Consider the following 57,671-nt stretch of genomic DNA (forward strand, 5'->3'; position numbering starts at 1 on the left):
GTAAAAGTATCAGAAGTATTTCCGCAGTCATCTTTTACTGTCCAAGTGTTAGTATAAGTTCCAGAATTTGCGCATCCTTCAGAAGCTATAAATTGTCCGCTTACTTTAGTGATATTTGAAACATCGGTATCACATAAATCAGAAGCAGTTGGGAATAACGCTTGTGCCGAAGTTAAAGCTTCAGCATTACTGCATTCAATAGTTTGGTTTAAAGAACCAACCTGCGTTGTCCAAGTTGGAGCAGTTATATCTTGTACAATAATAGTTTGACTTACAGGAAGCGAAATATTTCCACAAGAATCAGTTGCTGTCCAAGTTCTGGTTTTTGTATAAGAACCAGTACAATTTCCGGGAACAATAGCATCTTCATAAGTTAAAGAAGCAATAGTTCCAATGTTGTCTGTTGCAGTCGCTTGTGCAAAAACTGGCTCTGCAGGACAATTGATTGTTGAGGTTTCTGGTAAAGGATCAATTATTGGTTTAACCGAATCTCCATCAATAATAGTAACAGATTTTGTAACGGTACACAAATTTGCGTCAGTTACAATAACAGAATAATTGCCTGCTGCTAGCGTAGTAGCGGTAGCCGAAGTTTGCGCAGGATTTGTATTCCATGAATAAGTATATGGACTTGTTCCTCCAGAAGCAAAAACTGTTGCAGATCCTGTATTTCCTCCACCGCAAACAACATCAACTTGTGTCGTTGTGGCGCTAAGAGCTTCTTGAGGCTGAGTAATTGTAACAGTGCAAGTTGTAGTATAACCCAATTTATCAGTAACCGTAACAGTATGTAATCCTGCATTTAAAGAAACTGCTTGAGCTGTCGTTTCATTATTGTCCCATAAATAAGTATAATCACCGTTTCCGCCAATTGCAGTTACAGTGGCTTGACCGTTACTTTCTCCAAAACATTTAACGGCACTATCCTGAGTAATACTGCAAGATAAAACGTTAGGTTCTGTAATTGTTATGCTGCAAGTTGTTGTACAGCCTTTTTCATCAGTTACGGTTACGGTATGTAATCCAGCATTAAGTCCAATAGCTTTTTGTGTAGTTTCATTATTATCCCATAAGTAAGTATAATTTCCGTTTCCACCAATTGGAGTTACAGTAGCCTCTCCGTTGCTTAAACCATTTGCCGTTACGGCTTTATTTTGTGTAATTGAACAAGTTAAAGCTGCACCCGGTTGAGAAATGGTAACCGAATTAGATTGGCTTGAACAATCATCAGTAACGGTCAAAGTATAAGTTCCCGCAGGAAGATTCGGAACAGAAGCGGTATTTCCAACAACAGTATTTGAAGAGTTTGTCCATGAATAGGTTATTCCTCCAACTGCATTGGTAACGGTTCCTGATGTTACTGTCCCAGTACTTTCTCCAAAACAAGAAGCATCAGTTTTAGAAGAAGCAGAAAGTGCTAAAGCTGCACTAGGCTGATTAATGGTAACAGAATTAGATTGAGATGAACAGTTATCAGAAACTGACAAAGTATAAGTTCCTGCCGGAAGATTGGATGTAGAAGCAGTATTTCCAACAACAGAGTTTAAAGAATTTGTCCAAGTATAAGTTACAGTTCCAACGGAATTGGTTATCGTTCCCGCAGTTACTGTTCCAGTACTTGCTCCAAAACAAATTACATCAGTTTTGGAAGAAGCTGCCAAAGCTAAAGCCGCACTAGGCTGATTAATCGTAACCGAATTAGATTGAGAAGAACAATTATCAGTAACAGTCAAAGTATAAGTTCCTGCCGGAAGATTGGATACAGAAGCAGTATTTCCAACAACAGTATTTGAAGAATTTTTCCATGAATAAGTCACCGTTCCCACAGAATTTGTAACCGTTCCCGCAGTTACCGTTCCGGTACTTGCACTATAACAAGTTACATCAGTTTTAGAAGAAGCTGCCAAAGCTAAAGCCGCACTAGGCTGAGTGATAATAACAGAATTAGATTGTGAAGAACAACTGTCAGTAACATTCAAAGTATAAGTTCCCGCTGGAAGATTCGAAACAGAAGCCGTAGTTCCAACAACAGCGTTTGAAGAATTTGTCCATGAATAAGTTACCGTTCCCACAGCATTGGTTACAATTCCAGCTGTCACTGTTCCAGTACTTGCGCTAAAACAAATTACATCAGTTTTAGAAGAAGTTCCTAAGGACAAAGCTGCACTAGGCTGCGTAATTGTAACGGAATTAGATTGAGAAGAACAATTATCAGAAACAGTCAAAGTATAAGTTCCTGCTGGAAGATTGGATACAGAAGCAGTATTTCCAACAACAGCATTTGAAGAATTTATCCAAGTGTAAGTTACAGTTCCAACAGAATTGGTTACTGCACCCGCAGTCACAGTTCCAGTACTCGCGCTATAACAAGTTACATCAGTTTTGGATGAAGCTGCCAAAGCCAAAGCTGCACTCGGCTGTGTAATCGTAACTGAATTAGTTTGTGAAGAACAATTATCAGAAACCGTCAAAGTATAAGTTCCTGCTGGAAGATTGGATACAGAAGCATTATTTCCAACAACAGCGTTTGATGCATTTGTCCATGAATAAGTCACTGTTCCGACAGAATTGGTTACCGCACCCGCAGCCACCGTTCCTGTACTTTCTCCAAAACAAGAAACATCAGTTTTTGAAGAAGCAGAAAGTGTCAAAGGTGCACTAGGCTGATTAATTGTAACCGAATTAGATTGAGATGAACAGTTATCAGAAACTGTCAAAGTATAAGTTCCCGCAGGAAGATTCGAAACAGAAGCGGTATTTCCAACAACAGTATTTGAAGAGTTTGTCCATGAATAAGTTATTGCTCCAACTTCATTGGTAACGGTTCCTGATGTTACTGTCCCGGTATTTTCTCCAAAACAAGAAGCATCTGTTTTAGAAGAAGGAGAAAGTGCTAAAGCTGCAATTGGCTGCGTAATCGTAACAGAATTAGATTGTGAAGAACAGTTATCAGAAACCGTTAAAGTATAAGTTCCCGCAGGAAGATTGGATATAGAAGCTGTATTTCCAACAACAGCATTTGAAGAATTTGTCCATGAATAAGTTACAGTTCCAACGGAATTTGTTACAACGCCCGCAGTCACAGTTCCTGTACTTTCTCCAAAACAAGAAACATCAGTTTTAGAAGAAGCTGCCAAAGCTAAAGCTGCACTAGGCTGTGTAATCGTAACTGAATTAGATTGTGAAGAACAGCTGTCAGTAACAGTCAAAGTATAATTTCCCGCCGGAAGATTCGATACAGAAGCTGTAGTTCCAACAGTCAAATTCGAAGCGTTTTTCCATGAATAAGTTACAGTTCCAACTGAATTGGTTACCGTTCCCGCAGTTACACTTCCAGTGCTTGCTCCGAAACAAATTACGTTGGTTCTGGAAGAAGCTGCCAAAGCTAAAGCTGCACTAGGCTGCGTAATCGTAACTGAATTAGTTTGAGAAGAACAGCTGTCAGTAACCGTCAAAGTATAAGTTCCCGCTGGAAGATTCGATACAGAAGCCGTAGTTCCAACAGTCAAATTTGAAGCATTTTTCCAAGTATAAGTTATCGTTCCAACGGAATTGGTTACCGCTCCCGCCGTTACACTTCCAGTGCTTGCTCCAAAGCAAATTACATCAGTTTTAGAAGAAGCTGCCAAAGCCAAAGCTGCACTTGGCTGTGTAATAGTAACCGAATTAGATTGTGAAGAACAACTGTCAGTAACCGTCAAAGTATAAGTTCCTGCCGGAAGATTTGAAACTGAAGCTGTAGTTCCAACAGTAAAATTTGAAGCGTTTTTCCAAGTATAAGTTACCGTTCCAACAGAATTAGTTACAACACCCGCAGTTACCGTTCCGGTACTTGCACCAAAACAAGTTACATTAGTTCTGGAAGAAGCTGCTAAAGCTAAAGCCGCACTTGGCTGTGTTATTTCAACGGTCAAAATCCCAGTAGCACATCCATTACTATCTGTAGCTGTTACTCTGTAAGTTCCAAAACTTAAATTCGTTAAATCTTTTGTAGTGGCAAAATCGACATTGTTTTTTGTCCATTTATAAGTGTATGGAGCTTGTCCGCCCGTAGGAGTATTTAAAGTAATAGCCCCGTTGTTTCCTCCAAAACAAGTGACATTTGTTTGTGATGCCAGTGTTATAATTGGACAAGGCACATTAGTAGTAGGCGAAGTTATATTTTGAAATGTGGTGACACAGGCAGCATTTTGAAAATCTAGTCTTGATGTACTTACTAATTGATTTCCGCAAGTATTTGGTTTTGGAGTCAACCGGTATTTTAAAGTGATAGTTTCAACATTCAAAAAGTCAATGTTCCAGTTGATTTGCTGTCCCACAATTGTTACTGTACCTTTTGACGGTGTTACCGTTCCAATTATAAAATTACTGTCAACGGTCTCTTTTTCAAAAGCTGTTGAAGGTATTTGTTTAGCAACCCAGGATAATTGAGTAAAAATCTGGCCATAAATTCCAGTTAAGTCAGCTGCATTTTCTGTAAAAAAAGAACCTCCAGACTGAATCTGATTTAAAGCATATTGCGCATTAGTCTGTTCGCTGCCGGAAATAGCACCGAATAAACCAACAGAAAAAATTTGATTATTATAACTCGTACCAGAAACCGTTACCGTTTTTGCAGCCGTAGCCGCAGTTATAGCACTTTGAATACAAGTTCCCTGCTGGCCATCAGAGCAGCTTGAACCATTAGTTCCTGTTGCGTTAGCAACACCATCAGTTAATAAAACAATACTTCTGGCAGTAGCACAGTCATAAGTAGCGCCGTCTAAAACTGTTTTTGCTTTTACAAGGCCATCCTGGATATTGGTGCTTCCATTTGCAGAAAGCCCATTTATAACAGATATTAAATCTGCCTGTCCAGAAGCCAGTGTTAAATTTCTTCGTATTGACGCTGTAGTACTGTAAGTAACAATAGCTACTCTGTTTTTGTTGGTTGTATTATTTGCAGGCAAAAACATTTTGTTGATAAAATCAATAGCAGCATCTTGCGCCCGGGACAATGGTTTAGGATTGTTTCCATCTCCCATACTTCCAGATACGTCAATTACTAAAACAACTTCTAAAGGTCTTGCCACCGGATTTGATCCCTGAATTTTTAATTCTACATCTAATGCCCCGCAGACTCCAGGAGCTACAGTAACAATTTTTGTTGGTGTAATCGTTTGTGAAAAGCCTATTATAGAAAAAAGCAAAAACAACAACAGATAAAATGCTTTGTTAATCTTTTTTGTAAACTTGAAAGAGAGTAAAGTTTTTTTCATTTTATGCAAGTTTAAATTGAAAAACGGCTAAATATTTTTTCAGGATATTTAATTTTCAGAAGGATTGTTTACAATCGTATGTACCACAGTGTTAACTGTGTAGTTAGAACAGTTTGTAGACACAGCATTTATTTGCGTGCAATTCCATTTATTGAATGACGTACCCTGCGGAACTGTCAGATGAATTGAAAAAATTGCAGTTTGATGTGATGGAACTGTAATAGAAGTTATCAGAGATGAATTGTTATCCAAGAAAGTACTATTTAGATTAACATTATCAGATGTACCGGTTCCGTCATTATTTGAGCAGGCAGAATTTACATTAATCGCATTCAAATTATAAACATCTGTCGAATTACCTTCATTTGTTAAAACAAGAGTAAAGTAAGCACCATCTTCGCCAGCATTACTATAGTTTCTGTTTTTCTCAACTTCTAAAGTCGTTTTGCATGCACGCGACTGTGCGAATGAGATGGTAGAGATCAGGAAGAGTGTTAATGAAAAAATGTTTTTTTGAAAGATATTTTTAGACAGTAAAAAAATATACTTACAATTGCTCACAAATTTTACGGCCTTTTTAAGAGTAGATTTACTTTTCATAACTTAAAGAATTTAGTTTGTGATATTCTTGAAATTTTAACATAATCAAAATTATATTAGAGTTTTTCTAATTGATTTTTTTTATCTGTAACTAACCTAAAAACTCGTTTAACTACTCTTTTTTTATTAAAAATTGCCTCAAAAAAAGATTTTTTTGATTAGTTCGGTAAAAATTTATTACTGATTTTTCTTTCTTTTTTATCAAAAACTATGTTACTTGATCGATGTTAAATAGTTAATAATCAATTATTTGGTTAATTTATTGTCAATATCAAAATCTCGACTAAATGCAGTTTTACTAGACGAAGAACATTTTTTTAAGAATAGAAAAATCAAAAAAAGTGGATTGTTAACGTTTTGAGGATTATTTATTCTTGTTAAAATTTCCATTTAATGTTAACAGAAATAAAAAAAAGGGGAGTATTAAAATATCTTTTGTAAATTAGAACTTAAATAAAATCGTAGTCCTTTTTTGCGGTTTTTTAAACCTCCTGTTTATGAAAAATTTAATTTTAATACGTCATGCTAAATCAAGCTGGGAAGCCCCTTTAAAAGATTTTGACAGACCTTTAATGAAGAGAGGGATTTTAGATGCTCATGAAGTTTCGACAAATATTTCAAAATATCTTCCTAAGACTTATATTATATGGAGCAGTACAGCCGCACGTGCTTCAGAAACAGCTTTAATTTTTGCACAAAATATTTCGTATCCCATAGAAAGTATCATTTATAAAGACGATCTGTATACTTTTGATGAGAGACAACTCGAAAAAGTTATCAAATCGTGTGATAATAGTTTAGAAAGCGTTATTCTTTTTGGACATAACGAGGCTATTACAAATTTTGTTAATAAATTTGGGGATGTTTTTATCGATAATGTCCCAACTTCCGGCTTTGTTTCATTGCAATTTGACTCAGAAAGCTGGGATTCAATCAATAAAGGCAAAACCCATAAAACATTATTCCCCAAAGACCTAAAATAAATCAAGTGTACGAACAGAAATATATCGATAGAGAAAAAAGCTGGTTAGCGTTTAATGCAAGAGTACTTCAGGAAGCCGCAGACAATACGGTTCCACTTTTAGACAGATTGCGTTTTGTTGGAATTTTTTCAAACAATTTAGATGAATTTTTTAGAGTTCGATACGCCGCAATTCGAAGATTAAGCCTTTCAGGAATTTCCGGTGAAAAATATTTAGGCGGAGTTTCTGCCCATCAATTAATTAAGGATATTACAGAAATTGTAATTCAGCAGCAATCAGAAAGTTTACGTATTCTAGGGAATATCGAAGCAGAGCTTGAAGCAGAAAACATATTCATTATAAACGAAGATCAGATTACACCAAAACAGGAATGTTTTCTAAAGGACTTTTTCATGCAAAAATTAAGTCCGGAGTTAGTAACCATTATCTTAAATGACCTTGCTGTATTTCCGGTTTTAAAAGATACTTTAGGATATCTGGCCGTTCGTCTGGAATTAAAAAATGATGAGGTTCGTTACGCTTTGATAGAAATTCCTAAAACCATAAACAGGTTTGTCGTACTTCCTTCAGAAGATGATAAACAATACGTAATTCTAATTGATGATGTTATTCGTTATAAACTAAAAAACATCTTTAATATATTCGATTACAAAAGTGTTTCGGCACACATGATCAAGATTACGCGTGATGCACAATTAGATATAGACAGCGATTTGAGCAAAAGTATGCTCGAGAAAATTGCTACATCTGTAAAAGACCGTCGTATAGGAGAACCGGTTCGTTTTATATACGACAGTTTAATTGAAGAGGATACGCTGCGTTTCTTTTTAGATAAAATGAAAATTGTAGAAACAGATAGTATAATTCCCGGAGGAAGATATCACAACCGACGCGATTATATGGATTTTCCAAACTTAGGCCGTTACGATTTACTATATAAACCAAACGAACCTTTACCAGTTCCGGGTTTAAGTCTTGACGGAAGTATTCTGGAAAAAATCAATAAAAAAGATTATCTGATACATACTCCATATCAGTCATTTTCGTATTTGACAAAATTTTTGAGAGAAGCAGCTCTGGATCCAAAAGTAACAAGTATAAAAATTACGTTGTATCGTTTGGCAAAGAACTCACAAATTATCAGTTCGTTGATTAATGCTGCTAAAAATGGAAAAAAAGTAGTCGTTCAAATTGAACTTCAGGCACGTTTTGATGAAGCTTCGAATATTTCCTATGCAGAGCAAATGCAGACAGAAGGGATTGAACTTATTTTTGGAATAAAAGGACTAAAAGTACACAGTAAAATATGTGTAATCGAAAGAACCGAAGACGGAAAAAATCGTCGTTACGGATTTATTTCAACTGGAAACTTTAACGAATCGACCGCTAAAATTTATACCGATGTAACACTTTTTACCTGTCATCAGGGAATTTTAAAAGATGTTTCGAAAATATTCGAATTCTTCGATATCAATTACAGAATTCACAGATACAAGCATTTAATCGTTTCGCCGCATTATACAAGAACAAAATTTATAAAACTGATAGATCGTGAAATCCTTCACGCATTAGCAGGAAGAAAAACATTTATCAAATTAAAAATGAATAGTTTATCTGATTTTAAAATGATCGATAAGCTATACGAAGCAAGTAATGCAGGAGTTAAAATCCAATTGAATGTAAGAGGAATTTGCTGCCTGATTCCGGGAATTCCGGGAATGAGCGAAAACATTGAAGCCATAAGTATTGTAGATAACTATTTAGAACATACGAGAGTATATATTTTTGGAAATGCAGGTCTAAACGAAGTATACATTTCTTCGGCCGATTTTATGACCAGAAACCTTGACGGAAGAGTAGAAGTAACCTGTCCGGTTTACGATCACGAAATCAAAAAAGAATTAATTGACAATTTCAATATTGCCTGGAAAGGAAACGTAAAAGTCAGATACCATTCCTATAAATTAGATAATAAATATAAGCCTAGAAATCATCATGCCCCATTTAGAGCACAATTTGAAACCTATAAATATTATCAAGACAAGATTGCGGTACTAGAAGAGGTTCCTCAAAAAGTAGACTAAATAATTAAATTCAATTACAAAATCATAGAGTGAGCATGATTAATATAAGGAAATTTGCAGCAATAGATATCGGTTCAAACGCCATGAGGCTTCTGATATCGAATGTTGTAGAACAAGATGGAAAAGAACCACAGTTTAATAAAAGTTCGCTTGTTCGTGTGCCAATTCGTTTGGGACAAGACGCCTTTACAGTAGGCGAAATTTCAGAAGAAAATATAGATCGAATGGTGGATGCCATGAAAGCATTTAACCTTTTGATGAAAGTACATAAAGTAGAACGTTATATGGCATTTGCAACCTCTGCAATGCGCGAAGCCTATAATGCAAAAGAAGTGGTGGCTTTAATCAAGAAAAAAGCCGACATTAAAATCGAAATTATTGATGGTAAAAAAGAAGCAGCAATTATTGCTTCTACAGATTTACATCATTTATTAAAAAGAGACGAAACCTATCTTTTTGTTGATGTTGGAGGCGGAAGTACAGAATTTACTTTGTTCTCTGACGGAAAAATGATTACTTCAAGATCATTCAAAGCCGGAACCGTTCGTTTACTGAATAATATGGTTCATGATGTAGTTTGGGATGAAATCGAAAAATGGATCAAAGCCAATACAGCAGATTACGATGAAGTTACCTTGATTGGTTCTGGAGGAAACATCAATAAATTGTTTAAAATGTCTGGAAAACAGCAGGAAAAACCGCTTTCATACATTTACATCAATTCGCAATATGCCTTTTTAAATTCATTGACTTACGAACAAAGAATTGCTGAATTAGGTTTAAACTCTGACCGTGCCGACGTTATTATCCATGCAACGCGTATTTATTTAAATGCGATGAAATGGAGTGGAGCACGTCAGATTTATGTTCCAAAAATTGGACTTTCTGACGGAATCGTAAAAGCAATGTATTACGGTAAAATTTAAGATTTTTAAGCCACGAATTACACGAATTTTCACGAATTATTTTTACACTTTTGAATAAAAAAATTAGTGAAAATTCGTGTAATTAGTGGCAAAACCTCTTCATAAATGAAATCAATTTTTCAGGCCATACAGGATTTCTCCACAGAAGAATTATCACTTTTAGATGATTTAATAACTTTTCGTACACTGAAAAAAGGAGAGCTTTTATTGACAGAAGATCAGATTTGCAATGAAATTGTATTTATAAAGAAAGGAATTTTGCGTTCCTTTTTTTTGAATCATAAAGGCGACGAAATTACCAATTGTTTTGCTTTCGAAAATGAATTCATGGCCTCATTCGCCAGTTTTATAACAGAAGAAAAAGCAGAAGAAAGCATTCAGGCTTTAGCCGAAACAGAACTTCAGATTTTAGATCGTAAAGGTCTTGAGAAACTCTATCAATCAAGCATTAACTGGCAGGAAACAGGAAGAAAATTAACAGAATTAGAGTTTGTAAATCTTCATAAAAGAATGGTTTCTTTTCAAAAATTATCCGGAGCCCAGCGTTATGAAGAATTGTATAAAAATCATCAAAAATACATACAGTTAATTCCGTTACAATATTTAGCATCTTATTTAGGCGTTACCCCAAGACATTTAAGCCGAATCAGAAAAGCAGTTATAAGTCTTTAATTTTAAAGATCTAAAAAGAAAAATTCTAATGTTTTACAGATAAAAAACAGTCATTCAGATTAAAAAAAATCATTAAAATCCTTTTAATCTGTGGCAAAAAAATCAGGACATTTGTCCAGTAAAATAAATAACCCGAATAGTATTTTTGAAAAAACATTAATATGAAAAAAATACTGATTATAAACGGACATCCAAATCCTGACAGCTTTAATTTTGCTATTGCCGATGAATATAAAGAAGGAGCACTTGCTTCTGGAGCAGTTGTAGAAACCATAACAATCGCTTCTCTATATTTCAGCCCAAATCTAAAATTCGGTTACCAAAAACGAACCGAATTAGAACCGGATTTATTAGAATCATGGGAAAAAATCAAAAGAGCCGATCATTTGGTTTGGATACATCCCGTTTGGTGGGGCGGACTTCCGGCAATTACAAAAGGATTTATAGATCGATTATTTTTACCAGGAATGGCATTTCAATATAGAGAAAATTCAGTTTGGTGGGATAAATTGCTAAAAGGCAAAACAGCACATATAATAACTACTTTAGATCAGCCAAGCTGGTATTACAGATTATTTTTTGGAAGACCAAGCGTGAATCAATTAAAGAAATCAACGTTAGAATTCTGCGGTGTAAAACCCGTAAAAGTAAGTTACGTTGGAATCATAAAAGGTTCTCACGATCTCCAAAGAGCAAAATGGCTCGATAAAATCTACGATTTCGGTTTGAAAAATAAATAGTTTTTAGCCACGAATTTCACGAATTTCCACGAATTATTTTTTAGAATTCCAATATAAAGAAATTAGTGAAAATTCGTGTAATTGCTTCGCCTGTTCGCTATCGCTCGAGTCGTGGCTTTAAAAAAAAAACACTAAGAAGGTAATTCCAATCCAAATGTAGAACGCAAAAGTTCAATGTTTGGATTGATTTCATGCAAACGATTGTATCTGTCCTGATCGTTTAAATTTCTTTTAGTTTCAACTTTTTCATTTACTATTACTTCAATAGTAATATCATGATTGTGCAGGTGGCCTCTTAAATGCCCTAAAAGCGCATTCATCTGACTTTCAAATTCCAGTTTAGAACCTTCGTTAGGAAGTTCGTAAGTAATGTTAGTTCCGTTTAAAACAGGATCATTGATTAATAAGATAGACTCCATGATCTTCAAACCTTTCTGACCTAAACGTTCTGCATATTTATTCCATTGCACTAACATTTCTGTTTCAGTAAACTCTTCAGTAGGCAAAACAGATGAAGATGATGGTTTAACGTAAGATTTACTGCTTAATTCTAATTCTTTTTTCTTGCGAATACTCGCCAAAGAAAACGCAGAAACTTTAGGTTCACCGCCTATTTCAACCCTTGGAGTAGGAGTTTCAACTTTTGGAGTTTCTGTAATAGGAGTTTCACTCGCAGTATTTACAGCAGGTTTATCATTGTCATTACTATTTTGATTGACATTGGAATTTCCTTTCGTAGTTGGAATTTGGGATTTTAAATTTGGAACTTCAACAATAGAAAAACTTCCGTTTTTAAAATAAGTAGGCGGAATTATGAATTGCTCAACTTTTTTTTTTCTCCATCAAAGTTGATAGAGGCCAATTGCATCAAACATAATTCGACTAAAAGACGCTGATTTTGACTCAGTTTGTATTTTAAATCGCAGTCGTTTGCAATGTCAATTCCTTTCAGTAAAAAATCCTGAGAACATTTTTGAGACTGAACACCATACATTTGCTGTGCCTGTTCACCAACTTCTAATAAAGCAATTGTAGCAGGAGTTTTGCTCACTAACAAATCTCTAAAATGAGACGCTAATCCGGCAATAAAATGATGTCCGTCAAAACCTTTAGAAAGAATGTCGTTGTATGCAATTAAAAGATCCGGAATTTTATTTTCCAGAATCAAATCTGTAACACTAATATAAGTTTCGTAATCTAAAACGTTTAGATTTTCAGTTACAGCCTGACGCGTTAAGTTAGTTCCGCAATACGAAACCACACGGTCAAAAATAGATAAAGCATCACGCATGGCACCATCAGCCTTTTGAGCAATAATGTGCAAAGCGTCATCTTCAAAATTGATTCCCTGACTTGTGGCAACTTCTGCTAAATGTTCTTTAGCATCTTTTACGGTAATTCTTTTGAAATCAAATATCTGACAACGAGATAAAATCGTAGGAATGATTTTGTGTTTTTCTGTTGTAGCTAAAATAAAAATAGCATGCTTTGGCGGTTCTTCTAATGTTTTAAGAAAAGCATTAAAAGCAGCCGAAGACAACATATGAACCTCGTCAATAATATATACTTTGTATTGTCCGGTTTGAGGCGGGATTCGAACCTGATCAATAAGGTTACGAATATCATCAACCGAGTTGTTTGAAGCAGCATCTAACTCAAAAACGTTAAAAGCAAAATCTTCAGTCGGATCATCATATCCGGGCTGATTTATTTTACGAGCCAGAATACGCGCACAAGTAGTTTTTCCAACTCCACGTGGTCCGGTGAATAAAAGGGCAGAAGCAAGGTGATTGCTGTCAATAGCATTCAACAACGTGTTGGTAATGGCTTTCTGCCCCACAACATCCTTAAAGGTCTGCGGGCGGTATTTACGAGCCGATACTACAAATTGTTCCATATTCTTTTTTATTCGATAGCAAATATAGAGTATAATTTAATGATTTAAAAATTTAAAAATTGAAAGATTTTTAAGTGATTGAATAGAACTATTTTGAGAAAAATATTTATTTCATCTTTAAAAATTTTAATTAAAGTTTCATATCAAAAAAGCATTATTTTAGCCATAACCAAAAACACATTTAAATAAACTAACCACCTTTTGAAATGGAAAAAATAACCTCTAAAATTCTTTCTTTACAGCCTGTAACTTTTATAATGTTATTTATTATTTTGCCTTTTGTTTCGTTAATAGTAACAGGAATAATAACTTTTATAGGCTTTTTTGCCAATTTTGAATTTATCTTTCCATTAGTTTTAATTTCGGTAACTATAGTAGGGATTGTATATTTTATCTGGGTTTGGAGTATTGTATATCATATTGAAGAAAAAGAAGTTTCAGAGAAAAAGTATTTTAATATTTCGTTTTGGGTATTATTTTCTTACGGTTTAATTAGGTTCATATTAGGTTTAGAAATGGACATCACAAAAAATCCAATTTTATTAGAAAACTCAACTTGGGCTATTCTTGAAGCTCTTGGGAGTTTATATACATTGATTGTATTTGCCGGCTACATTTACGTAAGCTATTTTGTTGCTAAAAAAATCACTTTATTGCAAAATGACACTCGCATTCCAGAATTTTTTTATTTCGCGGCAGCTTGGTGCTTTCCTATCGGAATTCCATTTTTGCAAGCCAAGTTGCTAAAGAAAAAGACCATTTTTGATATTATTTCTAAATAATATAAGGAAAGAAATATATTAAAATCATTTCAGATCAAATAATAATGAAAAAACATACTCAACATTTTGAAAATATGCAGATGATGTGCCGCTATTTTGAGTCAAACTCAAAATTAAATAAATTCTATTTACCAGAATTCACAATATCTAAGAAGATAAATGATATAATTGAAAATGAAGAAAACAGTTTTAACGGCATAATGAAAATATTAGAATTATTAGCTGAAATTGACAATTTAGAACATCCAAATGATGTACACTGGTTCGATTATAAATTACATGTCTTGAGCGTATTAAGACAAAACGGATTTAGTGAAAATGAATAAGGAGTTCTAAAATAAAACTTAAACAAACCTATATGAAACAATACACTCTGGAATTCAATACACTAAACTTAAAAGTAAAAAAATCGCCTTTTATAATTCGATTGATCATGTTTCTTTTAACTTTTCTGTTTTTTGCTGTCCCCGTATTAGGCGTTATTTTAAGTATTGCAAGTGGAAGCGGATTACATATAGGTTATTTTATTGCGATTGGTGTATTTGGACTTTTTGGGTTTTATCTTCTGAGAGTTTCATTGTGGAATACATACGGAGAAGAAATTATAGACTTTTTACCCAATAAAATTATTTATGAAGCCAATTACGGCTGGTTTAAAGATGCTAAAAAAGAAATAGAATCAATACTTCCTCAATATTCGTTTAAGTCAGTTGGTTATGAAGAAGATAACGAAGCTGTTTTAGTTATAACTTGTGAAAACGCAGAAATAGAAACTGCTGTAAAAATGCCAATGGCTCAAGTTGAAGAATTGATTTTGATTTTAAAAAACAGTAAAATTTCAGTTAGAGTTGAAACTGTAATTATATAATTTCAAAATTAAGCCATGAAATCTTTTAGCATTTCAAAATCAATTATTTTTCTGCTGATATTATTCAGTTTTGTAAAATCAATATCTCAAACCATGACTGCTAATCAAACTAATTTCTTGAAAATTACAAATCAGTTTTCGGTAGAAGATTTTGAAAAAGTCAAAGAATTTATTTTAGAAAAAGGAAACAGAAAAACCTATCGAAACTTCGATAATAATAATCCATTTTATGATTTCGGAAAATTTCAAGGTTATTTAGGAGCCGACATTGGACAACAAAATATTTGCAATGACCCTAAAATATCTGATTTTAATGAATTGACCTTAAAAGATAATGATCACTATTATAAAATTCTGATTGTTAGAAAGGGAGATATTCTAGCTTCTAAAAAAGGAATTCAAAACGGAATGCTGGAAAATGAAATATATCTTGTGGATGTTTACCAGACAGGGTTCAGTAAAATTCCAGATCTTTTTTTAGATTATTTAAAAACTCTTAAAAAGATAAATTAATTACTTTTTACTGGAAAAGATATAAAATCAACAAGAACATCCTATAATGTTTTGGTAGTTAATCTGTTTAATTTTAAATAGTTAATTATTAAAATGTAGTGTTATGAAAATTCAGTCAATTTTATTGGGAATGGGATTTGCATTTTCTTTATTTGCTTGTACTCCAAAAGATGCAGATATCGAAAAACAAATCAATGAAAAATTAAGCGATACACCAGGAATACATGTCACAGTGCACGAAGGTGTTGCAACTATAGTTGGGACTTGTGATGATGAAGCTTTCAAGAAAAATATTGAGAAATCTGTTAAATCAGTTCAAGGAGTAAAAACAGTAGTAAACAATTGTCAGATTCCTGAACCAAATGTAGAGCCTGCTGCGGCAGCGGTTATAATTAATTCAGATGCAGATTTAGATGCCTCAGTTGCTAAAGTAGTAAAAGCTTATGATGGAGTAAGTGCAACTGTAGTAGGCGGGGTAGTAACGCTTTCGGGAGAAATTAAAAGAGATCAGCTGCAATCTTTAATTCAAAGAGTCCAGGAATTAAAGCCTAAAAAAGTTGATAACAAATTAACTATTAAATAAGCAGTTATGAGTTTACAAGATAAATACAGAGAAGTAACTGATCTAGCAAGCGAATTACAAATAGATAATTTGCAAGTTAGAGAACAGGATAATGTTTTATATATTGACGGAACAGCAAAATCTGCAGCAGACAAAGAAAAACTTTGGAACGCTTATAATAAAATTGATCCGGATTATAGATCAGCAGATGTTGTGATGAATATTGAAGTCGAAGAAAGTGTTTCTAGAGAATATACTGTTGAAGTAGGAGATTCTCTTTCGAAGATTGGAAAAGCTTACGGAGTTTCATGGCAGGATATATATGAAGCCAATAAAGATATAATTACAAACCCCGACTTAATTCAGCCCGGCTGGAAATTAAAAATACCAACAGTATAATTTTACTGTTTTGAAAAGCCTGTCTTAATTGATGGGCTTTTTTTTTGTTAGTCATTGCGAAGAACGAATCAATTTCAGGAAGAAATTCTCCACATTTTATGTCATTTCGACGAAAGGAGACCCGAGCGATAGCGAATAGACGAAGTAAATCGCACTAGAAATTCCGAGCAGTTGATCTTCAATCTTCGTCGAAATGACAAAACTGGATGTAATCATAATTACCTTCCCCTAATACTTAAATCAAATAAAAATTTGGCAGTTTCCTGATCTGAATCGGCGGAAAAACCTGCTACATAAACGCCCTTTTTACCATTAACGGACTTAATTCCGTATACAACTGCCTCATCGCCAGGGTCAGATTCCCCTTCGTATCGATACACATGAACAATTTCAAATTTCTCAGGATTCTTTTTAATCGCGTCTGCATTTCGATTAAAATCACAAGTAAATCCTTTCTCATTCAATTGATCTAAAGCCTTTGAAACAGTTGCGTAGTGATACATTCTTTTCATAATAGACTTAATTTAAAATTACGGAATTTTAAAGATAACTATTTTAAAATTAAAATTTTACGAAAAAAGAGTGAAAATGATTTTAGTAAATCAATGCGCTCAAAAAATGTATTAATTGCAATATCGAATAGCTCTCTCGCTATTAATAATTATGCTGTTTATTTTACCAAATGTAAAACTGATAGGTACAGCTCTTACTGCAATAATTGATTTCGAACTTTCGCCAACATTAAAATTATGCAAGTCACTTGTTAATCTTACATACACCATACCGTTATCGACAATTTCTTTTCTTGAAAAACGTGAATGTTTTTCTCTCGAATAGTATTCCTCACAATCTAAAGTTTTCAGACTGTTATAATCGTAAACAGGTAAATTCAAATAATAATTGAGTGAATATCCATCAGATTTTACAAAACTGAAAAGAATCCTGTGCTTTTTGCTATCAAACGTTCCTTTTGTTAAACCAAAAAAATCATCAACTTTTTCATCTGGAATATTCGGATAGATATTTACAACTGCTTCAGTATCTAGTAAATAATTTTCATGATAAAATTTATAAACATGTCGGGATATAAAAAGTAGACCTAAAATTATTAAAATAGTGGATAAAAATTTTTTCAACTTGGTTAGAGGTTTTAAAAGGTTAAGTTTTTGAAAGTAAGTATAAGTAACTTTTTCAAAAAACTAAAATACTATAATTTTCGAATTCTTCATTCATAAAGTGTTACTTTTGCAGCGCAGACCGCCTTATCGCCGTTCCAATTAGGGAGGGAGGAAAGTCCGGACACCACAGAGAAGCATAGCGGGTAACGCCCGTCGGTTCTCTCGTTTTTTGGAACGAGAGGATTAGGACAAGTGCAGCAGAAAGTATGTACAGGTAATGCTGTAGTGAAACCAGGTAAACTCTATGCGGTGAAATACCAAGTATATCAGCATTTAAGGGCTTCTCGTCCGTTGTTGAAGGGTAGGTAGCTTGAGTTCCGCAGTAATGCGGAATCTAGATAAATGATAAGGCCTTGATTTATCAGGGACAGAATCCGGCTTATAGGTCTGCTTTTTTTATATATTTGTGAAAGACTCTAATCTATCTTCATGAATATAACCACCCCAAATCCTGCTTCAAAAGCTAACAAAAGTCTTTTTAAAACTATAGTCACCAATCTGACATTTTGGGTTTTAATAGCCATTATTGCAGGCGTTTTACTCGGACATTTTTCACCGGATAATGGTGTGAAAATGAAAATTGTAGGCGAAAGGTTTGTCGACATTATCAAACTATTTATTGGTCCAATTATATTTTTGACAATTGTTTTAGGAATTTCCGGAATGGGAAACCTAAAAAAAGTCGGCCGAATTGGAGTTAAAGCTTTAGGATATTTTGAAGTAGTTTCGACTGTTGCATTAGCAATTGGCGTTGCAGTTGCTTATTTATTTCAACCCGGAAAAATTGATAAATCGGGATTGACTTTGGGCGATGCAAGCCAATATACAAAATCAAGTGCAAAGGATTTTTCGTGGCTTCAGTTTTTCTTTTCCAATTTTACTTTGCAGGTTTTACTCGCAGCAATTGTCTGCGGAATCGCCTTGAATTTTTATCAAAAAAGAGAGCAGACCATTTTAGTATTAGAACGAATTTCAAAAGTCGTTTTCCTCGGCTTAAAATACGTAATGTACCTCGCTCCAATTGGTGCTTTTGGCGGAATGGCCTATACAATTGGAAAATTTGGATTAGCAACTTTAATTCCGCTGGGAAAATTAATGCTTTGTGTTTATCTCACCATGGCGTTGTTTGTTTTTCTAATTTTAGGAACCATTCTGCGCTATTATAAAATAAGTATACTTTCGATTTTAAAATACATTAAAGAAGAACTTTTACTGGTTTTAGGAACTTCATCTTCAGAAGCTGCTCTGCCAAGTATTATGGTTAAACTCGAAAGAATGGGCTGTAGTAAATCGGTTGTGGGATTGGTGATTCCAACAGGATATTCCTTTAATCTCGACGGAACTTCGATTTACTTGTCGATGTCGGTAATATTTTTGGCGCAGTTGTATGATGTGCATTTGAGTTTCTTCGAAATTTTGACCGTTATTGGTATTTTGATGATTACGTCAAAAGGTGCAGCAGGCGTAACCGGAAGCGGATTTATTGTTTTAGCGTCAACTTTAACAGCGCTGCATAAAATTCCTGTAGAAGGTTTGGCTTTTTTATTAGGAGTTGATAAATTTATGAGCGAAGCGAGAGCTATTACAAACTTGATTGGAAATACAGTCGCAACGATTATAATTTCGAAAACAGAACACGATTTTACAGAACTTGATTTGAATCCTGTTTTAGAGGAATAATTTGTTTAGCCGCTAAGACACAAAGGCACTAAGTTTTTGTTTTTCTTTTTGGCTTAAAATTGTTCGCAAAGCGGCGAAGTCACAAAGTTTTTTAAAGCTTAGTGAATTTCTTTGCGTCTCAGGCGACTTTGCGAGATTAAAATAACTTTGTGACTTAGTGCCTTTGTGGCATTAATTTATGGCATTAAATAGATTTATTATGAAAAGAATTGGAATTTTAGGACTTGGGGGCGTTGGAGGTTATTTCGGCGGACTTTTGGCGAAAGCCTATCAAAAATCTGATGATGTTGAAATCATTTTTATCGCACGCGGCGAAACTCAAAAAGCGATTGCCGAAAACGGATTAAAGATTGTAACTGATGATTCTGAAATGATTGTTCATCCGAATTTGGTTTCGAATGATCCGTCAGAAATTGGTGTTTTGGATTATTTAATCTGTGCAACAAAAACGTATGATATTGAAGAAAGTTTCACCTCGTTAAAAAGCTGCATTAAAAAAGAAACCTTAATTCTTCCGTTATACAATGGCGTTGACGCGCAGGAAAGAATTAAAAAAATACTACCCGATAATGAAGTTTTACAAGGCTGCGTTTACATTGTTTCGATGATTTTTTCACCTGGAACTATCCGTAGAATCGGATTTTATGAAAAGCTGTTTTTTGGATCTAAAACAGCTTCGTTTTCAAAAATGGAAGAATTACAAAACATCCTTCAAAAAGCAAAAGTCGAAAGTTATTTAGTGGAGAATATAGAGGAAACTGTTTGGGAAAAATTCATTTTTATTTCAGCTTTAGCATCTGCAACTTCTTATTTAAACCAAAATATTGGTGAAATTTTAAGCAATTCAGAATCGAAAGTAACGTACATAGAACTGCTTCATGAAATTGAAGATGTGGCGCAGGCAAAAGGTTTAAAATTACCGCATGATATTGTAGCACAGAGCATTCAGAAATTAGAAAAATCGCCAAAAGAAGCGACTTCGTCTATGCACAGGGATTTACTGGCAGGAAAAAATACCGAAGCACTGTCACTCACACAATTTGTGGTAAATGAAGGAAAAAAATACGGTGTAAAAACGCCGCTTTATGAAAAGATTGCCGCTGTTTTGGTAAAATAGATTTCTTTTAAACACATAGAAATAAAGTTTAATTAAAACTAAAGAGAACGATGTTTCTATGTGTTTAAAAAAAATATTACGCTTCGTCCTTTGTAGTACGAACTAAACTAATTCCTGACATAAAGAAAACAATTCCTAATATGCCATAAATAATTAATGATTTAACATCTCTGGTTTCTCCAGAAGTACCTGCAAAAATAACGGCAGTATAAATAAGTCCTACAATTCCGAGGATTGTCAACAACCCTCCGAAAAATCTTTTTAGGTTCATGATTTTAGATTTTAAGTTCCTAACAAATGTATCATCATAACTATTAATTGTTGTTATACAATTGTTTAAGAAACTTATATGATTTGCAGGATTACTTTAGAATCTTAAACTCTAAACCAATATTCCGAACACTTTCGATCCTTATGTTTGGATCTGAATTAAAATATTTTCTAAGCCTGCTGATAAAAACATCCATGCTTCGGCCAGAGAAATAATCATCTTTTTTCCAAACAGACATTAAAATTTCATCTCTCTTTAATAACTGATTATGGTTGAGATATAAATATTCAATAAGAGCGGCTTCTTTCTCTGTGAGTTGCTGCACGTGATTTTTATTATTGAGTGTTAAACGTTCATTGTCAAAAACATACGAACCAATTTCAATACTATTATTTCCGTCCAAACTTCTCTTTTGTTCGATTCTCTTTAATATATTCTGCAAGCGCAATACCAGTTCATCGACTTCAAAAGGTTTCACAATATAATCGTCTGCACCAAGTTTTAATCCAATGATTTTGTCTTCTTTTAACTTTCTTGCTGTTAAAAAAATAAAGGGAGTTTCGGGATTGATTGTAATTATTTTTTCTGCCAATGAAAATCCGTCTAATTTGGGCATCATTACATCAAAAACACAAATATCAAAAATCTGGTTTTTAAAATAATCTAAAGCTATTTCGCCATTTTCTGCCCAGATTACTTCAAATTGATGAAGTTCTAAATATTGTTTTAAAATTGCTGCAAAATCGTGATCGTCTTCAGCTAAAAGTAATTTTTTCAAAATAGGGTAATTAAACTTTTAATAAAATAGTAAACTGAGTTCCTTTTCCTAAATCACTAATCACGTTAACAGAACCCTGATGCGCTTTTACGATTTGGGCAACGTAATACAATCCTAAACCTAAGCCTTTTGTATTGTGAAGATTTCCTTGTTCTACACGATAAAATTTCTCAAAAAGAAGCGATTGTTTGTTTTTTGCAATTCCAATTCCGTTGTCTTCAATACTAATTGAAAATTGATTTTCAACTTGTTTCGTTTTTACAATAATAGTGTTTGAACCGTATTTAACAGCATTTTCCAAAACATTTAAAAGAGCCGTTGTCAAATGAAATTTATCAAGGATCAGATTCGTTTTTTGAGTCTGAAAATCAGTTTTAATACCAATTTTAGGATACGTGATTTTAAAATCATCTACAATTGTCTGCAGGAAATCTTCGGTTTCGATTTTCTCCTTTTGCAATTCAATTTCATTTTCGGCCAATGAATTTGCCATAACCTGATCGATTAAACTTTGTAAACGATTATTTTGGCGTGAAATCGTATTGACAATTGCATTGAAGTTTTCATCGTTTTCACGAATGTTTTTCTGCTCCAGAATTTTGGTCGAAATACCTAAAGTTGCCAAAGGTGTTTTAAGTTCGTGCGTAATATTATTGATAAAATCGGTTTTTACATCGCTTACTTTTTTCTGTTTGATTAAAGCTTTAAGGGCAATTACAAAAAGAGTAATAAGTGTGAGAATCGAGAATAAAGACAAAACTAAAATAAAAGCCATTCGCCTTAAAATAATCATTTCCCAATCGATAACCGAAACATACATCGAATCTTCTGTCAATAATTGATATTCCTGATTTTCAAAAGTTCCATTGGTTGTTCCAACATAATTTCGGACTAAAAATGCATGATTTAGCGAAGCCAGATTTCCGTATAATTTGTTTCGAATAAAAGGCTTTTCAGAGAAAATTGTGTCGGCTTTTTTGGTGTTTTTGTACAAAATGAATTTGTTGAGAACAATCGCAAAATCAATTTTGAAATTAGGTAAATCCCTTTCGAATTTTCGCTGAATTTGTGCCGTTAATGCACTTCGGTATTCATTTTCTAAAATCCCTTTTTTAATGTCGATTTTGGAATTTTTTCCCTGAATGTATTTTTCTGATAATTGCGTATAAAGTGCTTCTTTTCTGGAAACTAAAACCGAATCAATATCGCTGTAATTATTAGAAATCTGGGCAATTTCATTTTTAATCTGCGTATGAAACTGCGCCACTTTATAATCGTAAGTTGTTTTTACCAAATAGCATTGCACAGTCGATAAAACGATCAACGCCACAACCGAAAATGCTATTAATAAATTGATTCTTTGTTTCATTTTTTTTTTGGCCCGCTGATGACACGGATTAAACTGGTTTGCACAGATTTTATTTTTGTTTTTCTCGCAGATTTAAATGATTTAGCTGATTAATTTATCTGCTTAATCTGTAAAATCTGCGGGAGAAATTATAGCACAGTAATAACACGGATTAAACAGGTTTGCACAGATTATATTTAAACTAAATCTTAAAAAAATAAACCAGCATAAACCCGTTTAATCCGTAAAATCCGCGGCCCATTTTCTTCACCCAAAAATAATGCTTTTATGGAACAAAAATGACGTTAACTCCGCATTAACCTTCAATTAACCTACACAGCGCTTTTTTAGAAGCATTTTTGCATCATCACAAAATCAAAAACTTTTAAAAATGAACATTTATCTGCCCTTAAAACTTCTTCTTGCGCTTTTACTTTTTGGTCTTTCATTTGCTGTAAAGGCCCAAAATGAAACGCCAAAAGATTCGATTTCAAATGAACAATTAAAAGAAGTTGTTATCACTCAAAATAAAAAAACATTTACCAATACAAACGGAAACATTAAAGTTGATGTTGCTAATTCTGTTTATAATTCAATTCCAAATACAGTCGATTTATTGGCAAAACTGCCAACAGTTCAGGTAAGTTCAGACAAAGAAAATATTACTGTTGTAGGCAAAGGAAATCCGCTGATTTATATCGACAATCAAAAAGTGGGAATAAACGATTTAAATGCTTTGGCTCCCGCCGATATTAAAACGATAGAAATCATTCAGAATCCATCTGCAAAATATGAAGCCGAAGGGCGTTCTGTAATTTTGATTACTCGAAAATTCAGCAAAAAAGACAGTTTTAGAACTGAAATTTCTGAAGTTGCTTCTTTCAAGAAAAACTATAATAATTATCTCGGTTTGAATACGAGTTTCAAGAAAAACAAATTCGAATGGAAAGCCAATTTTAATTACAACCGACTCAATCCGTGGGAAAGTCATAGTATTGATTATCAAATTCAAAATGCTGATATTGCTTCGAAATATGATGTTATGGCCGAAACAAAACGAAAGCAATATGTTTTTGGCGGCGGCTTATTTTATAAAATAAATGACGACGATTATTTTTCGTTTAATGTTAGTTCCAGACTTCGTACAGACACTTTTCCCATAAATACTTTTACATATAATAAAAATCAAAACGTTGAAAACAATGTTTTGACCTCGAGCGATAATTCGAGTAAAAAGGATTTTGTAAACGCATTTCTGAATTATTCAAAAAAGATCAAAGTAATTAATACACAGCTTTTTGCAGGTTTTCAATATTCGAATTTTCAGCAGAATTTAGCAACTATGGTCGAAAATAACTATAATGATACTGAATTTACTTTATCTCAAAATCGAAATCAAAAGTTTAATGTTGATGTTTTTTCAGGAAGAATTGATTTGGAAAAAAAGTTTAAAAACGAAATGAACCTGGAATACGGCGGACTTTATTCTGCAGCAAAATCCAAATCGAATACTACTATTTTTGATTTCGAAGAAAATGAAAATACAGCTTTAGATTATGATTTTAAAGAAGAGAATTCGGCGGCTTATACACAGCTTTCGGGAAAAATTAAAAAGATCAGTTTTTCTGCCGGACTTAGAGTTGAAAACACCAATGTTAGCGGAAAATATAAAACAGATGCTTCGGCTTTGATCGATAAAAATTACACGAATCTTTTCCCGAAAGTACAGTTTTCTATGGCAATAGACAGCACTAAAAATATTAGTTTGAATTATGCCAAAAGTATTTCACGTCCCAATTATTCGTCGTTAAGTAATATTGCGACTTATATAAATCCGTATTTTATATACGCGAGTAACATCAATTTGGGACCAACATTTAATAATGAAATTTCGTCGACTTTTCAATACAATGATAAATCGGTTAAAGTGAGTTATTGGCAAAATAAAAATCCGGTTTATAATAGTTTTCTCTATGATAAAAGCCAAAATATAATGACTTTTAAAGATATAAATTTTGATAAAGAAGCAGGTTTAAGTCTTGATTTTGAACTGCCTTTTACCTATAAATTTTGGACAACAACTAATTCATTGGTTTTTATTCTCGAAAAAATAGAAGATTCTTCGGCTGAACTTTTAGACTCAAAACCGTATTTATATTATTACTCTAACAACGAATTTAAGCTCCCAAAAGAATATACTTTCGTTTTAAGTTTTTGGGGATTAACGGAACAGAAAAAAGGTGTTTTTGAAAGAAATCCCAGATTTGTTGTAGATATGGCGCTTTCTAAAACTTTCCTAAAAAAATGGAACTGTACTTTGAGCTGCAATAATGTCTTTAAAAATGTAATTGAAACAGAAGAATTTACAATTAACGATACTAGTTCAAAAGCAAGATATATTGTTGATGCTCATGAAATTTCAATTTCGGTTAAATATTCTTTTGGTAAAGTAAAAGAAACCGAATTTAAGGAAAAGAATGTGAATGAAAACGAAAGTAGAATTCGATAAAATGAAAAATTCAAAAATTTAAAATCCCAAATTCCAATTGAAGCTTGGAATTTGGGATTTTAAAAATTTGTAAATTGATATAGATTATCCTTCGTCTTCTTCAACAATTTTTAAAGGAGATTCTCCCGGAAGTTCTTCATCATCATCGGTAGAATTCAATTCGAAGAAACTGAAAAACGAACCGCCGTAACTTTTCTGAAATGAAAAATTACTTAAATGATCCATTTTAGTATATTTCGAATGTTCGATAATCATCATTCCGTCTTCTGAAAGTAATTCTTTTTCAAAAACAGTAAGAACAATTTTCTCAAACGCAGCCTGATCTAATCCGTAAGGCGGATCGGCAAAAATTATATCATATGAAGTTTTGCAGTTTTCCAGAAACTTATAAACGTCACTTTTAGTGGCTGCAATGTCAAAATCGTATTCTGATGAAACTTGTTTGATGAATTTAACGCATCCAAAATCACCATCGATTGAGGTAATGGGTGCGCTTCCGCGTGAAGCGAATTCATAACTGATATTGCCGGTTCCCGAAAATAAATCTAAAACCTTTAAGCCGTCAAAACTAAAATGATTATTCAAAACATTAAACAATGCTTCTTTACTCATATCAGTCGTAGGTCTTACAGGAAGGTTTTTTGGTGGAAATATCCGACGCCCTTTGTATTTTCCTGAAATGATTCTCATGATTGAAATAAGATATAATGTTTTTGATTCTGAGCTGTTGTGTAGTTGTTTTTTTCCTTTAAAGCGCTAACGTCAAGAAAAGAAATATTACGGATGTATTTGTAAGCGATGTCGTAAAACGGATCGTTTTGGTGTATTGTTCCAAGCAGTTCCAATTGAAAAATCTCCGGATTTAAATTTAATTGCTCGGCTGTAAAAAGGATGTAATAAATGAAATCCTCAGGAGTTTGATATTCAAAAGAGTTGAATAACAATAGCTTTTGATTTTGTACCACGATAATTTCAAAATGCTCCGGATTGAAATTTACAACCATTTTTTTCTCGTCGTTGTTTTTTGAGCCTTCCAAAATTTTCTCGACCAAAATACTGTTAACATGTTTGTAATCGAAAGAACCAACGTTATCAATTAAAAAATTATTGATATTGATATACGGAATGTAAACCGAATGCATGTCGTAATTGGTGATTTGATCGAAAGTAAAAAAGTCAGTTTCAAACACTTTTGTGGTATACTGCAGGTAACTTCCTAAATAATCCTCATCAAACAACGGCGTTGGTACAAAAGTCGAAAGATTATTATTGTGAATGACTAAAATGTCGTCGTAAGTTTCTTTTAATTCAGAATAATTTTTAAAAGCTGAAGCGTATAAATCTTCAATTTTATTCTGTTTTTGAGTACTATCAAACTGAACTTCATTAAAAGCAGTAATCGTATTATTTAAGGTATCAAAACAACAAAAAGAGAATCCGTTCAGCGAAACCTGAATCGAAAGTTTTTTGTAATTTTTTGATGTAATATTAGTATTGTGTATTGACATAATTGATTTACAATTCGTTACCTGTTTTGTTTCAATAAAGAATTTAGGTGACCACAAACTTACAAATTTAAAAGCAACTAATATAATTGCAATTTTAAAAAACAATATTACAAGAAGGTTAGCAGAGCATTATCGTTGCGTTATTTTTTTCTTTTTCTAAACCATATAAGTGATATAAGTAAATTTAAGCTTACTGGATGTTTGTTTTGATTTTTTTAGATCATGTAAGCAATTATAAGTTCGTGGAATTAAGCGCAAAGCCTAAAACTTAAATTTACTTATATCACTTATATGGTTTAAAATTGCCATTGCCATTAAAAAGAACGAACTTTGTGTTTCAAATTTACCTTATGAATTCAGCATCGTTTTACGGCGTTTTGCAAAAAAGATTTCCTTTTGCACCTACTTATAAACAGGATATTTTTTTTCAAAAAATAGCCATTTTTTTGACCGAACCAGCAAACAACACCATTTTTGTACTAAAAGGATATGCCGGAACCGGAAAAACAACGGTGATTTCGACAATCGTAAACAATCTGGGCGATATTAATAAAAAGTTTGTTCTGCTCGCACCAACCGGACGCGCGGCAAAAGTAATAGCGAATTATTCCAATACATCGGCTTTTACGATTCATAAGAAGATCTATTTTCCTAAAAAATCATCGGGTGGAGGAGTGGCTTTTACCAGACAAGTCAACAAACATAAAAACACGATTTTTATAGTCGATGAGGCTTCCATGATCTCGGACAGTACTTTAGACAGCGGTTCGCTTCTGGATGATTTGATTAATTATGTGTATTCCGGAACCAATTGCAAAATGATTCTTTTAGGAGATACAGCGCAGCTTCCTCCGGTAAATTTAGATATTAGTCCGGCTTTAGATACGCATACTTTAGGCATGCATTATGATAAAGAAATTGAACATATTGAATTGGATGAAGTAATGCGTCAGGAAGAAAGTTCAGGGATTTTATTCAATGCAACCGAATTACGTGAACTTTTGAAAGAAAGCTTTATCACGGAGTTTAAATTCAATGTAAAAAAGTTCAAAGATATTGTTCGGTTAACCGATGGATATGATATACAGGATGCGATAAATACGGCTTACAGCAATTATAGTATTGAAGATACGGCATTTATTGTCCGTTCCAATAAAAGGGCAAATCAATACAACGAACAAATCAGAACCCGAATTTTGTTTAAAGAAAGTGAACTTTCTGTAGGCGATTTTTTGATGGTGGTAAAGAACAATTATTTTTGGCTGAAAGAAACCGATGAAGCAGGATTTATTGCCAATGGTGATATTATTGAAGTTTTGGAAATGTTCGGAATCAAAGAATTATACGGTTTTACTTTTGCAAGAGTAAAAATAAGAATGGTCGATTATCCGGATCAAAAACCTTTTGAAACGGTATTGATTTTAGATACTATAAAAAGTGAATCTCCATCGTTAACCTACGAAGAATCAAATCGTTTGTATGAAGAAGTAATGAAGGATTATGAAGATGAATCGACTAAATACAAGAAATTTCAAAAGGTAAAAGAAAACGAATATTTTAATGGTTTACAAGTGAAATTCTCTTATGCTATAACGTGTCATAAATCACAGGGAGGGCAGTGGAATACGGTTTTTGTAGAACAGCCGTATTTACCAAACGGAATCGATCATGATTATATAAGATGGCTTTACACAGCAATGACGCGTGCCAAAAATAAATTATATTTGATAGGATTTAAAGACGAGAGTTTTGAAGAATAAAACACTAATTTCACGAATTAGCACGAATTTTTTTGATTTAGATTAGTGCAAATTTGTGTAATTCGTGTTTAAATATTTTTACAATGACAACACTAAACGACTTACATTCGATTTCATCTACGTTTTCGAATACAGATAAAATGCCGGTTTTGTTTTTAGGACACGGCAGCCCAATGAATGCTATTGAAGAAAATCAGTTTGTGGCTGGTTTTCGGAATCTGGCAAAAACATTACCGCAGCCCAATGCTATTTTATGTATTTCGGCGCATTGGTTTACAAAAGGCACAAAAGTAACTTCAATGGAAATGCCGAGAACGATTCATGATTTTGGAGGATTTCCGCAGGCACTTTTTGATGTGCAATATCCGGCAAAAGGAAGTCCCGAACTGGCATTAGAAACTCAAAAAATATTAGATCCCGTTCAGGTTGATTTAGACGAACATTGGGGTTTAGATCATGGTGCGTGGAGCGTAATTAAACATTTATATCCTAATGCAGATGTTCCAGTAATTCAGTTAAGTATTGATTATACAAAATCAGGACAATATCATTTTGAACTGGCGCAGAAATTACAATCGCTGCGTCATAAAGGAGTTTTGATTATTGGCAGCGGCAATATTGTGCATAATCTTCGTTTAGTTGACTTCAGAAATTTTGATAAAGATAATTACGGTTATGATTGGGCAATTGAAGCCAGAGAAACCGTAAATAATTATTTATTGGATGGAAATTTCCAGCCGTTAATTGAGTACGAAAAAATGAGCAAAGCGGTTCAAATTGCAATCCCAACTCCAGATCATTATTTGCCTTTATTGTATACTTTAGGTTTAAAAGAAAAATCAGAAGAATTAAACTTGTTTAATGATAAACTTTTGGCAGGTTCGTTGAGTATGACTTCGGTAAAAATAATGTAAAAAACTTTGTGAATCTCTGCGAAACCTTTGTGAATCTCTGTGAAATAGCTATTCCGCAAAGGCACACAAAGGTTTCACAGAGATTCGCAGAATATAAATTAACTATGAGGATGAGATTGCTTCGTTCCTCGCAATGACATAAAAAATGAAAATAATAGCGGTAATTCCGGCGCGATACGCATCAACACGTTTTCCTGCAAAACTAATGCAGGATTTGGGAGGTAAAACAGTAATTTTAAGAACATACGAAGCTGCGGTTTCAACAAATTTATTCGACGATGTTTTTGTTGTAACCGATTCTGATTTAATTTTTGACGAAATTGTTTCTAACGGCGGAAAAGCCATAATGAGCATCAAAGAACACGAATCTGGAAGCGACCGAATCGCCGAAGCCGTTGCCGATTTAGATGTTGATATTGTGGTAAATGTACAAGGCGATGAACCTTTTACAGAAGCCGAGCCTTTAGAACAGGTTTTATCTGTTTTTAAAAATGATGAAGAGAAAAAGATTGACTTGGCTTCGCTGATGCGTGAAATCACAAATGAAGACGAAATCAATAATCCGAATAATGTAAAAGTGGTGGTTGATCAATCGCAATTTGCCTTGTATTTTTCAAGATCTGTAATTCCGTATCCGAGAGATGCAGCTGCTGGAGTTCGTTATTTTCAACACATCGGGATTTATGCTTTTAGAAAACAGGCTTTATTAGATTTTTACAGCCTCCCTATGAAATCTCTAGAAGCTTCTGAGAAATTGGAACAGTTAAGATATTTAGAGTTCGGAAAACGCATAAAAATGGTCGAAACAGCTCATGTTGGAATTGGGATTGATACTGCGGAGGATTTAGAAAGAGCGAGAGCCATGTTGAGAGATATTTAATTAATTTGGTAATTTAAATATCCACAATCTTGTCATTTCGACGAAGGAGAAATCTCCGTAAGTAGCTCGACAAAGATTGATTAACATTGCGGAGTTTCTCGCGGAGATTTCTCCTTCGTCGAAATGACAAAACAGTGTGGTCAGTTTGGGTAAAAACATAAAAAAAAGCTCCAAAATATTGGAGCTTTTTTTATTATCTAAAACATTCTAAATCCTTAGTACAAACTAGGAAATTTAGAAGGATTAACTTCATTCATCATGCTGTAAATTTTCTCGAAAATATCTTCTGCAGAAGGTTTAGAGAAATAATCGCCGTCAGTTCCGTAAGCTGGTCTGTGTGCTTTTGCAGCAAGCGTTTGCGGTTTACTGTCAAGATATTTGTAAGCATCTTGTTCTTCCAGAATCTGCTGTAAAATGTAAGCCGAAGCTCCGCCCGGAACATCCTCGTCAATTACTAAAAGACGGTTTGTTTTAGCGACACTTTTTACAATATCTTTATTAATATCAAACGGAAGTAAAGACTGAATATCAATAATTTCGCAGTCAATTCCTAAAACTAATAATTCCTCAGCAGCTTGTTGAACCAATCTCAAAGTCGATCCGTAAGAAACTAAAGTAATATCTGCTCCTTCTTTTAAAGTTTCAACAACACCAATTGGCGTTTTGAATTCACCAAAGTTTAAAGGCGTTTTTTCTTTTAAACGGTAACCATTCAAACATTCAATAACTAAAGCCGGTTCGTCGCACTCTAAAAGAGTATTATAAAATCCTGCAGCCTGAGTCATATCTCTCGGAACCAAAACATGGATTCCGCGAATAGCATTTATAATCATTCCCATTGGAGAACCAGAATGCCAAATACCTTCTAAACGGTGTCCGCGAGTTCTGATAATTAATGGTGCTTTTTGTTTTCCAACAGTTCTGTATTGTAAAGTAGCTAAATCATCACTCATGATTTGAATCGCATACAATAAATAATCAAGATATTGAATTTCAGCAATAGGGCGTAAACCTCTCAGTGCCATTCCAATTCCCTGACCAATAATAGTCGCTTCACGAATCCCGACATCGGCAACACGAAGTTCTCCGTATTTTTCCTGCATGCCTTCAAGACCTTGATTTACGTCGCCAATGTTTCCAACATCTTCTCCAAAAATCAATGTTTCAGGATATTTGCTAAACAAAGCGTCGAAATTATCACGAAGAATCATTCTTCCGTCTAAATCCGGTTTTGCATTTTCGGCATATTCAGGAAGTACTTTTTCTACAGAAAATACATTTTGTGCCGATTCTGAATGCAGGTTACTGCTGAATTTTCCCTGAGTCTCTCCAATAAAATTCGTGATCCAGTTTGATAAAAGAACTTTACTGTTTGGAACTTCTATAAAGCGAAGAATCTTTCTTGCGTAAACCAGAATTTCTTTCTTTAAAGGCGCTTTTATAGCGCTTAATTCAGAAATATATTTTCTAATTCTATCTTTATGATTGATACTTGCTTCTGCAATTTGCTCCAATAAATCCAAAAGATTTTTTTGGTCTTCGATAATTGGATTGATGAAATCATTCCACGCTTCTTTTTTAGCTTCAAGAACTTCTTTCTTTAATTCAAAATCAAGTTCTGCTAATTCTTCCGGAGATGCAATATTAATAGCAATCATCCATAAACGCATTTGACGAATACAGTCAAAATCTCTTTCCCAGGCTAATCTTTCGGCATTTTTATAACGTTCGTGAGAACCAGAAGTAGAGTGGCCTTGCGGCTGTGTTAATTCGTTTACGTGAATTAAAACCGGAATATGCTCTTCACGTGCAATTGCACCCGCTCTTTCGTAAGTCGAAACTAACTCTGCATAATCCCATCCTTTTACTCTAAAAATTTCATAACCTTTAGAATCTTCATCTCTTTGATATCCTTTAAGGATTTCAGAAATGTTTTCTTTTGTAGTTTGATGTTTGGCGTGAACCGAAATTCCGTATTCATCATCCCAAACACTCATTACCATTGGAACCTGTAAAACTCCGGCAGCATTTATAGTTTCAAAAAACAAACCTTCAGACGTACTTGCGTTTCCTATTGTTCCCCACGCAACTTCATTTCCATCTACAGAAAATTTATCTTTAATGGTAATTCCATTAACGTTTCTATAAATTTTAGAAGCCTGAGCTAATCCCAATAATCTTGGCATTTGTCCCGCTGTAGGCGATATATCTGAGCTTGAATTTTTTTGTTTTGTTAAGTCTTTCCAAGATCCGTCTTCGTTTAAACTGTGCGTTACAAAGTGTCCGCCCATTTGCCTTCCGGCAGACATTGGATCATGAGCTAAATCAGTATGACCGTATAAACCTGCGAAAAACTGCATAGGAGTTAATTCGCCAATCGCCATCATAAAAGTCTGATCGCGATAATAACCAGAGCGGAAATCCCCATTTTTAAAGGCTTTAGCCATTGCAAGCTGCGGTACTTCTTTTCCGTCACCAAATATTCCAAATTTGGCTTTTCCTGTCAATACTTCTTTACGACCTAAAAGACTACACTCACGGCTAGTTACTGCAATTCTGTAGTCGTTCAATACCTCTGTTTTGAAATCTTCAAAAGTTAAAGTAGTATTGCTTTTTTCTGTTATCATAATCTTGTGGGTCATGTTAAGACTGCGAAATTACTTAAAAACAATCAATAATCATAATTCTTTAAAATAAATATAATTTAATTATTTGTATTTAAAAACAGAAAACTACGTACTTTAATTGTGTTATTTTTATGATTTTTATCTTTTTTGTGATAATAATTTATGTTTTTGATTAAAATTTATTTAATTAAAACCATTTTCGGGTAAAAAGAGTGACTAATGCTTTTGGTGACAAAGTAATAACAAATCTTATTTTTTCGTTGTAATTCTTTTGAGAAATTTCCCACCCGTTATTAGAATAGACAGGAAAATAAAGTTCAAAGTAGTCTGGAACAAGATTTAACCGCACTCCGCTGTCATATGCAAAAAAGGCATCTTGATGTTTGTTTTTCAAAAGTCCCACATCGCCATAAACTTCAACCCAGTCCCATAAAGCATAACTGGCGTTTAAAGTAGTCATCCATTGATTACCAAATGAAGGATCTATTTTTGATTTAAAACCTCCTTCGGCAATTACATATTGCTGGCTGAAAATCCCACTAGTTTCGGATCTTCCCAAAATATTATAATCAAATAAATAATCTGTAGGCTTATCTAAACCAAAACTAAAATAATCAGTATTTGTTTTATTATACAAGAAACTTCCGGCAAACAATCTTAAATTTATTTTGCGATTATTTTCAAATAACCTTCTGTATTCAACTTCTCCCGAAACTTTTCCAAAGCCTCCGCCAAACTGAACATCAGTCATAAAATTAAAATGATTAACCAGTTCTGTTTTTGTGTTTACATAACGGGCGTCAAAAACAGAATAATTAGGTTTAGAATTGTCTGTAATAAATTGACTTGCTTCTCTGTTTACAATTACCTGACGAAACAAAATAAGCTGTTTTCTATTGTCCCTAAAATTCTCTTCGCGAATACGCAGCTGCACCATAGGATTTAATCGCAGGTAAGTAGCATCTGGCGCATAATGAAAATAGTTTTGACTTATAGAATATCGCACATTATATAAGGTGCTGTTTCGATAAAACTGATTCAAAGAAAAAGCCGACGAACCAGAAATTGTTCCCGCTTTTATAGAATACGCAGGATTAATATCAAAAGTAAAGGGTTTGTCTAATATCGTTTTATTATGAAAACGAATTCCCGGTGTTAATCCGTCATAATAATTATAAGTCAACGTTGGAATATATAAAATCTGGTTGTAATAAGGATCTTCAAGATCTTTGGCAAAATTAAATTTTATAGGACGATTGGTAATCACCAGACTTTTTAACGATTTCCAGTTGTTTCTCTGATTGAATTCCGGAACTTCATTGTTGTAATTAATGACTAATTTATCTGCGTTTTTTCGATCAAATTGATAAACAGAATCTGCTTTTTTAGGCTCAATCCATTCCTTAAAAACAACTTCATTTTTCTTTAAACCATAAATAGGAATTGGAGCATAAATATCGGTTTTGTTTTTTATCGAAAACTGTATGCTGTCTGGGGTTTTAGAAACATGCGTAAATTTATAGTCAATAATTTCACGTGAATCGATTATTGTTCTAAAAAACCAGTCGATATTTTTTGGGCTTTTTTCAGTCAGGATTTTTTCAAAATCATAACGATTTGTCTGCTGCGTTTTATTCAGATTATAAAATTCCTGAATACTCTCCGGAACAATATTATGATTTAAATAATCATCAAGATAACTCAAACTTAAACCCGCGCGGTATTTACTCGCAATCTGTTCATTAAATTTTATCAGCGTATTTTTTGGATCTCCAAGCGGCTGATCCAGATTTTTACGAGCCATTAGCATATAATAATAGCTATACTGCTCATTAAAAGTCAGGTTGGTAATATTGTAACTTTTAAAAAGTTTCATTTTCGAAAGTCTTCCCAGCATTTTTTCATCCAGATGATTTTCTTCCATATACTTCATCATGGCATAAATCTGAATTCCGTCATAAACCCAATTGTCTTTTCGAGGATCAAGACGAAGTGAATTCTTCAAAAAATTGTTCAAATAGGTTTTGAAAAATGTTACTTCAAACATAAATTCATCAGAAAACGGACTGATAAAAGAAGGCAGCTGATTCAAACCATAAAAAGGATTTCGCTCATAATCTGCCTGCGAAACCGTAATTTTTTCATTAGGATATTTACCAAGAAATTCATTTGCAAACGCAGCAACGCGGTCAATTATAATTGCTTTTTGAACTTCGCTGATTTTTTTGTTTTTTAAATCCGAAAGAACTTCGATTGTTCCATTATCATAACTCTTAAAATTATTTTGTTTCTCAATAAATAAATTAAAGTCAGATCTGTTTTTTCCCGAGAAAGAATAATTGGTAAATGCCGAATTTGAAATATCTTTTGAAACCGAATTTAAATCTGTTGTAATCGAATAATCATTCGGGATTTTTATTTCAACTTCATGATCAACAACCGCATTTGCAATATCGTCAAGATTAAAGTTGTTGTATCTTATAAAACGATGATTTTCAAAACGTGCAGGATTTAAAAACCAGTTTTTTAAATTCATTCCGTTTTGATTAAATCCATAATGCGTGAATTTGTCACTCGGAATTTTCGAAATATAATTGATGTGCAATGTAATTTGTTCACCCGGAAGTAATTTTTGGGTTAACTTAACCACAATAAAATCTGGGTTTTTATCTGTTCTTTCCCATTCAAGTGCCATAAAATCTGAATCGGTTAGATTTAAAATGGTCGTATTTCCTCTTTCAATCGCTTTTGCCAAATGAAAACCGCGATAAAATTCATCAGAAAAACGTCTTGCCAAAGGCGTGTTTTTGTCTGCAAAAGCATTATTCCAATCGTTCAAAACAATCGTAACCAACGTATCGTTTGAAGTATTAAAATAGGTAATATCCTGTTTTATATTCAGTGTTTTTAGCTCAATATTAACCGCCACTTCCATCTTAGACTGATGTTGTGCATACTGTTTTATTGAACTAAATAAAACAAAAATGAGAATTACAATTTTATATATTGATTTCAAGAATTGGCGTAAAAATTATAAATAGACCTAAAATTTCGTGCATAAATTTATTCATGGTTTTATGTAAAAATAGCATAAAAAAAGCTGTTTAAAAAAACAGCTTTCAATTTTTATATCGTAATAGGTGTAAATTTAACCTTATAGGTAAAATAAGTGCAGATTTTTTTAAGAATACTTAATCTTACAAAATTTATTTACCCTACAAATATTTTAGAAATTCGGACTCAAGTCGTATTTCTTGTAGAATTTATCTAAAACATCAACAACTTCATCTTCAGTATCTACGATTTTGAATAAGTTTAAATCCTCAGGACTTACAGTCTGCATTTTTTCAACCAAAACTGTTTTTACCCAATCCAATAAACCTGACCAAAATTCAACACCAACCAAAATAATTGGGAATTTTCCAATTTTCTTTGTCTGAATCAAAGTGATCGCTTCAAACATTTCGTCAAGCGTTCCAAAACCTCCCGGCATAACCACAAAACCTTGTGAATATTTAACGAACATAACTTTTCTCACAAAGAAATAATCGAAATTCAGGTTTTTATCGTGATCGATATAAGGGTTAAAATGCTGTTCAAAAGGCAGTTCGATATTTAAACCAACCGAAGTTCCGCCGCCTAAATGTGCGCCTTTATTTCCGGCTTCCATAATTCCCGGGCCTCCTCCCGTAATTACGCCATAACCGGCTTTACTAATTTTAAAAGCAATTTTTTCTGCCAGTAAATAATATTTGTCATCTGGTTTTGTTCTCGCCGATCCAAAAATAGATACACACGGACCAATACGCCCCATGCTTTCGTAACCATTTACAAATTCGGACATGATTTTAAAAATCGCCCAGCTGTCATTTGTTCTAATTTCATTCCAGGTTTTCTGTTTTAAACTGTCCTGAATTACTTTATCCTCATCATTATCAAAATCTTCTAATCTCATTTTAGGTATTTTAATTATTTATATTTTATTAAGCTGTCATTTTAATTATAGTCATAAGAAGGAGCTTAATCCTGCTGTCCACTATATTTTTTGTGGCGAACCCCGCCACAAAAAGATGCCGTTCCCATCAGGGCTAGGGCATTAGGTTTCAATTAAACAATTGGTTATTCGAAGAATTCTTTATTAATACGTTTGTTCTTCAATTGATTTTGTAATGTTGCTTTTTACCTTTCCGGTATGTTCTGTAGTTTTAGATTCTATCAGCATAATCAAACATTCATCTACCGACGAAACTCTGTGATTCACACCTTTTTTTACAACAAACAAATCACCTTTTTTCATTGTAACAGCGGGTTCATTTTCAATTTCCATTAAGAGTTCACCATCGACAATATAAAATAATTCATCTTCATTTTCATGATTATGCCACGGAACTTCCTGACCTTTTATTTTTGCCACTTTAATATATTGATCGTTTACTTCGTCAATTATTTTAGGTGAAAAATATTGATCTACATTACTGAATTTGTCTTTTAGGTTCATAGATTATACCTTAGTCTTTTTGTCAAAATGAAAAAGCGTTGACAAAAAGGGCGTACTAAATTAGTGCTTTTTTTAAGAATTGTTATAAAAATGTACATTTATTAATTGAAATGTAACATTTCTTTTTTGGTTGTTTTGCTTGAAGATTAATAATCAAGAGATTAAAAATGATGCGTAAATAGGAATAGTTTTGTTGGAATTGAATTTATGATTGAAATCCGTTGTGTCAAAAAAAACTAACGGATTGAAATCCGTTTCTACAATATGTACCGTTCCTTCGGAACTCTATTGTTGGGACGCGTCCGTATTTTCAACGGATTAAAATCCGTTGCTACCGATATTTGGTTCCTACGGAACTAAATTATAATTCATGGAGATTTCGGTAGATTTAAGTTATTTATGTTTGGATTATTTTCTCTGAAACTTCATCCCAATCTAACATTCTTTTGGGTGAAACTTTACTAGCTTCAATTCTACTCAGAACTAGTTTTTGATGCTCAATAGGAATTTCAATTTCATTGTTCATAATTCTTAAAATGATTTTGCTTTTAAGTTTTAAATAAAGTTCCGTAAGAACGACATATCGGTAGCAACGGATTTTAATCCGTTGAAAATATCAATGTTCCCCAGAATAGAGTTCCGAAGGAACGGTTCATATTGTAGAAACGGATTTCAATCCGTTAGAGGTTTCAATATAACGAATTTCAATCCGTTAGAGGTTTCAATATAACGAATTTCAATCCGTTAGAGATTTCGATATAATGGTTTAAAATCAGTTATTGATTTTACACAACGGATTTTAAACCATTCCATTAATAACAATATTTTTATTCCAATTCCTTTTTCAAAAACTTAGCCGTATAACTTTTTTTATTTTTTGCCACTTCTTCCGGAGTTCCTTTAGCAATTAATTGTCCACCACCTTTTCCTCCTTCAGGACCAATATCGATAATATAATCGGCAAGTTTAATAACGTCCATATTATGTTCGATAACCAAGATTGTATTTCCTTTATCAACCAGTTTATTGATAACATCCATTAAAACGCGGATATCTTCAAAGTGCAATCCAGTTGTAGGTTCATCCAGAATATAAAAAGTATTTCCTGTATCTTTTTTAGACAATTCTCCGGCTAATTTTATACGCTGTGCTTCACCACCCGAAAGTGTTGTACTTTGCTGACCAAGTGTAATATAACCTAAACCAACATCCTGAATCGTTTTTACTTTTCTGTAAATCTTCGGAATGTTTTCAAAAAACGGAACCGCTTCATCAACCGTCATATCCAAAACATCAGAAATTGATTTTCCTTTGTATCTAATTTCCAATGTTTCTCTGTTAAAACGTTTTCCCTGACACGTTTCACATTCGACATAAACATCTGGTAAAAAGTTCATTTCGATAGTTCTTACTCCAGAACCTTCGCAGGTTTCGCAGCGTCCGCCTTTTACATTAAAACTGAAACGTCCAGCTTTATAACCACGGATCATACTTTCAGAAGTCATGGTAAACAGATTTCTAATTTCGGTAAAAACTTCGGTATAAGTCGCTGGATTTGAACGTGGCGTTCTTCCAATCGGACTTTGATCTATATCAATTACTTTATCAATATGTTCTAAACCTTCAATCTTTTTATAAGGCTGTGGTTTTTTTACACCATTAAAATAATAAGCGTTCAAAATAGGGTAGAGCGTCTCATTAATCAAAGTTGATTTTCCACTTCCTGAAACTCCTGTAACGCAGATTAATTGTCCTAAAGGTATTTCTATCGAAACATTTTTCAGGTTATTTCCTGTTGCTCCGTTTAGTTTTAAAAATTTTCCGTTTCCTTTTCTTCGCTCTTTCGGAATCTCTAATTTCATTTTACCATTCAAATATTGAGCGGTAATAGTATTTGATTTTAAAGTTTCTGCCGGAGTTCCAATACTGATAATTTCTCCACCATATTTTCCGGCTTTTGGGCCAATATCAATTACATAATCTGCAGTTTCGATCATGTCTTTGTCGTGTTCAACCACAATAACCGAATTTCCAATATCACGTAATTGTTCCAGAGATTTGATCAGCTTTTCATTGTCTCTTTGGTGTAAACCAATACTCGGTTCATCCAAAATATATAAAACCCCAACCAACTGTGAACCAATTTGTGTGGCTAATCGAATACGCTGCGCTTCACCTCCCGAAAGTGATTTTGAACTTCGGCTTAAAGCCAAATAATTTAAACCAACATTTATTAAAAAGTTCAAACGGTCTTTGATTTCTTTTACAACTTCAGAAGCAATTAAAAGCTGCTTCTCAGTTAAATGCTTATTCAAATCCTGAAACCAAGCCGTTAAATCTGAAATATCCATATCACATAATTCTGTGATATTTTTTTCATTAACCCTGAAAAATAAGGCTTCTTTTTTAAGACGAGAACCATCACAAACAGGACAGTTAATTTCGTCCATGAAATCTTTTGCCCAGCGTTTTATGCTTGTTGTCGCGCTTTCGTCATATTGATTTTTGATGAAGTTTGAAATTCCTTCAAAATCAATTTTATATTCTCTTGTTACGCCAAGATCTTTTGAGTTGATGGCAAATTTATCTTTTCCTCCATACAAAATCATTTGCATGGCTTCTTCCGGAATTTTCTCAATTGGATCTGTAATCTTAAACCCAAATTTTTCTCCAATAGTTTCTAACTGCTTAAAAATCCACGAAGATTTATATTCGCCAAGCGGAGCAAATCCACCGCTTTTAATTGATAATTTCGGATTTGGAATTATCTTTTTGACATTGATTTCGTGAACCGTTCCTAATCCGTTACAATGCGGACAAGCGCCTTTTGGTGAGTTAAAAGAGAATAAATTCGGCTCTGGATTTTGGTATGAAATTCCGGTTGTTGGACACATTAAATTTCTACTGAAATAACGAACTTCGTTTGTGTCCTGATCTAAAATCATTAATACATTTTCGCCATGATGCATGGCTGTATTAATACTTTCAGCCAATCGTTTTTGATTGTCTTCGGTATTTTCGATCAACATTCTGTCGACTACAATTTCAATATCGTGAGTTTTGTAACGATCCAGTTTCATTCCGGCAACTAAATCCTGAACTTCACCATTTACACGGACTTTTAAAAATCCTTGTTTGGTAATTTGCTGGAATAATTCGGCATAGTGTCCTTTTCGAGCTTTAATTACCGGTGCAAGAATATTTATGCGTTTACCATTATAATCCTGAATAATCAAATCTTTAATTTGTTCGTCAGAATACGAAACCATTTTTTCTCCGGTGTTGTAACTATAAGCGTCAGCACCACGAGCGTATAAAAGTCGAAGGAAATCGTATATTTCAGTAATTGTTCCTACAGTTGAACGCGGACTTTTACTGGTAGTTTTTTGTTCAATTGCGATAACCGGAGAAAGTCCGTCGATTTTATCAACATCCGGACGTTCTAATCCGCCAAGGAACTGCCTCGCATATGCAGAAAAAGTTTCTACATAACGACGCTGACCTTCAGCATAAATCGTATCAAACGCTAATGATGATTTTCCCGAACCCGAAAGACCTGTTATAACAACAAGTTTTTCACGCGGAATAGAAATATCGATATTTTTTAGATTATGAACTCTTGCGCCAAGAACTTCAATAGTATTGTCTTTATCTAGCATAAATTTGAGCAAAACGCAAAGTTACCACTTTGATTTGTTCTTTTAGTACTAGAGTATAGAAGTTTATGTTAAAAATTGTAACAAAATAACGCTAGCCTAAACTAGCGTTTTCTTTTTCTTGTTGCCATATATTCCTCGATGGCTTCTTTGGTTGTGTACCAGTTTCGGCCTTCTTTATAAGCGTCAATTTTTCCTGTTCTGGCCAATAAACTTACATATTCCTGACCGTAATTGGCTTCTGGCTCGCTTACAATATTTATGATAGGCTGATAATCATAACTGCTTCCCGGCATTGCTGTTAAATATATATTTAGCGTACGCTCTAATGCCTGACACATCAAAAGGGTTAGTTTTTGATAATTGCCATTGTTTGCCTGATTTAGCGCTTCGTAATATTTCTTTCTATCGTTTTTAAGAACAATTGCCGGCGGAAAACCACAGCGCATTAATAACAAATTCATACTTAAACGAACGGTACGCCCGTTTCCATCAAAAAATGGATGTATCCACACTAATTTATGATGATAAATAGTGGCTAGTTCTATATCGTTTAAACCTAAAGGATTTGTATTGACAAACTCAATTAATTCATCTAAAAGATCTGAAACTTTATTGGCGTTTGGAGGCATAAAATTAGCTCCCGAAATTCGAACGCCGCCATTTCGTAAACGACCTGCAAAATCATCTTCAATAGAACGTAAAACTAAACCATGAATGGAAAGAATATCAATACTTCGAAGTTTGTAAGTATCATCTACAATTGAATATAAATAATCAATTGCTTTATCGTGATTGTGTGTTTCAAAATGTTCCCGAAGTGATTTTCCTTTTATAGTGATTCCTTCTTGAATTACCATTTGTGTTTCGCGCAAACTCATTGTGTTTCCTTCAATACTGTTTGAATTGTAGGTCCATTCGAGTGATAGGCTTTCGCGAATTTTGTGTAAAGCGATATTGGGCAATGGTCTGCTGTTTTGCAAATCAAGCCTTTTTTGGTACAATCGATCAAATGTTGATTGAAATTCTTCTCTGTATGTTAAGTCAATGTTCCACATAATCCTACAAAAGTACTTCTTAATATCGGATACTCCAAATTTTTAACTTATCCGATATTAAGCTTATTCTATTGTCATGGAACGGAGTTTCATTCTGTAGGCTTCAAGTGCAATAGACTTTGAGATCATACCGAAATATTTGTCATTTCGTAAAACGGGAAGAAAAGCGGTTTTAGATCTTTCGAATTTAGTCATTACGATCTCCATGCTGTCATTTGAAGAAATAGTTGCAGGAGGAGTTTTCATTACATCTTTAATCAAAGTATATTTTACGCGGTACGCATTAAAAATAATTTCTCTGATATCATTAAAATGTACAACACCAACAAGTTCTCTTTCGTTATCTACAACGGCAAAAATTACCTGATTGGAGTGCGAAATAAGATCTACTAATTTGCTTAAATGTTCTTCTGGAGAAACCGTTAAATAATCGGTTTGGATGATGGTATCAATATCTAAAGTCGATAAAATATTAGAATCTTTATTGCTGGTAAAAGCATGACCTTTTTTAGCCAGATTTTTTACGTCAAGCGAATATTTTTCAAAACGTTTAGAAATCGCAAAACTAATTGAAGAAACAATCATAAGCGGAATCATCAATCCGTAACCTCCGGTAATTTCTGCAATAAGGAAAATTGCGGTAAGCGGCGCATGAAATAATCCGCTCAGGATTCCGGCCATTCCAACCATTGTAAAATTACTGATAGGTAATTTTGCTAAACCAGTCAGAATGATAAATTTAGAAAAGAAATATCCCAGATAAGAACCTAAAAATAAGGAAGGAGCAAAGTTTCCACCGTTTCCTCCACTTCCAATTGTAAGTCCCGAAGCAAATACTTTTATCATCATGGTACAGCCCACAAAAAGCAGTAAAACCCATTGATTGTTTCTCCAGCTGGCAAATAAAGTATTGTCTAATAATTGCCCGGGATCAGTTTCCGATAGGATTTTGATACTTTCGTAACCTTCACCAAACAATGTTGGGAAGATAAAAATAAGAAGTGCCAAAAGCGAAGAACCAATCAGGGCTTTTTTATAAGGACCCATTTTTAGTTCTGAAAAATAATGCTCTACTTTTTGAAAATTTCTAGAGTAATAAACCGCAATTGCGCCTGTTAAAACACCTAAAATTACATAAAAGGGAATATTATGATAATCAAAAGTTTCTTGTTTTTTGAAAGATAAAAGAATGCTTTCGTCTAATACAATTGCCGAGACCAAAGCTCCGGTCGCTGCCGAAATCATAATTGGCGTAAAAGCCGAAATACTAACATCGACCAGAAGAACTTCTATAGCAAAAAGAACTCCGGCAATTGGTGCATTAAAAGCTGCCGAAATTCCAGCCGCAACCCCGCAGCCAATTAGCAAAGTTCTGTCTTTATAAGCTAATTTATAATTCTGTGCATAGTTGGAACCAAAAGCAGCTCCCGTAATTACAATTGGGCTTTCTAAACCTGCTGATCCTCCTAAACCTACAGTCAAAGAGCTTGTAACAATCTGCGCATACATTTGCTTTTTCGGAATTATACTTGCTTTTTTAGCAACTGCATATAAAATCTGTGAAGTCCCTTTTTGAATAGTTCCGTTTAAAACTTTTTTCACTACTAAAACAGTTAGTACAATACCAATTATAGGCAGGATACTATTAATGAAACCTAATTTTAAAATTCCGCTTAGGTAAGTTGCAAATGAAAAAACGCTATGTGCAAATGTTTTTAAAATGATTACTGCAAACGCGCACGAAATTCCGACCAAAACACTGGATAAAAAAATGAATTGCTTTGGTGTCAAAATAGATTGAGCCAAAGCAATAATGCTTTCTAATCTTCGGAAAAGTTTTTTTATCATTGTATTTTTAAAAAAGTTACGGAGAATGCAAATTTAGCTTTAAACATTCGATTTTGTCAAATTTTTCTACTAAAATCTTTTTGCTTTAAAATCCCGCAGCTTTGTCATCACCTCGAAAATCAGCACCTCCTTCAAGAGTATTATCCGGCAGAACCAAAATAGCATCCACTTTACCAATTACAGGTGTCGTTTTTTCGTTGATCAAATATCCTTTTGCTTTTAAACTTTCAATGGTATTATAATTGAACGTATTGGGCTCAAACGTAATAAGATCCGGAAGCCATTGATGATGAAAACGTGGTGCATTTACTGCTGCCTGCATACTTAAATTATATTCGTAAACATTCAAAATAGTCTGCAATACAGATGTTATAATTGTAGAACCTCCGGGAGAACCTACAACCATGAATAATTTTCCGTTTTTCTCTACAATTGTCGGCGTCATAGAGCTTAACATTCTTTTTTGAGGAGCAATGCTATTGGCTTCGTTTCCAACTAATCCAAACATATTTGGTGATCCCGGTTTTGCACTAAAATCATCCATTTCGTTATTTAAGAAAAAGCCTAATTCATCACAATAATATTTAGACCCAAAACCGTCATTTATTGTTGTAGTTGCAGAAACAGCATTTCCAAATTGATCAACAATAGAATAATGCGTTGTTTCAGTGCTTTCGTTATACGTTATTTTTCCTTCTTTTATTTCTGATGATAATGAAGCTTTTTCGGAGTCAAAATTTGACATTCTTTCTTTTAAATAAGAATCTGATAAAAGACCTTTAATTGGAATTTTTACAAAATCAGGATCTCCTAAAAATTGGCTTCTATCAGCATAAGCTCTTCTTTCTGCTTCAACAATAACCTGAATAGACTGCTCTGAATTATGTCCCATTTTTGATAAATAAAACGGAGAAATCATTTTGAGGATTTGTGCAAGGCAAATACCGCCGCTGCTTGGAGGAGCCATCGAAGTAATTTTTAAATCTTTATAATCAAACTGCAATGGATTTCTCCACTTTGCTTCATAAGATGCTAAATCTTTAAGCGTAATAATACCGCCTTTTTTCTTCAGATAATCAACTAAAACCTGGGCAGTTTTGCCTTTGTAGAATTCATCTTTACCGCCTTTTAAAATTCGTTTAAGCGTGCTGGCAAGCGCAGGATATTTTATTGTGTCACCTTCTTTGAATTTTCCGGCCATTAAGGTAGTTGGCCCATTTGCTTTTACAATGGCATCATGATAATTCTCAAGCTGCTTTTGTTGTTTTAGGGTTACAACGACACCCTTTTCTGCAAGTGCTATAACTGGTTTCAGGATTTCTGAAATTGGCAGAGAACCAAATTTTTTATGAACGGCAAAAACTCCTGCGATAGTTCCGGGAACACCAATTGCTAAAGGGGTTTCGGTACTTTTTCCGGGAATTACATTTCCGTCTTTGTCCTGAAACATATTTTTTGTTGCGGCAAGCGGTGCTTTTTCACGGTAATCTAAACTTCCAACTTCTCCGTTTGCTTTTCGGTACACCATAAATCCGCCGCCGCCAAGATTTCCGGCATAGGGATAAGCTACTGCAAGGGCTAATTCGGTTGCGGTCATGGCATCAAATGCATTACCGCCTTTTTTCATTATTTCTACGCCAATTTTTGAAGCTTCAGCACGAGCCGAAACGACCATTGCTTTTGAAGCTGTTAAACCAGTTGGTGAGGCTGTGTGTTGTGCAAAATTGTAAAAGGATATAAAATAAATAAGAAGTGAAATTTTTTTCATAACAAGAACATATTTTATAAAATGGTTAGGTTTATAAGGAAAGTAATTTTTGTTTGGCTTGTTGTTGAATGTCCTCAAAAAAAAGAGTGAATTCCTGTTCAAATTCTGTATAAAATTCTTTTAATTCTTCACTGGCGAACTGCATTTTTGAAACATTTCTTGAACGTCTGTCCATCTGGGTTAAAATTTGATGGATTCCTTCGACAGTTCTGTAGCTTAAAAGCCAGTTTCTTTCTATCATATAAGGCATTAAACCTTGGGTTTTTTCGGTTAAAACAGCATAGTTTTCGTGCAGTGAATTGTAAAAACGATTGATGAAGTCTTCTAATTTTTCATCGGAATAATTCGACCAGTTTTTGGCTAAAAAGTGATCGTAAACAATATCTATAATTACTCCGGAATAATGGTGGTATTTTTCGTGAAGACGTCTGGTGCTTTGTCTAAAAATATCGTGAGAGTCTGTGTAAGTGTCTATAAAGCGGTGTAAAAGAATTCCTTTTTGAACATCTTGCGGAAAATGCTCAAACTTTTTTCCGCGAATGCCATCAGCCATAAAATTGCCAATTTTGATTAAATCATTATCACCGGAAAGATATATATGGGCTAAGAAATTCATTTTTTCTAAAGTTGCTAAGGTTCTGAGTTACTCAGTCACTAAGTTATTTTAGTAAATGTATAAAAACTTTTTTAAATCATTTTGTTATAAAATAGTCACTATTTTACTTAAATATTTAAGGTATTAAAAAAACATTAGCATCTTATCATCTAAGAGCCTTGATAATTATGATAAAATAATCAGAGATTTTACTTGAATATTTAAAGTAGAAAAAAAACTTAGCCTTGTAGAACCTCATAAGCTTAGTAACTTTTTTATATTTGTAATAAAATAACCATAACTCACAAAGATGACTTTAATAAAATCGATTTCAGGAATACGAGGAACAATCGGTGGAAAAGTGGGAGATAACCTGACTCCTGTTGACGCTGTAAAATTTGCATCGGCATACGGAACTTTTCTTAAAAATAATACTTCAAAAGAAAAACTAACAGTTGTAATAGGCCGCGATGCTAGAATTTCGGGACCTATGATTCATAATCTTGTTGTAAATACTTTAATAGGTTTAGGAATTAATGTAATTGATTTGGGACTTTCGACAACGCCTACAGTTGAAGTTGCGGTTCCTCTTGAAAAAGCAGATGGAGGAATTATTTTAACGGCATCTCATAATCCAAAACAATGGAATGCTTTGAAATTATTGAATGAAAAAGGAGAATTTTTAAGCGGAGATGATGGTGCTAAAATTCTTGAAATTGCCGAAGCTGAAGCTTTTGATTTCTCTGATGTTGATAATCTTGGAGAAATTACACTGAATGATGCTTATATGGATATTCATATTGATGAAGTATTGAATTTGCCTTTAGTTGATGTTCAGGCTGTAAAAGATGCTAAGTTTAAAGTTGTTGTTGATGGAGTGAATTCTTCTGGCGGAATTATTATTCCAAACTTATTAGAACAAATGGGCGTTGAAGTGGTAAAATTATACTGCGAACCAAATGGACATTTTCCGCATAATCCGGAACCTTTAAAAGAGCATTTAACTGATATTTCTGAATTGGTTGTAAAAGAAAAAGCGCATTTAGGAATTGTTGTTGATCCAGATGTTGATCGTTTGGCTTTTATCAGTGAAGATGGTGAAATGTTTGGTGAAGAATATACATTGGTTGCCTGCGCCGATTATGTTTTGAGTAAAACTCCGGGAAATACAGTTTCGAATATGTCTTCGTCCCGTGCATTGCGTGACGTTACAAATGGACATAACGGAAAATATGAAGCAAGTGCAGTAGGAGAGGTGAATGTTGTGGAATTAATGAAAAAGAATAATGCAATTATTGGCGGTGAAGGTAACGGCGGAATTATTTATCCTGAATTGCATTACGGACGTGACAGTTTGGTGGGAGTTGCTTTATTTTTAACGCATTTAGCAAATAAAAAAATAGCAGTTTCGGCATTGAGAGCTTCATATCCTGAATATTATATGAGTAAAAACAAAATCGAACTGACTCCTCAAATTGATGTTGATGCGATTTTAACGGCTATGACTGGGAAATATAAAAACGAAGATATTTCGACAATTGATGGTGTAAAAATTGATTTTGCTAATGAATGGGTTCATTTAAGAAAATCTAATACAGAACCAATTATTAGAATTTATACAGAAGCGCCTTCGCAAAAAGAAGCTGATACTTTAGCACTTCGTATTATTGATGAAATAAAAGAGATTGCAGGAATTTAATTTTTGCGATACTAAATAAAAAAGCGCCTTTCAAATTTATGAAAGGCGCTTTTTGTATAGTTAAAACTTAGTTCTTTATAATTTTCATTGATTTGTTAATTGAACCATACGAAACGTTTACGATATAAACTCCGGCAGCTAATTTATCGCCAATCTTAATATCTTCGTTTGTAGAATAATCATTAGAAGAGAAACATACACTTCCTTTCATATCTACAATTTTTAGAGATATAGGTTCTGTTGTAAAAGATTTTATATGAAGTGTAGACTCAACTTTAATAGGATTTGGATAAATCGTAAAAGAATCATTATCTGCTTTTGGATCATTTACGCCTAAGTTTCCTGAAGCTACATCAATATAATTAAAATTCATATCATTTGATTTGAACTTAATTTTTAAATAAACCTCACCTTTTGGCAATGTAACTCCGTTTACAACTTTATCTGCATATGTTTGATATCCACCAGTTACAGGAAACGTTTCATCTGTTTTTACTACAAGATCATTAACTAAAATGTCAAATTTCCCCGGAATAGTTGGCGAAGCAACTCTAAACGTTAAGTTATAAGTTCCTGCATTGGCAACATTAAGCATAAATTCGTTCCAGTCACCGTTTTCAATAAAACAAACATTTTGTCCGGTTCCGGAATCTGTTGTGTTTTGTAATCCTGTTCCTTTTCTTCTGTAATGTTGATTGGCTGTAATTCTGCCCGGAACATTTAATTTTTTTTTTGTATAACTAACATTAATATATTCTGTTCCTATTGGTTTTAAAACACCACTTGTTGGGCTCAACAATTGTCCTTCCTGCATATCTGTCCAGTCTGCCGGAACGCGGCCTGTAAACCAAGAATATCTGTAAATATCAGGATCGTTTTCAAAACTGTTTACGATTTGCTTCATAAAAGAAATTTTATCTGCTTCAGACTGAATTACTCTGTTTGCAAATTCAGTTACCCAAACTGGACGGTTGTAGTTTTTTAAAAGTCCGGTTACGCCTATCACGGCGCCAGCAGAACTGTCATAAGTATGAAAAGCAATATAATCGACTTTACAATCAGGGCACAAAAGAAAAAATTGATCGTGCCATGCAGTAGGACTGCTGTAACCGCCATAATTATCAGGCCCATTAAAAGCCGGTGATGCGCTTACGATTTCTAAGTTTTTTGCAGCAGCAACTTTTTCTACGTTTACCCATGCATTTACAGCTTCCTGAGGAGTTAAACGAGCGCCATCATTAAAGTTAGGTTCGTTAAAAGCTAATAAATATTTAGCACCTGGTTTAATTTTATTTATAAAATTTTGTACTTCAGCATCGCTTAATTTTCCCCAAATCATTGGGACATATTCAACTCCAAGTGTTGCATAATTGGCATTAACGTCATTTTCAGGAAGTGATCCCCAATTGTACCACCAGGAAATTCCCGGTTTAAGTGCTAATAAATCAGCCGTTGAATTATTTCCATAAGCAATTCCGCGTTTCGGACTCTGGGCAAATGCTGTAATCGAAACGGTTATTAACAAAAATGTAAAAAGTAACTTTTTAATCATGATTAAAATTTTGGTAAGGTTTTTTATTCGATTTAGTTAACTTCAAATTTATGTGGTTTGTGTAGTTTTTAAGTCAAAAAAAAATATTACAAAAACCCATCAAAATATATTTCAACACCTTTGTAAATCTTATATGCAAGATTTACAGTTTTGACGATAAAAGAAAATCCAAAAAGTAACGACTGCTTTTTGGATTTTCTTTTGTAAATTATTTAGTAACTCTATGTTTCCATCTTTTGTGTGTCCAAAGATAAAATTCAGGAGCTTCAAGAATTTGTTTTTCTACTTCTTTCAGGTATTTCTCTGTAATGTCAAAATTTTTATAATCATGCGGATTATCAGCAATGGTTAAAAAAGTAGCTTCATAATAACCTCTTGAAACCTTTTTTACTTTTACCATTATGACACTTAAATCATATTTTTTTGCCAGCATTTCGGCTCCTGTATGAACAGGAACTTCAATACCCATAAATTTCATAGAATGAAAAATTCTGTCCAGTTTAGGCGATTGATCACTTGCAAGTCCATACATGCTTAGTTTTCCGTCACGCTGATTTTGGGCCATTGTTGGAATCGCCTTTCTTGTTTCAACTAATTCGGTATTGTATTTGGAACGAATTTTTCTAATCAATTTATCAAAATAAGGATTGGCAATTTTTTTATATACTGCAATTCCCTGAAAACCCAGTTTTGGATTAATGGTTAAAAGCCATTCGTAACTTGCATAATGTGAAGCAACAAGAATTACACTTTTACCTCGTCTTGCATAATCCTGAACTAATTCAATATTAGTAACATGGAATCGCTTTTCCATTTCTTCGGGTGTAATGCTCAATGTTTTTACCATCTCTAAAAACATATCACACATATGGTGATAAAATTTTTTCTCAATGACTTTTCTTTCAGCTTTGCTTAAATGAGGAAAAGTAAGTGCCAGGTTTTCGCGTACTACACTTTTACGATATCTAATAACTCTGTAAACTAAAAAGTATACAAAATCTGAAAACAAATAAAATAAGCGAAATGGGAGTATAGAGATTAGCCAAAGTAAAGGGAAGGCTATTATATAAACAATAAATTGCATCTAAAATTTTTTTCTACAAATATAATGTAAAAATGAATAAGCTCGATATTTTGGATTCTCATCAACTTATGTTTGATATTGTTTATCTTTACCCTTCACATTAAATATTATTTATGAATACCATTTTAATTGGAATTATAGTGGCCAATGTACTGATTAGTTATAAAGGTTTTAACGATCTTTATTTTTTTAGAAAATACGAATTTCATGTTGGGAGTATACGTGCAGGAGAACAAATCAGAATGCTTTCGTCTGGTTTTCTGCATGTAGATATTATACATTTGGTTTTTAATATGTATACACTTTGGATGTTTGCACCGGTGGTTATAGACTGGATGGGAACTTTTTCTTTTGTTCTGGTTTATTTTGGAAGTTTAATTTTTGGAAGTCTTCTTACCATGATCTTTCATAAAAATGATTACAGCTATCGTGCTGTTGGAGCTTCAGGAGCCGTGACCGGGGTTTTATACTCTTCAATTTTACTTCATCCTGATATGACACTTGGAATTTTTGGTATAATTCCAATTCCCGCTTATCTTTTCGGAATTTTATATTTATTATATTCTATTTACGGAATGAAAGCAAAAAATGATAATATTGGACATACAGCCCATTTTGGAGGCGCAATTGGCGGATACTTAATTACTTTGATAAAAGAACCTTCATTAGTTTATGATAATACTTTCATCGTTGTTTTACTTTTAGTCCCAATTTTGATTCTTTTCGTCATGGCGAAATTGGGAAAATTATAATGCTGGCATAACTTTTGAAATGCTTTAATCAATAACTTAAAATATCACAGAAATGAGAAAACTAGTATTATTTTTAACAATCATGTTTATGACTATGTCTTACGGCCAGGAAACCAAACAAATTCCTCAAATTAATGTAAATGGGGAAGGAAAAGTAAAAGTAGCACCTGATCAGGTTTGTATTTCAGCTACGGTTGAAACAAAAGGGAATAATGCTAAAGATGTCAAAAAGCAAAATGACGAAAAAATTGACGCGGTTTTAAAATTCATCAAAAAAATGAATCTTCCTGCAGCAGATTTCAAAACAAAGCAAGTAGCACTTAATCCGCAATACGATTACGAGAAAAAGAAAACAAGCTACAATGCGACACAAACTGTAGAAATCGTTTTAAAAGATTTATCTAAATATGATGAATTGATGGAAGGTTTGGTTCAGCAAGGAATTAACCGTATTGACAGAGTTTCTTTTGAATCTTCTAAATTAACATCATTACAGTCTGAAGCCAGAAAATTAGCTATGAAAGATGCTAAAGCAAAAGCAGAAGACTACGTTTCAGTTTTAGGTCAAAAAGTAGGTAAAGCTTATGTTATTTCAGATAACTCACAAATTTATCACCCACAGCCAATGTATGCGGCTATGAAGTCAATGGCTGCTGATAATGCAGGAGCTGAAAACGAAACATTAGCAGTTGGTGAAATCGAAATTACAGCAAATGTTAGTGTAAGTTTTATTTTGGACTAAATAGTTTAAATTCCAAATAATAAAAATTCCAAATTCCAATTTTACGATTGGGATTTGGATTTTTTTTGATCAATGATGATTAATCTTTCTAACTTTGATAAAGTCAAAATATACTGAAAATGCTAAAAGAAGATTGTAATAATATGCTGGAACAGTTTTGTAATCATTTAGATCTTTTTCATGAAATTTCTTTAGAAGATAAAAATAGTATTGCGCAATATTTAGAATATAGAACTGTAAAAGAAGGTGAAATTTTAATTGAAGAAAATAAAATTGCAAACGAAATCTTTTTTGTCTGTAATGGCGTATTGAAAATTGCAAGCGTTAGTGATAAAGGAAATGATGTTATCCATTTCTTTTTCGGTGAAAATCATTTTTGCACTATTTTGAAAAGTTTTACTGAAAATATAGTTTCTCAAGATATTGTTCAGGCGGCTTGTGACTCAGAAATAATTGTTTTGGAAAGAAGTAAATTAGAGTCTTTAATTAAAGATTTACCTTATTTTAAACCAATGCTCGATACTATTTTTCAACAAGCGCTGCTTAATAAAGTAGAATTGCGCAATTTTTATCTTGGTACAGATGCAACATCGCGTTATCAAAAATTTATAGAGCGACAACCTAATATTGCCTCCAGAGTATCCCAAACTGATATCGCCTCATATCTTGGCATTGCCAAACAATCCTTAAGCAGAATTAAAAAGAATGCATTCTAAATTCCTTTTTAACATTTGTTAAATCCATTCCGTAAGTGACTTTCTACTTTTGTTCGACTAAAAAATAGTGAATAATAGTAAACAAGAAACAATGGAAAATCTAAAAGGTAAAAAAGTAGTTATAATAGGAGGAAGTGCCGGAATTGGTTTGGCTACAGCAAAATCAATCGTACAAAAAGGAGCAAATGTAATAATTGCGTCCAGTAATCAACAGCGTATAGACAAAGCTTTGCAGGAAATAAAAGGTCAAGCATCTGGGCAAGTTATTGATGTGACTGATGAATTGCAACTCAAAAGTTTTTTTGAAAAAATTGGCCCGTTTGATCATTTGATTTTTACTGCGGGTGAAAATATTATGCTTTCAAATGTGGAAGATACTGCTTTAGAAACAGCTAAAAATTATTTTAATATTCGTTATTGGGGCGCTTTTACAGCCGTAAAATATGCAGCGCCATTTATCAATTCTACAGGTTCAATTGTACTAACCAGCGGAATTGCAAGCAACAGACCTAATAAAGGCTGGGCATTGGGTGCCAGTATTTGTGCAGCTATGGAAGGTTTTTCAAGAGCATTAGCAATGGAATTAGCACCAATAAGAGTTAATATTGTTTCGCCTGGAGTAGTAAAAACAGAACTTTGGGGCGGTATGTCTGAAAATGAAAGAAATGAAATGTATACCAATATTGGAAACGCTTTGCCTGTAAAAAGAGTAGGCGAGGCCGAAGATATTGCTAAAACATTTGTCTATTTATTGGAGCAGGAATATGGCACAGGACAGACTTTAATTATTGACGGCGGAACTTCATTAGTATAAATTCAATCAAAATCAATTATAAGATAAAGGAGCCAATGAATATTTTCAAAGGCTCCTTTACCAATATTTGTGCATCCACTTTCAGCTTTGCATTAAAAAAGTTTCAGGTTCAGAATCATCTTCATTGTCTAGTTCTTCCCAGTCATTTTCATCATATTCAGATTCCATATCATCATCAAGGAATTCATCTTCAAGATCATCCAGTTCAAGATTGAAATGCTTATGCGATGTTAATGTGTTCGAAAGATTTCCTTGCAGATAATCATCATAATTTAAAAGTAGCTGCTCTTCGTAAGAAGTCATGTCGCCTGTAGATTCTTCTGGTATATAATAGTAATCGTCAAAAATCATAATATAGAGGTTTAAATTTATAGTTTAAGCTTTATCTAACTTTTCAATTAGCATAACTTAAAATTAAATTTTTTTACGGCTATTTATTTTATACAATTTTGAGAATGAGTTACTAAATTCTCATCTTACGATTTGTAAATTAATCTATTACTCTTTCCATGGAGAATGCAAAATACAGTCGCAAAAGTTTTTGCGATGAAAATTCGGAATCATGTAAGCACAGACATCGGCTTTTATGTTTCCAAACGTAGTTTCTGTTTTGTGTTCAAATCCGCTAAAAAAAGTTGGAATAATTTTATTCTTAAAATCATCACGTGGGAAAGCGTCCAGAATTTCAATTCTGTTTTGATCGCTTAAATGTTCATATCCTTCTCCCATAACATCCAAGCCAACTCCAGAATACATAAGCGCAACTTCTGGTTCTTTATGTTCTGCAATACCAATTGTGGTATGCAGTGCGATGGTATCCCAAACCAATTGCAATGACTCTTTTGGTAAATTATGGCTTTTGAGGAAATCTCTCGCTGCATTGGCACTGTCTACTTCAAAACGTAAATCTGTACTGCTGTAGTGTTTTGTTAAACCCAAATCGTGAAAAACGGAAGCCACATACAATAATTCTTCATCATATTTAAGTTTTCTTCTTTTTCCGTTTAAAGAAGAAAACAGAAATACACGCAGCGAATGATTGTAGATAAATTCTGTGCCGTGTTCTAATAAAAGTTCTGTAGCCTGCTGTGCAATAGAACTATCCGGAATAATTATTCCTGCAACTGTTTTTAGTTTGTTTACTGACATGATAATTTGTTTTTTTCAAAGGTATCGTGAGAAACTTGTTTGAGGAATGTCAAATTACGTCAAGCGCATGTCAAAAATTACAGGATTATTATTAAGTATTTAATTTCCGATATTTAAAAAAAGTAATCTGTATTCATGAGGAGAAACCTGAGCATTCTTTTTAAAGAAATGACTGAATTGCTCTGCAGTAGTAAAATTGAGCTGAAAAGCAATTTCTTTTACTGGGTTAGAACTAAATTGCAGTGCTCTTTTGGCTTCGGCAATAATTTGTCCGTTTATTAATTCTTTTGCGCCTCTGTTGCTGCAGCGTTTGCATAAATCTGTTAGCTTTCGTGCCGAAATTCCTAAAAGATCTGCATAATCTGCGACTTCTCTGGAAGTTTTATAGTTTTTGCTGATTAATTCTAAAAACTGTGTATAGGTTTGATTTTCGTAATTGTCAAAGCCTTTTAAAAGGGAATGATTAATGTTTGCAATCTTAATCATTATAATTTTTAGATACGCAGCCAAAGCATCTAATTGATTGATGTATTCCTCTTTTTGGTATTCATACCATAAAGATTTAAAAATTGAAATAAGTTCAATATTGTCCTGATGATTTAACGGAATGGTTTGATTGGCAGAAGCATTATTAAACAAAACAGCTTTACAGTTGTTGGCGCTGGAAGGCGTTCTTTCCCAAAAACAATCGCCAAAACTAAGTTCGTATCCAGTAAATTTTGTTTCAGCATTAAAACTTATAAATTGTCCTTTTGCGATTAAAAATAGTTGTGAAGATGAAATTTGAAAAATCTGGTCGTCAATAATTATTTCTCCAATTCCTGATTCAATTAGTAAAATTCGGTTATAAACAAGTCTGTACGTTGATTTTTGCTCGTATTTCTTGTCTTCAAGAAAGTGTATCGAGAATGAATTTTTAATCTCTTCTTCTACAACCAAATTTGATATAGAAAGCATAATTTTTGACAGAATTGTTTATGAAATTGATAACAAAGGTAGTTAGAATTTTTTTGAACAATGGTATTTGAATTGTATCAAATGTAAAGATTAAAATAAGGTTCTATGGAAATTTTCATAATAAATATCAATTAACAATTCGGCACCATTTGCAGACGCTAAATCAGTTAAACTTATTTCACAAAGTGAATCTATTCTGCACATTTGATCTTTAGTTGATTTTACCTTGCCCGCAGTTTTATCAAAAATGGCAATGTTTTCAATAGCATTTTTTATTATGGTAATCAATTGCTTAAAATCCTCCGGAGATAATTTACTTTCTTTTACATAATTTTCTAATCGGGCACCTTCTCTGTAATGAGGATAATTTTCTAAACCCATAAAAGTCAGCATCCAGACTTTATTATAATTCCATATGGTTTTAATAATTCCTATATAATCCGCTATAAGTTCATCATGCAGGTTATTGGTGGCTTGTCCGTATTTTTTGAGCGTATATAAATGCGTTAATTCATGTTCTTTTCGAATAGAAATTGAATATGATATCCATAGATCTTCTTCTAAACCTAATTGACTTGCCGGTACATTGCTGTAAGGTTTTGTACTTAAAATGATCAATTTATCTTTATACAAAGATTTGTTGGGCATAATGTTGTTTGTAAACTCGGTATTCCAGTCTCCAAAAGGATTATTTTGCAGCCAGTTTTTTTTAATGATATTAAACCTTTTTGAGTTATTAAGACCATTTAACAACACAGCTCCCATTGATGCAGGAATGGGTAAGGGATTGTTTTTATGGATTATGGACTGCAGTATTTTTACAAAATCTTCTTTATTAGGGATGGTTAAAATCGGGATTTTGCCTGCAATACTTTGGTGAAGTTCTAAACTGATATTTTTTGTGTCTTCTAATTTTATGTAAGAAGTTAATTTTATATCGTTTGTTGTTCCTTTTAAAAGCATGTTGTTATACAATTCGGCTTTATCAATTTCTTTATCAATTAGAAAATTTAATGACGGATAACATTCTTTTAGTGCATTAAAAATGTCCTTTCCATTTGAAAAATCCATTAAAAAATCTTCCCAGAATTGAATTTCCGGGCCTTCGGTAAAAGTAGAAACGCTGCAGTCATCATTTAAAGGAAACTTATTAAAAAGATAGGCTTTAAGTTTGTCTGATAAATCAATTGATGCAGCCTGATCAATTGGTTCGGGGAGGAATGAATTATTCATGATCATTACGAAATTTGGCGTTTAGCCAGTTGTGTAAATATGCCATCTTGCTGCATTAACTCTTCATAAGTGCCACATTCTTTGATTTCTCCCTGATCCAGAACATAAATGCGATCTGCGTTTTTAATGGTACTTAATCTATGTGCGATCACAATACGTGTAGCCTGAAGTTTGTCTAAACTTTCGGCTACAATATTTTGGGTTCTGTTATCAAGTGCACTTGTGGCTTCATCCATAAACAATAATCTTGGTTTATGTACAATGGCTCTTGCAATCATAAGTCGTTGTCTTTGTCCGCCGGAAAATGTTCCAGCGCCTTCGCTAACAAGAGTATGCATTTCCATTGGCATATTTTTGATATCTTCTTCCATTCCTGCCATACGTGCTGCATCCCATGCATCATCTAAGGTCAATTCTGAATTCCCGACAATATTTTGATAAATGCTTCCGGCCATAAGTGCTCCATTTTGCAATACAACACCAATTTGTCTTCGTACAAGCTCTTTGTTCATGGTGTCAAAAGTATTTCCATCATAATATATAGAGCCCATTTCAGCATGTTCGAATCCTAAAAGAAGTCTCATAATAGTTGATTTTCCGGAACCCGAAGGTCCAACAAAAGCAACCATTTCGCCCGGCTTAATTTTGAAGGTAATATTTTTTAAAATCAGAGGTTGATTTTCGTTGTATCTAAAC

Annotated in this window: 50 protein-coding genes and 1 other RNA gene (1 of these 51 running past the window's edge); 24 read left to right on the forward strand and 27 right to left on the reverse strand. The window is 33.4% G+C overall.

Annotated elements, in window-relative coordinates; translation table 11 throughout:
* Both APR43_RS05425 and APR43_RS05430 read right to left on the reverse strand, forming a co-directional pair.
* Positions 1-5,258: VWA domain-containing protein (locus APR43_RS05425; protein WP_123959118.1), on the reverse strand; the 5,258-nt coding region annotated here is incomplete at its 3' end.
* Between the two features lie 48 nt (positions 5,259-5,306).
* Positions 5,307-5,858 carry a hypothetical protein gene (locus APR43_RS05430; RefSeq protein WP_053470647.1) on the reverse strand — a complete coding sequence of 184 codons (552 nt, stop codon included), beginning with the start codon at positions 5,856-5,858 and terminating at the stop codon, positions 5,307-5,309.
* A 497-nt stretch (positions 5,859-6,355) separates the two neighbouring features.
* On the opposite strand from APR43_RS05430, the gene APR43_RS05435 reads away from it, so the two are divergent.
* The 5 genes from APR43_RS05435 (at position 6,356) to APR43_RS05455 (ending at position 11,263) form a co-directional block, all read left to right on the forward strand.
* Positions 6,356-6,841 carry a SixA phosphatase family protein gene (locus APR43_RS05435; RefSeq protein ID WP_053470648.1) on the forward strand — a complete coding sequence of 162 codons (486 nt, stop codon included), beginning with the start codon at positions 6,356-6,358 and terminating at the stop codon, positions 6,839-6,841.
* 5 nt (positions 6,842-6,846) lie between these two features.
* Complete coding sequence (ppk1, locus tag APR43_RS05440) at positions 6,847-8,925, forward strand: polyphosphate kinase 1 (protein ID WP_053470649.1); 2,079 nt, start codon at positions 6,847-6,849, stop codon at positions 8,923-8,925.
* 35 nt (positions 8,926-8,960) lie between these two features.
* A complete protein-coding gene (locus tag APR43_RS05445) occupies positions 8,961-9,851 on the forward strand; it encodes a Ppx/GppA phosphatase family protein (protein WP_053470650.1) in 891 nt (296 codons plus the stop codon).
* Between the two features lie 105 nt (positions 9,852-9,956).
* Positions 9,957-10,523, forward strand: coding sequence for a Crp/Fnr family transcriptional regulator (locus tag APR43_RS05450; RefSeq protein ID WP_053470651.1), 567 nt, complete (start codon positions 9,957-9,959; stop codon positions 10,521-10,523).
* Positions 10,524-10,684: 161 nt separating this feature from the next.
* On the forward strand, positions 10,685-11,263 hold the full coding sequence (locus APR43_RS05455) for an NAD(P)H-dependent oxidoreductase (RefSeq protein ID WP_053470652.1): 579 nt from the start codon (positions 10,685-10,687) through the stop codon (positions 11,261-11,263).
* Between the two features lie 131 nt (positions 11,264-11,394).
* Here the strand turns inward: APR43_RS05455 and APR43_RS05460 are convergent, their stop codons facing one another.
* Complete coding sequence (locus APR43_RS05460; protein WP_053470653.1) at positions 11,395-11,844, reverse strand: hypothetical protein; 450 nt, start codon at positions 11,842-11,844, stop codon at positions 11,395-11,397.
* Between APR43_RS05460 and APR43_RS24415 the strand changes: the two genes are divergently transcribed.
* Positions 11,828-11,977 (forward strand): hypothetical protein, encoded by a 150-nt coding sequence (locus tag APR43_RS24415; RefSeq protein WP_165590672.1) that lies wholly within the window; start codon positions 11,828-11,830, stop codon positions 11,975-11,977. The genes APR43_RS05460 and APR43_RS24415 overlap by 17 nt on opposite strands.
* 97 nt (positions 11,978-12,074) lie before the next feature.
* Here APR43_RS24415 and dnaX read toward each other — a convergent pair whose 3' ends face one another.
* The gene (dnaX, locus tag APR43_RS05465) at positions 12,075-13,160 is read right to left on the reverse strand and encodes a DNA polymerase III subunit gamma/tau (protein ID WP_053470654.1); all 1,086 of its coding nucleotides are present in this window, start codon (positions 13,158-13,160) and stop codon (positions 12,075-12,077) included.
* A 206-nt stretch (positions 13,161-13,366) separates the two neighbouring features.
* On the opposite strand from dnaX, the gene APR43_RS05470 reads away from it, so the two are divergent.
* The 6 genes from APR43_RS05470 to APR43_RS05495 all read left to right on the forward strand — a co-directional run bounded on the left by APR43_RS05470 (position 13,367) and on the right by APR43_RS05495 (position 16,284).
* Positions 13,367-13,942, forward strand: coding sequence for a hypothetical protein (locus tag APR43_RS05470; RefSeq protein ID WP_053470655.1), 576 nt, complete (start codon positions 13,367-13,369; stop codon positions 13,940-13,942).
* A 44-nt stretch (positions 13,943-13,986) separates the two neighbouring features.
* A complete protein-coding gene (locus APR43_RS05475) occupies positions 13,987-14,268 on the forward strand; it encodes a hypothetical protein (RefSeq protein ID WP_123924592.1) in 282 nt (93 codons plus the stop codon).
* Between the two features lie 32 nt (positions 14,269-14,300).
* Positions 14,301-14,810, forward strand: coding sequence for a hypothetical protein (locus APR43_RS05480; protein WP_088636391.1), 510 nt, complete (start codon positions 14,301-14,303; stop codon positions 14,808-14,810).
* Between the two features lie 15 nt (positions 14,811-14,825).
* A complete protein-coding gene (locus APR43_RS05485) occupies positions 14,826-15,323 on the forward strand; it encodes a hypothetical protein (RefSeq protein ID WP_123924593.1) in 498 nt (165 codons plus the stop codon).
* Between the two features lie 103 nt (positions 15,324-15,426).
* Positions 15,427-15,906, forward strand: coding sequence for a BON domain-containing protein (locus tag APR43_RS05490; RefSeq protein ID WP_053470659.1), 480 nt, complete (start codon positions 15,427-15,429; stop codon positions 15,904-15,906).
* Between the two features lie 6 nt (positions 15,907-15,912).
* On the forward strand, positions 15,913-16,284 hold the full coding sequence (locus tag APR43_RS05495) for a LysM peptidoglycan-binding domain-containing protein (RefSeq protein ID WP_053470660.1): 372 nt from the start codon (positions 15,913-15,915) through the stop codon (positions 16,282-16,284).
* 218 nt (positions 16,285-16,502) lie between these two features.
* Here the strand turns inward: APR43_RS05495 and APR43_RS05500 are convergent, their stop codons facing one another.
* Complete coding sequence (locus APR43_RS05500) at positions 16,503-16,796, reverse strand: hypothetical protein (protein WP_053470661.1); 294 nt, start codon at positions 16,794-16,796, stop codon at positions 16,503-16,505.
* Positions 16,797-16,907: 111 nt separating this feature from the next.
* On the reverse strand, positions 16,908-17,420 hold the full coding sequence (locus tag APR43_RS05505; RefSeq protein WP_053470662.1) for a hypothetical protein: 513 nt from the start codon (positions 17,418-17,420) through the stop codon (positions 16,908-16,910).
* A 113-nt stretch (positions 17,421-17,533) separates the two neighbouring features.
* Here APR43_RS05505 and rnpB point away from each other — a divergent pair.
* The 3 genes from rnpB (at position 17,534) to APR43_RS05520 (ending at position 20,259) form a co-directional block, all read left to right on the forward strand.
* An RNA gene (rnpB, locus tag APR43_RS05510) (RNase P RNA component class A) lies at positions 17,534-17,860 on the forward strand.
* 31 nt (positions 17,861-17,891) lie between these two features.
* Positions 17,892-19,142, forward strand: a complete 1,251-nt coding sequence (locus tag APR43_RS05515) for a cation:dicarboxylate symporter family transporter (protein WP_053470663.1) — start codon at positions 17,892-17,894, stop codon at positions 19,140-19,142.
* Between the two features lie 199 nt (positions 19,143-19,341).
* Complete coding sequence (locus tag APR43_RS05520; protein WP_053470929.1) at positions 19,342-20,259, forward strand: ketopantoate reductase family protein; 918 nt, start codon at positions 19,342-19,344, stop codon at positions 20,257-20,259.
* A gap of 76 nt (positions 20,260-20,335) precedes the next feature.
* On the opposite strand, the gene APR43_RS05525 is transcribed toward APR43_RS05520, so the two are convergent.
* From APR43_RS05525 to APR43_RS05535, 3 genes are all read right to left on the reverse strand, one after another.
* Entirely contained in the window at positions 20,336-20,530 is a 195-nt protein-coding gene (locus tag APR43_RS05525; RefSeq protein WP_053470664.1) for a hypothetical protein, read from the reverse strand.
* 91 nt (positions 20,531-20,621) lie between these two features.
* Positions 20,622-21,308, reverse strand: coding sequence for a response regulator transcription factor (locus tag APR43_RS05530; RefSeq protein ID WP_053470665.1), 687 nt, complete (start codon positions 21,306-21,308; stop codon positions 20,622-20,624).
* A 10-nt stretch (positions 21,309-21,318) separates the two neighbouring features.
* Positions 21,319-22,677: a sensor histidine kinase gene (locus APR43_RS05535; RefSeq protein ID WP_053470666.1), complete on the reverse strand. Its 1,359-nt coding sequence runs from the start codon at positions 22,675-22,677 to the stop codon at positions 21,319-21,321.
* 370 nt (positions 22,678-23,047) lie between these two features.
* Here APR43_RS05535 and APR43_RS05540 point away from each other — a divergent pair, with 370 nt between their 5' ends.
* Positions 23,048-25,165: an outer membrane beta-barrel family protein gene (locus tag APR43_RS05540; protein ID WP_053470667.1), complete on the forward strand. Its 2,118-nt coding sequence runs from the start codon at positions 23,048-23,050 to the stop codon at positions 25,163-25,165.
* Between the two features lie 84 nt (positions 25,166-25,249).
* Here the strand turns inward: APR43_RS05540 and APR43_RS05545 are convergent, their stop codons facing one another.
* Together APR43_RS05545 and APR43_RS05550 are read right to left on the reverse strand one after the other, a co-directional pair.
* Positions 25,250-25,855, reverse strand: coding sequence for an RsmD family RNA methyltransferase (locus APR43_RS05545; protein ID WP_053470668.1), 606 nt, complete (start codon positions 25,853-25,855; stop codon positions 25,250-25,252).
* On the reverse strand, positions 25,852-26,673 hold the full coding sequence (locus tag APR43_RS05550) for a DUF3822 family protein (RefSeq protein WP_053470930.1): 822 nt from the start codon (positions 26,671-26,673) through the stop codon (positions 25,852-25,854). The genes APR43_RS05545 and APR43_RS05550 overlap by 4 nt, the downstream gene beginning before the upstream one ends.
* Positions 26,674-27,023: 350 nt before the next feature.
* Here APR43_RS05550 and APR43_RS05555 point away from each other — a divergent pair, with 350 nt between their 5' ends.
* The 3 genes from APR43_RS05555 to kdsB all read left to right on the forward strand — a co-directional run bounded on the left by APR43_RS05555 (position 27,024) and on the right by kdsB (position 30,227).
* Positions 27,024-28,433 (forward strand): ATP-dependent RecD-like DNA helicase, encoded by a 1,410-nt coding sequence (locus APR43_RS05555; RefSeq protein ID WP_053470669.1) that lies wholly within the window; start codon positions 27,024-27,026, stop codon positions 28,431-28,433.
* 83 nt (positions 28,434-28,516) lie between these two features.
* The gene (gene ygiD / locus APR43_RS05560) at positions 28,517-29,347 is read left to right on the forward strand and encodes a 4,5-DOPA dioxygenase extradiol (RefSeq protein WP_053470670.1); all 831 of its coding nucleotides are present in this window, start codon (positions 28,517-28,519) and stop codon (positions 29,345-29,347) included.
* Between the two features lie 145 nt (positions 29,348-29,492).
* Positions 29,493-30,227: a 3-deoxy-manno-octulosonate cytidylyltransferase gene (kdsB, locus tag APR43_RS05565; protein ID WP_053470671.1), complete on the forward strand. Its 735-nt coding sequence runs from the start codon at positions 29,493-29,495 to the stop codon at positions 30,225-30,227.
* 215 nt (positions 30,228-30,442) lie between these two features.
* On the opposite strand, the gene APR43_RS05570 is transcribed toward kdsB, so the two are convergent.
* The 9 genes from APR43_RS05570 to APR43_RS05610 all read right to left on the reverse strand — a co-directional run bounded on the left by APR43_RS05570 (position 30,443) and on the right by APR43_RS05610 (position 46,298).
* Positions 30,443-32,854: a thiamine pyrophosphate-dependent enzyme gene (locus APR43_RS05570; RefSeq protein WP_053470672.1), complete on the reverse strand. Its 2,412-nt coding sequence runs from the start codon at positions 32,852-32,854 to the stop codon at positions 30,443-30,445.
* A gap of 187 nt (positions 32,855-33,041) precedes the next feature.
* Complete coding sequence (locus APR43_RS05575) at positions 33,042-35,789, reverse strand: aminopeptidase (protein ID WP_053470673.1); 2,748 nt, start codon at positions 35,787-35,789, stop codon at positions 33,042-33,044.
* 291 nt (positions 35,790-36,080) lie between these two features.
* Positions 36,081-36,809, reverse strand: a complete 729-nt coding sequence (locus tag APR43_RS05580; protein WP_053470674.1) for a TIGR00730 family Rossman fold protein — start codon at positions 36,807-36,809, stop codon at positions 36,081-36,083.
* A gap of 183 nt (positions 36,810-36,992) precedes the next feature.
* Positions 36,993-37,352: a cupin domain-containing protein gene (locus APR43_RS05585; protein WP_053470675.1), complete on the reverse strand. Its 360-nt coding sequence runs from the start codon at positions 37,350-37,352 to the stop codon at positions 36,993-36,995.
* 827 nt (positions 37,353-38,179) lie between these two features.
* Entirely contained in the window at positions 38,180-41,011 is a 2,832-nt protein-coding gene (uvrA, locus tag APR43_RS05590) for an excinuclease ABC subunit UvrA (RefSeq protein ID WP_053470676.1), read from the reverse strand.
* 101 nt (positions 41,012-41,112) lie between these two features.
* A complete protein-coding gene (locus tag APR43_RS05595) occupies positions 41,113-42,066 on the reverse strand; it encodes a Fic family protein (protein ID WP_053470677.1) in 954 nt (317 codons plus the stop codon).
* A 63-nt stretch (positions 42,067-42,129) separates the two neighbouring features.
* Complete coding sequence (locus APR43_RS05600) at positions 42,130-43,914, reverse strand: chloride channel protein (protein WP_053470678.1); 1,785 nt, start codon at positions 43,912-43,914, stop codon at positions 42,130-42,132.
* 85 nt (positions 43,915-43,999) lie between these two features.
* The gene (gene ggt, locus APR43_RS05605; RefSeq protein WP_053470679.1) at positions 44,000-45,682 is read right to left on the reverse strand and encodes a gamma-glutamyltransferase; all 1,683 of its coding nucleotides are present in this window, start codon (positions 45,680-45,682) and stop codon (positions 44,000-44,002) included.
* A gap of 31 nt (positions 45,683-45,713) precedes the next feature.
* On the reverse strand, positions 45,714-46,298 hold the full coding sequence (locus APR43_RS05610; protein WP_053470680.1) for an ACP phosphodiesterase: 585 nt from the start codon (positions 46,296-46,298) through the stop codon (positions 45,714-45,716).
* Between the two features lie 289 nt (positions 46,299-46,587).
* On the opposite strand from APR43_RS05610, the gene glmM reads away from it, so the two are divergent.
* The gene (gene glmM / locus APR43_RS05615) at positions 46,588-47,976 is read left to right on the forward strand and encodes a phosphoglucosamine mutase (RefSeq protein ID WP_053470681.1); all 1,389 of its coding nucleotides are present in this window, start codon (positions 46,588-46,590) and stop codon (positions 47,974-47,976) included.
* Positions 47,977-48,043: 67 nt separating this feature from the next.
* Here the strand turns inward: glmM and APR43_RS05620 are convergent, their stop codons facing one another.
* Positions 48,044-49,528, reverse strand: coding sequence for a glycosyl hydrolase (locus tag APR43_RS05620; RefSeq protein WP_053470682.1), 1,485 nt, complete (start codon positions 49,526-49,528; stop codon positions 48,044-48,046).
* A gap of 208 nt (positions 49,529-49,736) precedes the next feature.
* Positions 49,737-50,612: a lysophospholipid acyltransferase family protein gene (locus APR43_RS05625; protein ID WP_053470683.1), complete on the reverse strand. Its 876-nt coding sequence runs from the start codon at positions 50,610-50,612 to the stop codon at positions 49,737-49,739.
* A gap of 113 nt (positions 50,613-50,725) precedes the next feature.
* Here APR43_RS05625 and APR43_RS05630 point away from each other — a divergent pair, with 113 nt between their 5' ends.
* The 4 genes from APR43_RS05630 to APR43_RS05645 all read left to right on the forward strand — a co-directional run bounded on the left by APR43_RS05630 (position 50,726) and on the right by APR43_RS05645 (position 53,636).
* The gene (locus APR43_RS05630; RefSeq protein ID WP_053470684.1) at positions 50,726-51,364 is read left to right on the forward strand and encodes a rhomboid family intramembrane serine protease; all 639 of its coding nucleotides are present in this window, start codon (positions 50,726-50,728) and stop codon (positions 51,362-51,364) included.
* Positions 51,365-51,416: 52 nt separating this feature from the next.
* Positions 51,417-52,106: an SIMPL domain-containing protein gene (locus tag APR43_RS05635; RefSeq protein WP_053470685.1), complete on the forward strand. Its 690-nt coding sequence runs from the start codon at positions 51,417-51,419 to the stop codon at positions 52,104-52,106.
* A gap of 119 nt (positions 52,107-52,225) precedes the next feature.
* Positions 52,226-52,822, forward strand: coding sequence for a Crp/Fnr family transcriptional regulator (locus APR43_RS05640; RefSeq protein ID WP_053470686.1), 597 nt, complete (start codon positions 52,226-52,228; stop codon positions 52,820-52,822).
* A gap of 91 nt (positions 52,823-52,913) precedes the next feature.
* The gene (locus APR43_RS05645; protein ID WP_053470931.1) at positions 52,914-53,636 is read left to right on the forward strand and encodes an SDR family oxidoreductase; all 723 of its coding nucleotides are present in this window, start codon (positions 52,914-52,916) and stop codon (positions 53,634-53,636) included.
* Positions 53,637-53,717: 81 nt separating this feature from the next.
* Here the strand turns inward: APR43_RS05645 and APR43_RS05650 are convergent, their stop codons facing one another.
* The 5 genes from APR43_RS05650 to APR43_RS05670 all read right to left on the reverse strand — a co-directional run.
* Positions 53,718-53,987, reverse strand: a complete 270-nt coding sequence (locus APR43_RS05650; RefSeq protein ID WP_053470687.1) for a hypothetical protein — start codon at positions 53,985-53,987, stop codon at positions 53,718-53,720.
* A gap of 147 nt (positions 53,988-54,134) precedes the next feature.
* Positions 54,135-54,785, reverse strand: a complete 651-nt coding sequence (locus tag APR43_RS05655) for an HD domain-containing protein (protein WP_053470688.1) — start codon at positions 54,783-54,785, stop codon at positions 54,135-54,137.
* A gap of 99 nt (positions 54,786-54,884) precedes the next feature.
* Positions 54,885-55,742, reverse strand: coding sequence for a helix-turn-helix domain-containing protein (locus tag APR43_RS05660; protein ID WP_053470689.1), 858 nt, complete (start codon positions 55,740-55,742; stop codon positions 54,885-54,887).
* A gap of 90 nt (positions 55,743-55,832) precedes the next feature.
* Positions 55,833-56,975 carry a DUF7005 family protein gene (locus APR43_RS05665; RefSeq protein ID WP_123924581.1) on the reverse strand — a complete coding sequence of 381 codons (1,143 nt, stop codon included), beginning with the start codon at positions 56,973-56,975 and terminating at the stop codon, positions 55,833-55,835.
* 5 nt (positions 56,976-56,980) lie between these two features.
* Positions 56,981-57,671 carry the 3' portion of an NHLP bacteriocin export ABC transporter permease/ATPase subunit gene (locus APR43_RS05670; protein ID WP_053470691.1) on the reverse strand. Its footprint extends 2,222 nt past the window's final position, so only the last 691 of its 2,913 coding nucleotides appear in the window; its start codon lies beyond the right edge, outside the window; its stop codon occupies positions 56,981-56,983.

Source organism: Flavobacterium sp. NLM, from assembly GCF_002210235.1.
Taxonomy (GTDB): domain Bacteria; phylum Bacteroidota; class Bacteroidia; order Flavobacteriales; family Flavobacteriaceae; genus Flavobacterium; species Flavobacterium panici.

What these genes read in the sequence shown, in the direction of transcription:
- APR43_RS05620 (WP_053470682.1), bottom strand. Translation starts at nt 49,528, where the DNA reads ATGATTAAAAAGTTACTTTTTACATTTTTGTTAATAACCGTTTCGATT.
- APR43_RS05655 (WP_053470688.1), bottom strand. Translation starts at nt 54,785, where the DNA reads ATGTCAGTAAACAAACTAAAAACAGTTGCAGGAATAATTATTCCGGAT.
- APR43_RS05480 (WP_088636391.1), top strand. Translation starts at nt 14,301, where the DNA reads ATGAAACAATACACTCTGGAATTCAATACACTAAACTTAAAAGTAAAA.
- APR43_RS05650 (WP_053470687.1), bottom strand. Translation starts at nt 53,987, where the DNA reads ATGATTTTTGACGATTACTATTATATACCAGAAGAATCTACAGGCGAC.
- uvrA (WP_053470676.1), bottom strand. Translation starts at nt 41,011, where the DNA reads ATGCTAGATAAAGACAATACTATTGAAGTTCTTGGCGCAAGAGTTCAT.
- APR43_RS05555 (WP_053470669.1), top strand. Translation starts at nt 27,024, where the DNA reads ATGAATTCAGCATCGTTTTACGGCGTTTTGCAAAAAAGATTTCCTTTT.
- APR43_RS05450 (WP_053470651.1), top strand. Translation starts at nt 9,957, where the DNA reads ATGAAATCAATTTTTCAGGCCATACAGGATTTCTCCACAGAAGAATTA.
- ggt (WP_053470679.1), bottom strand. Translation starts at nt 45,682, where the DNA reads ATGAAAAAAATTTCACTTCTTATTTATTTTATATCCTTTTACAATTTT.
- APR43_RS05580 (WP_053470674.1), bottom strand. Translation starts at nt 36,809, where the DNA reads ATGAGATTAGAAGATTTTGATAATGATGAGGATAAAGTAATTCAGGAC.
- dnaX (WP_053470654.1), bottom strand. Translation starts at nt 13,160, where the DNA reads ATGGAACAATTTGTAGTATCGGCTCGTAAATACCGCCCGCAGACCTTT.
- APR43_RS05545 (WP_053470668.1), bottom strand. Translation starts at nt 25,855, where the DNA reads ATGAGAATCATTTCAGGAAAATACAAAGGGCGTCGGATATTTCCACCA.
- APR43_RS05525 (WP_053470664.1), bottom strand. Translation starts at nt 20,530, where the DNA reads ATGAACCTAAAAAGATTTTTCGGAGGGTTGTTGACAATCCTCGGAATT.
- ygiD (WP_053470670.1), top strand. Translation starts at nt 28,517, where the DNA reads ATGACAACACTAAACGACTTACATTCGATTTCATCTACGTTTTCGAAT.
- APR43_RS05575 (WP_053470673.1), bottom strand. Translation starts at nt 35,789, where the DNA reads ATGGAAGTGGCGGTTAATATTGAGCTAAAAACACTGAATATAAAACAG.
- APR43_RS05610 (WP_053470680.1), bottom strand. Translation starts at nt 46,298, where the DNA reads ATGAATTTCTTAGCCCATATATATCTTTCCGGTGATAATGATTTAATC.
- APR43_RS05640 (WP_053470686.1), top strand. Translation starts at nt 52,226, where the DNA reads ATGCTAAAAGAAGATTGTAATAATATGCTGGAACAGTTTTGTAATCAT.
- APR43_RS05445 (WP_053470650.1), top strand. Translation starts at nt 8,961, where the DNA reads ATGATTAATATAAGGAAATTTGCAGCAATAGATATCGGTTCAAACGCC.
- glmM (WP_053470681.1), top strand. Translation starts at nt 46,588, where the DNA reads ATGACTTTAATAAAATCGATTTCAGGAATACGAGGAACAATCGGTGGA.
- APR43_RS05490 (WP_053470659.1), top strand. Translation starts at nt 15,427, where the DNA reads ATGAAAATTCAGTCAATTTTATTGGGAATGGGATTTGCATTTTCTTTA.
- APR43_RS05495 (WP_053470660.1), top strand. Translation starts at nt 15,913, where the DNA reads ATGAGTTTACAAGATAAATACAGAGAAGTAACTGATCTAGCAAGCGAA.
- APR43_RS05630 (WP_053470684.1), top strand. Translation starts at nt 50,726, where the DNA reads ATGAATACCATTTTAATTGGAATTATAGTGGCCAATGTACTGATTAGT.
- APR43_RS05585 (WP_053470675.1), bottom strand. Translation starts at nt 37,352, where the DNA reads ATGAACCTAAAAGACAAATTCAGTAATGTAGATCAATATTTTTCACCT.
- APR43_RS05660 (WP_053470689.1), bottom strand. Translation starts at nt 55,742, where the DNA reads ATGCTTTCTATATCAAATTTGGTTGTAGAAGAAGAGATTAAAAATTCA.
- APR43_RS05600 (WP_053470678.1), bottom strand. Translation starts at nt 43,914, where the DNA reads ATGATAAAAAAACTTTTCCGAAGATTAGAAAGCATTATTGCTTTGGCT.
- APR43_RS05625 (WP_053470683.1), bottom strand. Translation starts at nt 50,612, where the DNA reads ATGCAATTTATTGTTTATATAATAGCCTTCCCTTTACTTTGGCTAATC.
- APR43_RS05540 (WP_053470667.1), top strand. Translation starts at nt 23,048, where the DNA reads ATGAACATTTATCTGCCCTTAAAACTTCTTCTTGCGCTTTTACTTTTT.
- APR43_RS05435 (WP_053470648.1), top strand. Translation starts at nt 6,356, where the DNA reads ATGAAAAATTTAATTTTAATACGTCATGCTAAATCAAGCTGGGAAGCC.
- APR43_RS05635 (WP_053470685.1), top strand. Translation starts at nt 51,417, where the DNA reads ATGAGAAAACTAGTATTATTTTTAACAATCATGTTTATGACTATGTCT.
- kdsB (WP_053470671.1), top strand. Translation starts at nt 29,493, where the DNA reads ATGAAAATAATAGCGGTAATTCCGGCGCGATACGCATCAACACGTTTT.
- APR43_RS05520 (WP_053470929.1), top strand. Translation starts at nt 19,342, where the DNA reads ATGAAAAGAATTGGAATTTTAGGACTTGGGGGCGTTGGAGGTTATTTC.
- APR43_RS05500 (WP_053470661.1), bottom strand. Translation starts at nt 16,796, where the DNA reads ATGAAAAGAATGTATCACTACGCAACTGTTTCAAAGGCTTTAGATCAA.
- APR43_RS05570 (WP_053470672.1), bottom strand. Translation starts at nt 32,854, where the DNA reads ATGATAACAGAAAAAAGCAATACTACTTTAACTTTTGAAGATTTCAAA.
- APR43_RS05430 (WP_053470647.1), bottom strand. Translation starts at nt 5,858, where the DNA reads ATGAAAAGTAAATCTACTCTTAAAAAGGCCGTAAAATTTGTGAGCAAT.
- APR43_RS05645 (WP_053470931.1), top strand. Translation starts at nt 52,914, where the DNA reads ATGGAAAATCTAAAAGGTAAAAAAGTAGTTATAATAGGAGGAAGTGCC.
- APR43_RS05535 (WP_053470666.1), bottom strand. Translation starts at nt 22,677, where the DNA reads ATGAAACAAAGAATCAATTTATTAATAGCATTTTCGGTTGTGGCGTTG.
- APR43_RS05665 (WP_123924581.1), bottom strand. Translation starts at nt 56,975, where the DNA reads ATGAATAATTCATTCCTCCCCGAACCAATTGATCAGGCTGCATCAATT.
- APR43_RS05595 (WP_053470677.1), bottom strand. Translation starts at nt 42,066, where the DNA reads ATGTGGAACATTGACTTAACATACAGAGAAGAATTTCAATCAACATTT.
- APR43_RS05515 (WP_053470663.1), top strand. Translation starts at nt 17,892, where the DNA reads ATGAATATAACCACCCCAAATCCTGCTTCAAAAGCTAACAAAAGTCTT.
- APR43_RS05455 (WP_053470652.1), top strand. Translation starts at nt 10,685, where the DNA reads ATGAAAAAAATACTGATTATAAACGGACATCCAAATCCTGACAGCTTT.
- APR43_RS05475 (WP_123924592.1), top strand. Translation starts at nt 13,987, where the DNA reads ATGAAAAAACATACTCAACATTTTGAAAATATGCAGATGATGTGCCGC.
- APR43_RS05550 (WP_053470930.1), bottom strand. Translation starts at nt 26,673, where the DNA reads ATGTCAATACACAATACTAATATTACATCAAAAAATTACAAAAAACTT.
- APR43_RS05470 (WP_053470655.1), top strand. Translation starts at nt 13,367, where the DNA reads ATGGAAAAAATAACCTCTAAAATTCTTTCTTTACAGCCTGTAACTTTT.
- APR43_RS05485 (WP_123924593.1), top strand. Translation starts at nt 14,826, where the DNA reads ATGAAATCTTTTAGCATTTCAAAATCAATTATTTTTCTGCTGATATTA.